The sequence below is a fragment of the Streptomyces sp. NPDC048172 genome, from assembly GCF_043202595.1.
GTDB lineage: Bacteria > Actinomycetota > Actinomycetes > Streptomycetales > Streptomycetaceae > Streptomyces.
In genome coordinates this window covers 110,054-165,302 of the sequence record NZ_JBIDAT010000006.1, presented here as the reverse complement: position 1 = coordinate 165,302, position 55,249 = coordinate 110,054, and the positions used below count along the sequence as shown (strand labels likewise).

The following is a 55,249-nucleotide window of genomic DNA, read 5'->3' as shown; positions in this document are numbered from 1 at the left end:
CGGCATCGGCGCGGCCGAGACTATCAGTCTTGACAATCATTTTCATTTAGTGTGTGCTCTCGACCCATGCACGAGCACATAGCGGAGGCGGTCAAGGCTCCCGACCTCATATCCCTGCGCCCCGGCCTGGCCTGCCTGCGGTTCGAGACGATGAAGGTCTACTCGGCCCTGGGCGCGGTCCGGCACCTGCTCGCATCCGGCGCCGTCCGGCCCGGCGACACCCTCGTCGACAGCTCCAGCGGCATCTACGCGCAGGCGCTCGCGCTCGCCTGCCACCGCTACGGGATGAAGTGCCACATCGTGGGCTCCAGCACCGTGGACCGCACGCTGCGGGTGCAGCTGGAGATCCTCGGCGTCACGCTGGAGCAGGTCGAGCCGTCGCGGAACCTCCGGCTCGACCAGGAGCTGCGCGTGCGGCGCGTCGCCGAGATCCTCGCGGCGAACCCCTCGTACCACTGGATGCGCCAGTACCACGACGAGATCCACTACTACGGATACCGCGAGGTGGCCGGGCAGTTGGCGCGCGAGCTGCCCGACGGGCCGCTGGCCCTGGTGGGCGGGGTGGGCTCGGGCGCGTCCACCGGCGCCCTCGCCACGTATCTGCGCGAGACCGGCAGGGACGTGACGCTCGTGGGCGTACAGCCCTTCGGCAGCGTGACGTTCGGCTCGCAGGACGTGCCGGACCCGGACATGATCATCGCCGGGATCGGCAGCGCCATCGCCTTCCGGAACGTCCGCCACGAGCTGTACGACCGCATCCACTGGGTCAACTTCGACTGCGCCCTCTCCGGCGCCGTCGAACTCCTGCGCACCGCCGGGATCTTCGCCGGGCTCTCCACCGGCGCCGCCTGGCTGGCCACCCGCTGGGAACGCCGCCGGGACCCCTCCCGTACGTACGTCTTCCTCGCGGCCGACACCGGCCACCGCTACGTCGAGAGCGCCTTCGCCCGCCACGCGGAGGCGCCCGCCGTCGACACCCTCAAGCCGCGCGAGATCTCCTCGCTCGACGAGTTGAGCCACCCCTGGTCGACCGCCTCCTGGCCCGAACTGCGCGCCACGCGCGAGGCGTGAGCGCCACCACTGCCCGCTGCACCCCCGCAACGCCCATACGACGAGAGAACCGACATGCCTCACCCCACCCCGCAGACGGTCGCCGAACTCACCGACGCCGTACTGGCGGGCGCCTACGGCCCCGACCCCCAGGACCTGGCCGTCACCAGCGCGTTCTGGCTGTACCACACCACCCGGCTGGCCGGGAGCGACGTCACGTACCACAACCACTACCTCGTCCTCCGCGCCGGAGACTCCTTCGGCGCCAGCTCCTTCGAGGCCGGTGAACTCGCCCCCGGGCTCTGCGAGAACGCCTCGGGCCACTCCCTGGACAAGCTCCTGGGCCACGAGTCGGTCCCCGTCCGCACCGCCGCGCTCGACGCCTACCTCGCGCGGGCACGCCCGCACCGCGCGGCGGCCGGTGCCGAGCCCGTACGGCTCCCCGCCGGGACGCCTGAGGTACGCGCGCGGGCCCGCGACGCCTCCATAGCGGGGCTCCTCGACATCGCGCCCGGCGCGAAGGTGGCGCTCATCGGCGTGGTCAACCCGCTGGTCGAGGCCGTACGCGAGCGGGGCGGCGTTTGTCTGCCCTGCGACCTGAACCTCCGGGCCACCCAGTGGGGCGAGCCCGTCGCCGACGACATGACCGAGGTGCTCGCCGAGGCCGACGCCGTGGTGGCCACCGGAATGACGCTGAGCAACGGCACGTTCGACCTCGTCCTCGAACACTGCCGGGAGCAGGGCGTGCCGCTGATCGTCTACGCGCAGACCGGCAGCGCCGTCGCCCGCGCCTTCCTGGCCTCCGGGGTCACCGCCGTGAACGCCGAGCCCTTCCCCTTCTCCCAGTTCAGCGCCGACCCGACCGTCATGTACCGCTACCGCGCCGGGACCGCCTCGTGAGCGTCGACGGCAAGGACACCATGACGGCGGGCGCCGAGGACGCGGACGAGGCCCTGCCCGGCGACCTGCGGATGGCCCGCGCCCTGTGGCCGGTCCTCCTGGCCTCGGCGGTCGGGCTGCTGCCGTTCACCATCTTCAGCACCTATCTGGTGCCCATCGCCCGCGAGGCCGGGAGCGGCGTCGCGGCGATGGGCGGACTGCGCGGACTCGGCGGCCTCGCCGCACTGCTGGTCGGCACCGCGCTCGCCCCGCTCATCGACCGGGTGCGCAAGGAGTGGGCCGCGGCGGGCGCCCTCGTCGCGCTGGGCGCCTCGGCGGCGCTCGGCGCGAGCGGCGACTTCCTGCTCGTCGCCGTCTTCTGCCTGCTCATCGGCGCCAGTACGGCCGTGCTCAACCCGGCGCTCACCGCCGCGGCCGCCGACCGCTTCGGCGAGGGCAAGGCGGCGGGCCGGGCGGCCACCCTGGTCACGGCGACCCAGTCGATGACCGCGATGCTCGCCGCGCCGGTCGTGGCGCTGCCCGCCCTCTTCTGGGGCTGGAAGGGCGACCTCGTCGCCGTCACCGCCGTCTCCCTCCTCCTCGCCCTCGTCTTCGTCGCACACGGACGGGGCGAAAGGGGCGCGAAGGAGGAGCGGCAGGCGGACGGGCGGCGCCTCAGCTATCTGGCCACGTTCAAGGCCCTCGCGGGCAGGCGCGGCGCGGTGCCGCTGCTCCTCGTCTCGCTGCTGCGCACGGCCGTGTTCATGGGCTACCTCTCCTACCTCGCGGCCTTCTACGACGACCGGTTCCGGCTCGACCCCGGGCTCTTCGCGTTCGTCTGGACCCTGAGCGGCGCCGCGTACTTCGTCAGCAACCTCCTCACCGGCCGGATCACCAACGCCGCGCGCCCCCGCTTCAGCACCGAACGCGTGCTCGCCGCCGGGCTGGTCGCGGCCCTCCTCTCCGTCGTCGGCTTCTACGTGACGCACTGGCTGCCGCTCGCCCTCGCCCTCACCGCGCTCCACGCGGCGAGCCACGCCGTGGTCGCCGCCTGCGCCGTGAGCCTCCTCGTCCGCCGGTGCGGGCCGCTGCGCGGCTCGGCGCTGAGCCTGAACGCCGCGGGGCAGAGCCTCGGCGTCTTCGTCGGCGCCGCGGTGGGCGGCGCGGGCCTCGGCCTGGCCGGATACCCGGGCATCGCCCTCGTCTTCGGCACCCTGGTCCTCCTCGCCCTGATGGCCGCCGCGCTCGTGCTCCGCGCGGGCCCGGCCGACGGGGAGAGCGTGGGAGAGAGCGCGGGAGAAGGGGCCGGCCGGTGAGCACGTCCCGTGTCCCCATGCGGGAGGAGAACTCCCTTGCCGTGCCGCCGAGTTCCGCGCCTGCGCGCGAGGCCCCCGAGCCCGACCGGGGCGTACGGGCCTGGCTCGCCACCCGGCGGGGCCTGCTGGCGGCCTGCGCCCTGCTCCTCGCCGCGCTCCTCGTCTCCGTCGTGGTCGCCATCGGCCTGGGGTCCAGCGTCGTCACGCCGGGGGAGACCGCGCGCTATCTGTGGGCGGCGCTCAGCGGCGGACGCATCGCGCCGGACGAGGTGACGACGTACCAGATCATCTGGCAGATCCGCACCCCGCGCGTGCTCCTCGCGGCGCTCGTCGGGGCCGGGCTGAGCGCGGTCGGCGTCGTCATCCAGGCGATGGTGCGCAACGCGCTCGCCGACCCGTTCGTCCTCGGCGTCTCCTCGGGCGCCTCGGTGGGCGCCGTCGGCGTCACCGTCACCGGGGGACTGGCCGCGCTGGGCGTCTACGCGGTCTCCGCCGGGGCCTTCCTCGGCGCGCTGGCCGCCTCGCTGCTGGTGTACGCCGCGTCCGCCAGCCGGGGCACGCTCGCCCCGCTGCGGCTGGTGCTGACCGGCGTGGCCCTGTCGCTGGGCTTCCAGGCCGTGATGAGCGTCATCATCTACTTCGCGCCGGACAGCGAGGCGACCAGCATGGTCCTGTACTGGACGATGGGCAGCTTCGGCGCCGCGACCTGGGGCGCCCTGCCCGTCGTCGCCGCGGTCGTGCTGCTCGGGCTGGCCGTCCTCCACCGCTACGGGCGCGCGCTGGACGTCCTCGCGCTCGGCGACGAGACCGCGGTGAGCCTCGGCGTCAGCCCCGACCGGCACCGCAAGGGCCTGCTCGTCCTCGTCTCGCTCATCACCGGCGTGATGGTCGCGGTCAGCGGCGCCATCGCCTTCGTCGGGCTGGTCCTGCCGCACGTGGTGCGCATGGTCGCCGGGGCCACCCACGCCCGGGTGCTGGCCGTCGCGCCGCTGGCGGGCGCCCTGTTCATGGTCTGGGTCGATCTCGTGTCCCGGACGCTCGTCGCGCCGCGCGAGCTGCCGCTCGGCGTGATCACGGCGCTCGTCGGCGTCCCGGTGTTCATCGCGCTGATGCGGCGCAAGGGCTATGTCTTCGGGGGGCGTTGAGCATGGAGCTGCGACTCGACGGGATCACGGTCGTCACCGACGGCCGGAGCCTCGTGCACGAACTGTCCCTGGACGTGGGCAGCGGCCAGGTCGTGGGCCTGGTCGGGCCCAACGGCAGCGGCAAGTCCACCGCGCTGCGCTGCGTGTACCGGGCGCTGCGCCCCAGCTCGGGCACCGTCCGCGCGGGCGACGACGACCTCTTCCGGCTGACCGCGCGGCGCGGCGCGCAGCTCGTCGCGGCCATGACCCAGGACGGCTCCGTCGACCTCGACTTCACCGTCGAGGAGGTCGTCGCGCTCGGGCGGGCGCCCCACCTCCAGGGCAACCAGGCCCTCAGCGCCCGCGAACGCGCGCTGTGCGAAGGGGCGATGGACCGGCTCGACATCCGCCACCTCGCCCGGCGCGGCGTCCTCACCCTCTCGGGCGGGGAGCGCCAGCGCGTGCTGCTGGCCCGCGCGCTCGTCCAGGAGCCCGAGATCCTCGTTCTCGACGAGCCGACCAACCACCTCGACGTACGCCACCAGGTCCAGCTGCTCCGGCACCTGCGCGGCGCCGGGCCGACCGTCCTCGTCGTCCTGCACGACCTCAACCTCGCCGCGGCCGCCTGCGACCGCATCGGCGTGCTCCGCGAGGGGCGCCTGGTCGCCGGGGGCACGCCCGGGGACGTCCTCACCACGGAACTGGTCCAGGACGTCTTCGGCGTCGAGGCCACCGTCGTCACCCACCCCCTCACCGGTGACCCGCAGCTGCTCTACGCGCTCACCCCCACCCCCACCCCCACCCTCGGAAAGGCCTCTCGATGAACCTCCCCCTCCGCCCGGTCCGGCGGCGCACCGCCGCGCTCGGCTCCGCGTTCGGCTCCGCGCTCGCCGCCACCGTGCTGCTCGGCGGCTGCGGCGCCGACGTCGCCTCGGACGACGGGAAGGCCGCGGCGAAGAAGACCAGCGTGAAGCGGTGCGGCGAACGCGTCCCGTACACCGTCCCGAAGCGGGCCGTCGCCTACGAGGGCGGCAGCGCCGACAAGCTCTTCAGCCTCGGCCTGGCCGACCATGTGTACGGCTACGTGATGCCGCCCGCGAACCCGCCCGTGAAGGAGTCGCCCTGGGCGTCCGACTACGCCGAGGTGAAGATGCTCAGCGACGACCTCCTCAACAAGGAGCTCGTCGTCGACGCCAAGGCCGACCTCGTCGTCGCGGGCTGGAACTCCGGCTTCAAGGACGAGCGGGGCATCACCCCGGAGATCCTCGACAAGCTCGGGATCCAGAGCTTCATGCACACCGAGAGCTGCTTCGACTACCCGAAGCACCCGGAGAAGGTCACGCCCTTCAAGGCCCTCTACACCGACCTGGAGCGGCTGGGGAAGATCTTCCGGGTGGAGAAGAAGGCGGACCAGGTCGTCGGTGACCTCAAGAAGCGCGTACGGACCGTCGAGAAGAAGGCGCCCAAGGGCGACCGGACGCCCGTCTTCCTCTACGACTCGGGCACCGACCAGCCCTTCACCGCGGGCAACCAGGTCCCGCCCGACGACATCATCGAGTCGGCGGGCGGCAAGAACGTCTTCTCCGGACTCGACCAGCGCTGGACGCAGGTGAACTGGGAGTCCGTCGCCAAGTCCGAGCCCGAGGTCATCATGATCCTCGACTACGGCGACCAGCCCGCCAAGAAGAAGATCGAGTTCCTGAAGAAGTCCCCGCACACGAAGGAACTTCCGGCCGTCAGGAAGAACAACTTCTTCATCCTCGACTACAACGAGGGCATCAGCGGGCCGCGCAACATCGACGGCCTGGAGAAGTTCGGAAAATATCTGCGCGGACTCGACCGCTGATGTCACAGACCGGGCGCCTCCCTCGTCGTAGGAGCAGGGCTCCTACGAAAGGCGTGGCATGTCCGGGACTACGGCAGGGACGGGTGGTTCAGCATCGCACGCCGGTGGACGCGGGGCGGCGTCCACCGGCGAGCGGATGGCCGACTGGGCCGACGGCCGGCTGGGAATCTACGGCCTCGGCCGGAAATACCTCCGCAAGGTCTTCCCCGACCACTGGTCGTTCCTGCTGGGCGAGGTCTGCCTGTGGAGCTTCGTCGTCCTCATCCTCACCGGCATCTACCTGACCCTCTTCTTCCAGCCGTCGATGGGCGAGGTGGTGTACGACGGGAGTTACATCCCCCTCAACGGCGTGCGGATGTCGGAGGCGTACGCCTCGACGCTCGACATCAGCTTCGACGTGCGCGGCGGGCTGCTGGTCCGGCAGATCCACCACTGGGCCGCGCTCGTCTTCATCGCCGGGCTGTTCGTCCATATGATGCGCCACTTCTTCACCGGCTCGTTCCGCAAGCCGCGCGAGGTCAACTGGCTCATCGGCTGGCTGCTGCTGATGCTGGCCATCTTCGAGGGCCTGTTCGGCTACTCGCTCCCCGACGACCTGCTCTCCGGCACCGGCCTGCGGCTCGTACAGGCCGCGACGCTCTCGGTGCCGGTGGTCGGCACGTACCTCTCGTTCTTCCTCTTCGGCGGGGAGTTCCCCACGGGCGACAGCGGCGAGATCATCCCCCGGCTCTACGCCGCGCACATCCTGCTCATCCCCGGGCTGATGCTGGCCCTGGTCGTCGTCCACCTGATCCTGGTCTTCTACCACAAGCACACGCAGTGGCCCGGGCCCGGGAAGACCGAACGCAACGTCGTCGGCGCCCCGTTCCTGCCGGTCTACATGGCCAAGGCCGGGGGCTTCTTCATGCTCGTCTTCGGCGTGCTGTCCCTCATCGCCGCGACGGTGACGGTCAACCCCGTCTGGTCCTACGGCCCCTACCGGCCCGACCAGGTCTCCACCAACGCCCAGCCCGACTGGTACCTGGGCTTCGCCGAGGGCATGGTGCGCATCATGCCCGCCTGGGAGATCGGGGTGGCCGGACACACCCTCGCCCTGGGCCTGTTCATCCCGATCGTCGTCTTCCCGCTGATGCTGGTGCTCATCGGCGTCTACCCGTTCATCGAGGCGTGGGTCACCGGCGACCGCCGCGAGCACCACCTCCTCGACCGCCCCCGCAACCGCCCGGTGCGCACGGGGCTCGGCGCCGCCTGGGTGGCGCTCTACCTGCTCTTCCTGCTGGGCGGCGGCAACGACGTGGCAGCGGCCAAGCTGCACCTGTCCATCAACACGATCACCTGGACCCTGCGCGTCGCGGTCTTCGTCGTCCCCGTCGCCGTCTTCCTCGTCACCAAACGCCTCTGCCTCGGCCTGCAGCGGCGCGACCGCGAGAAGGTCCTGCACGGCCGCGAGACCGGCGTCATCAAGCGCCTGCCGCACGGCGAGTACGTCGAGGCGCACGCCCCGCTCACGGCGGAGGAGCGGCACGTACTGACCGCCCACGAACAGCCCCAACCCCTCGAAGCGGGCGCGGCGCGCGACACGAACGGAGTGGAACGCCGCATTCCCCGTACGACCCGCTTCCGCGCCCTGCTCTCGCGGGGGCTCTACGGAAAGAGCACCCACGTCCCGAAGCCGACGGCCACCGAATACCGGGAGTTGCACGGCGCGGAGAAGGGGGGCGGGGGCGGGGACCAGGAGCCGTAGTCCGCGTGGCGGCTGCTAAAGGAGGCCCTCGCACGCGTCGAGTGCGGGTGCGCGGCGCGTGCTCGGGCCCAGGATCGGCTTCAGATGCCGGTCGTAGAGCTGCTCGTAGCCCGACGTGCCGCCGGATTCCCGCATGATCCGGGAAAGGGCGCGGCACACGCCCTTCTTGAGGCGCCGGGTCTTCTCGTCCGAGGACGCCTTGACGGCCACTCCGTACCGCTGCGAATCCCCTTCCTCACGGAAGGCCTTCCAGCCCGGGTGCTCGGACTCGTACCCCTTGACGATCACATAGTCCGTGGCCACCGCGTCCATGTTGGTGCTCGTGTCCTCCAGGTCCTTCACACACGCCTCGTAGGAGTCCGGGAGGTGCTTCTGCGGGGTGTAGCCGTTCGCGCGGAACCACTCCTTGTCGTACGTGGAATTCCTCGCGGTGCACACCTCGGACGTGGGGGAGTTCTTGATCTGGGAGGGTTTCGTGAACTTCGAGTTCTTCAGCAGGATGCCCATGCTGTCCACGTAATAGGGGCCGACGAATTCCACCCCCTCGCGTTTGCTCCTCTTGTCGTTGATGCTGTACGTCGCGATGACGACGTCCACCTCTCCCTGGCGCAGCATGCGGGCCCGGTGGCTCGTGGTGACGGGGACGAATTCGACCTTCTCGTACCCCATGTCCTCGCCGATCCGCCGCGCCAGGCCCGGCTCGAAGCCCTCGAAGTTCTTGCCCTTCTGGACGCTCAGCCCCGGTTGGTCGGACTTGACGCCGACCAGGAGCGTGCCCTTCTCGCCCTGACCGTTCTTCGCGGCCTCGCGGGCCTTGCGGGCCTCACCGGCCTTGTCCGAGGCGGGGGTGTCCGCCGCGCCCGAGCCGTCCGGCTGCCCCCAGACGAACCACGCGCCCGTCGCGAGCAGCGCCGTACAGAGCACGGCGACGGGAACCTTCCAGCGATCGGCGCCCCTGCGGTCCGCGGGCGCGTCCGGCCCGGGGGAGTCCGGCTCGGGAGAGTCCGCCTTGACGGCCTGGAGCATCCGCTCCGCCTCGGCCGCGTCCGGGCGCCGCGCGGGATCCTTGGTCAGCAGCGCCTCGATGAGCGGCGCGAGCGGCCCCGCGTACCGCATCGCCGGAACGGGCGACTCGCTCACGGAGATGAGGACTTCGAGGTCCGCCATGCCCTCGAAGGGGCGGCGGCCCTCGACCATCTCGTAGAGCGTGACGCCGAGCGCCCACAGGTCGGAGGCGGGGGTCGCGGCGTGCGGCCCGTCCGAGGAGCGGACCAGCAGCTCGGGCGCCAGGTACTGCGCCGTGCCGATGATCTCGTGGGTCCGGGTGACCTGCACGGCGCCCTCGAAGGTGGCGATCCCGAAGTCCATGAGGAGCGCGCGCCCGTCGGGCCGGAACAGGATGTTGTGGGGCTTCACATCGCGGTGGACCACCCCGGCCTGGTGCACGGCGATCAGCCCGCGCAGCACCTGGAGGCCGATGCGCGCCGCGTGCGGCACCGCGAGCTGCCGCTGCTCGGTCAGCAGGTCGGCCAGGGAGCGGGAGCTGAGCAGCTCCATCACGATCCAGACCTGCTCGCCGTCCTCGATCACGTCGTGCACGGCGACCACGTTCTGATGCTCGATCCTGGCGATGGCCTGCGCCTCGCGGCGCGCGCGGCTCACCCACTGCGCGCGCGTGTCGGGGGCCGCGTCGGGGCGCAGGCCGGGATGGAGCAGGCCCTTCACCGCCACCTTCCGGTCGAGGCTCGTGTCGAGGGCCTCCCACACCACGCCCATCCCGCCCCGGCCCAGCGGCCTCTCCAGCCGGTAGCGGTGGGCGATCATGGTGCCCGGAGCTCCCTCCGAGCCGTCCCCCGCCTGACCCTCGCTGTGCATCCGACCCCCAGTGACTGCAGTTGTGTGGGGCAACGATAGTCGGGGCGCGCCGTGTGAGCAGGGTGAAGTGACCGAGCGCCAGGGCAACTTGACCCGAGTGGCCGATCTTGCCGGAGGGGCGCGGGGCACCTTCAGATGGTCAGTGCTCCGGGAAACGGGCCGTGGCCGACGCCGGGTTCTGTCACGGCCAGCCAGCCGTGGCCGGTCATCGGTGTCTCCTCGTCGATCTCTTCCGGGTCGACCGTCACCCGTTGGGCGACGCCGTTCGCGTTCCACTCGCAGGAGGCGTTGTGCTCGTACATGCCCGGCTCCCAGAGCGGGTCCTCGGTCTGCGGCTCCTCCCACGGCAGGGGCTCGCCCGTCCACTGCGGTTCGCGGTACGTGCCGTGCGAGCGGATCAGCCTGCCGCGTTCGGCGATCGCCCAGCTGTGGGCGTCGTCGTAGCCGTCGTGCTCGTAGTAGTGGGCCTCTCGGCAGTGCTCGCTGAGCCGTTCCAGCAGGCCGTTCTGGTCGGAGCGCCACACCGGCCGGCCGAACACCAGCCGCCAGCCGGAGAACTCCGGTGTGACGAAGGCCCGGTACGCCGTCAGCCCCTCGTCGCCGGGCCCTGGCAGTTCGGCCCGGTCGTGCCTGATCCCCGACATGCCCATCGCCATCGTCGCCGGGATCCGGTCGTGCAGGCCCAGTGCGGGGAAGACCCCTTCGTAGGCCGCGGCCGGGACCGCGACCCAGGTGAAGGGCCAGTGCGTGTCCGAAGGCCGGTCGTCGAGCAGCTTGATCCGCACCAGCCGCTCCAGCGCCGACCGGTCGCGGTCGGTCAGTTCGTCGCAGGCGCCCAGCACAGCGAGCGCGTGCAGCGCATGCCGACGCAGGCGGCCGGGGCCCTCACGGCGGAGGGCCAGCAACTCCGGCACGGCGGCCCTGCCCCTCGCGGTCAGTTCCTTCTCCGCCCGCCCCGCGTCCCGCCGATCGCCCAGAGCAGGCAGCAGCGGCATCAGTCTCCCGTCGCTCATGACGGCGAGCCTAGGACACGACGGGGGGGGACCTGTGCCGTCCGCCTGCGGCGGTGACGGAGAATCGGGGGGTCACGTACACGCACCCGACGGAGTTCCTATGACCACGACCCCGGACACCGCACTCGCCCCCGAGACCTCCGCCGAGGAGGTCACTCCGGCGCTGGACGAGAACGTGTGGACGGAGCCCCTCGACGAGGAGCAGAGCAGCACGCCTCCCGCGAGCCCCGCGGACCCCGTGATCCCCGCGCCCGCCGTCCCGGAAGCCGGTGACGGCGACGGCGAAGGCGGCAGCGATGCCGTACGGCGCGACGCGCGGGAGTTCGGCGCGTTCGCGCGGACCGGCGGCTGGACCTTCGCGCTGATGGTCGCGCGGAGCGTCCGGCCCGGCGGCGTGCCCGCGGGGGAGGCGGGCGGACCGGCGGCGAAGGTGTCGGCGAAGGAGTTCGCGCGGCTCGCGGGCTGCTCGCCGGAGCGCGTGATGCGCTTCTACCGCGCCTGGGACCGGGCCGCCGACGACGGCGTGGTCCCGGTCTTCGAGGCGCTCGTCCCCGGCGTGGACATCGACCTGCCGGACGCGGACGTATGGCTCGGTTACTACACGTCACGCTCCAGCGGCGAATCGCCCCGGGGCCAGGCGATCTCCGCGGTGGCCGAGGCGGAGGGCATCCGGCCGACCAAGGCCCTGGAGGTCGCGGAGAACCCGACGGCGCTGCGCGCGGCGATCCTCGCCGACCCGGGCACCGCGCAGGCGGCCCGGCACGCGCTGCTGGACCGGCTGGAGGACGACCCGGAGCTGGGCGAGGACCTGGCCAAGGACATCGCGCGCACCGGCGAGCTGTCCAAGACGGTGGCGGCGGCGGCCCGTACGGCCACCTCGGTCGAGTTCGTCCGGGACCTCATCGACAACGGCGAGATGACCACGCCCAGCGGCGACCGGGTGCCCGCGCCCGAGCACGTCGTCGCCGAGGCGAAGCAGCACCTCTCGCTCATCGAGGGCCTGGACGAGGAGGACGAGGCGCCCTATGTCGCCGACGCGCAGAAGGCCGTACGTTCGCTCGTCACCGAGGCCGTGGAGAGCGACCCGCAACTGCGCGCCCACGAGCGCCGGGCGCGGTTCCAGGGCAAGGTGCGCAAGGCCGCCAAGGCGTTCGAGGAGCTGACTCTCGACGATGCGGCGGACCTGTACGAGGAGGAGCTGCTCGAACAGCTGGAGACCCTGCAGAAGGCGATCAACGACTGCATCTCCGAGCTCCGGTCCTCGGCGGCCCCGACTCCGGCTCCGGCTCCGGCCTCGGCTCCGGCTCCGGGCGACGACGCCTAGCGGACGGGGCGGGGGTCGTCCCACGAGGAGCGGCCCCCGCCCCCACCCGACGCGCCGGGCGCGTCAGACCAGAGCCTTGTGCAGCACGACGCACGGCCTGCCGTACTGCACGTCCGGGCGGCGGTCCACCTCTTTCCAGCCCAGCGCGGTCCAGAACGCCAGAGCCGAGGGGTTGTTCTCCAGCACCGCCAGGCCGATGCCCGACCGGCCCGCGGCGCGGTAGCGGTCCTCGACGAGGGCGGCCAGCGCCCGCCCATTGCCCTGCCGCCCGTGCGCGCCGTGCACCATCAGCAGCCCGATCCACGGGTGACCGTTGCGGGGGTGTTTGTGGAGCAGGGAGACGATCCCCACCACCCGGTCCTCCGTGTCGCGCGCGAGGAGGATCTCGCACTCCTCGGCCGCCGCGTCCTCCCGCAGCTCGGCCTCGATCCGGTCGGCGCGTACGTCCTCGGGGTCGTACTCGCCGGACGCGCGCCCGTACGCGGGATTGCTCGCGTACAGGGCGACCACCCCGGCGATCTCCTCGCCGGTGAAGCGGAGCGGTGACAGGGTGAGGGCGGGCGTGCGGGACATGCGGCCACGGTAGCGGCCCGCGAACGGACGTAGGGTGGCGGCGTGTTCGATTCGCCCGACTTCGACCTGGCGCCGTACGCGGATGTCGAGACGACCGGTCTCGTGCGGCGTACCTACTGCAGCTGGCACGACTCCGGGTGGCGGTCCCTGCTCGTGCAGTGCTTCGGCCACGCCGGGGAGGCGGACTCCGTTCCGCTGCCGGGAGTGGCCGACCTCCACCTCGTGCTGTGCACCGGCGGAGACGCGGAGATGCGGGTGCGCGACGGCGGGCGGGCGGTACGGCGGCGCTGGGCCCCGGGCCGTCTGGAGCTGATGCTCCCCGGCCAGGCCACCGAGCGCAGCTACCGCGCGACGTCCCCGATGCGGAGCGTCCAGGTGCACGTCCCACGGGCCACGGTCGAGCGGATCGCCGCCGAACTGGGCGGTTCCGGCCCCGGCCCCGGCACCGGCCGCGGTTCCGGCCCCGGCCCCGGACCCGGCCTCGACTTCGAGGCGCTGAACAGCGCCCTGGCCGCCGGGGATCCGGTCGTCGAACAGATCGTCCGCGCGCTCCCCGCCGCCGCGGCCACCGACGACCTGTACGCGGAGTCGGCCGCCGCCTTCCTCGTCACCCACCTGCTGACACGGGGCCGGGCCCCGGACCCCCGTCTCCCCGGAGCCGAGCCCGACGCCGTCCGCCGGGGCATCGCGCTCATGCGGGACCGGCTCGCCGATCCGCTGACGCTCGCGGACATCGCCGCCGAGGCGCACCTGAGCGTCTACCACTTCATCCGCGTCTTCCGCGAGGCGACCGGTGAGACGCCGCACCGCTATCTGACCGGGCTGCGCGTCGAGCGCGCACGGCGGCTCCTCGCGGACACGGACCTCACCGTCGCGCGGATCGCCGACCGCTGCGGTTTCTCCAGCCCCGGCAGCCTGTCCGCCACGTTCCTGGCCCACGTGGGCGTACGCCCGTCCACGTACCGCAAGATCTCGTAGACGGCAGGGCAATTCCGCGCATCCCCGTACCCCGGCCGCCCGTCCTAGCGTGGCGGCATGCCGTACAGCTACGCCGTCACCGCACGCTCGCAAGCCCGCCCCGAAGCCGTCTACTCCACGCTCCTCCGCGCCGCGACCTGGCCGTCCTGGTCGCCGATCGACTCCGCCGGGCTCGACGGCGACGGCGACCCGGCGGAGCCTCAACAGGTCGGCGACACGCGGATCTTCCGTACCGGCAAGGGCGAGGCCCGGGAGCGCATCGTCGAGCTGGTCGCCGACCGCCTGTTCGTCTACGAGAACGTGGGCGACATGTTCCGCTCGTACCGGGGCACCGTCGCGCTCGCCGAGACGCCCGAGGGCGGCACCGACATCACCTGGACCGGGGTCTTCGAGCCCAAACTGCCCCTCACGGGCCCCCTGTGGCGCTGGTACCTGACGCGCTTCATGGGGCGGATGGCCGTCGGCCTCGCCGCCTACGCGGCCAAGAGCTAGAGAGCCAGAGAGCTAGCCGACCTCCCCCGCCGTATCGCGGGGGCGCCGTCCGTCCCGCAGGGCCGTCGCGCACAGGGCGCTCAGCGCCGCCAGGCACACGGCCGCCCACCAGCCCCGCTCGTACGCCCTGTGCGCCTCCTCGGCCCCCGTCGGCGTCCCCGTCACGGCGACCAGCAGCGAGGTCCCCAGGACCGCGCCGATCTGGCGGGCGGCCGAGTTGATCCCGCTCGCCGTGGCGAACCGTTCGGCGGGGATGCCGGTCAGCGCGGCCCCCGAGAGGACCGGCAGGACCAGCCCGATGCCGACGCCGGTGAGCAGCGCGACCGGCAGCCAGCGGGTGGCGAAGGCGGGCTCGCCGCCGAGCACCGTGGCGTAGAGCGCGCAGCCGACGGCGAAGCACACCGCGCCGGGCAGGACGACGCTACGGGGCCCGAAGCGGTCCGCGAGCCTCCCCGCCGGTACGGACGTGACCGCCGCCGCGAGCGGCGCGGGCGTCACCGCGAAGCCCGCGCGCAGCATGCCGTAGTGCCATACGCCCGTCAGGAAGAGGACGTTGCACAGCACGTTCGCGAAGAACGCGGTGGCGAAGAGGAGGCTGACGAGGTTGGCGCGGGCGGGCACGGGCCGCCTCAGCAGCGCCGGGTCGACGACCGGCGACGGGTGCCGGGCCGTACGGCGCACCACCCCGGCGAGCAGCGCCGCGGTGGCCCCGAACAGCCCGAGGACCCGCGCGTCCGCCCACCCCCACTCGGGCCCCTGGACGATCGCCAGGGCCAGCGTCCCGACCGTGGCGGCCGCACCGGCGGCGCCCGCGAGGTCCGGGGCGCCGCCCGTACGCGGCGGCGGCGTCCTGGGCACGCGGGAGAAGGCGACGGCGAGCGCCGCGACGCCGATCGGCACGTTCACCCAGAAGGCCAGCTCCCACCCCGCCAGGTCGAGCAGCGCCCCGCCGATGGACGGCCCGATCCCGGAGGCGACCGCGGCCACCGCGCTGAAGAGGGTGACCGCGACCGTACGCCGCTCGCGCGGGAACAGCGGCAGCAGCACGGCCAGCGAGGCCGGTACGAGCAGCGCCGAACCGGCGGCCTGCGCCAGCCGCGCGCCGATCAGGAACCCGATCGACGGCGCGAGCCCGCACGCGGCGGACGCGGCCGTGAACAGCGCGAGCCCCACCAGGAACGCCCGCCGCACGCCCCACCGGTCGGCCGCGGAGCCCGCGGGGACCAGGAACGCCGCGAAGACGACGTTGTACGCGTTCAGCACCCACGAGACGGTGCTGAGGCGCGCGGCGGGGAACGAGCGCACGATGTCCGGCACCGCGATGTTCACGATCGTCGCGTCGAGGAAGGCGACGAACGTGCCGACCAGCGCGATCGCAGCCGGAACCCCGACACGGCGCGGCGCGGGCGCGGTCCACGGCGGCGGCAGCGGCGGGGGAGGCGGCGCGGCCGTCCACGGCGGCGGCAGCGGCGGAACGGGCGCCCGGTCCGCCCTCATGAAACGCCCGTACGGGCCGCGTCCGGCGTGTGCGCGGCGACAACCGGGGCCAGTTCGCGGACGAGGAGGCCGTAGCCGCGCTCGGTGGGATGGAACCGGTCCTCGGCGAGGATGCCGTCGCCATCTCCATCGCCCTCGCCGTCGTCGGGGAGTGCGGGGCCCGGCACATGGTGCGCGCCGAGTTCACGGGCGACCCGCGCCAGCTCCCGATCGAGCCGCACGCCACGCGCCCCGAGCGCGGCCCGCAACGGCTGCGGCAACGCGGGCAACCGCCCGACGGGCGGCAGCCCCACGAACACGAGCGGAAGCACCTCGCCGGGTTCCCCGGGCCCGCCGGGGCCCGCGACGGCCGTACGGATCGCGTGGGCGAGGGCGCGTACGCCGTTCCGCCAGCGGGTGGGCGTACGGAACGCCAGGAGGTCGTTGACGCCGACGGAGACGACGACGAGGTCCGGCGGCTCCTCTCCGGCGCCCGCGTCCGGCGCGAGGCGCCGGGTCGCCCATTCCGCCGTCGCGCCGGGGCGGGCCAGCACCCGCCAGGCGACGGGGCGTGCAGCGAGCCGGGCCACCTCGTCCGCCAACTGCCCGGCGAGACCCTGGGAGTTGTGCGTGGCGCCGACGCTCGCGGCGATGGAGTCGCCGAGCACCAGCAGGCGCAGGGGCTCCTCGTCCGCCGCGCCCGACGTATCCGAGGTACCCGTCGTCCCCGTCGCGCGCGGCAGGCGGGGCATGTCGCGCTGGACCTTGCGGCCCTGGTGGGCGAGGAGCGGGAGGAGCAGTGGCGTGGCGAGCCGCACGGCACGCGGGGAGAGACTCCTCACGGCGTCACCCCGTCCGTGGTGAGCCGCGCGCCCACGAGGCGGGCGAGGGTCATGGCGGCGGGCAACGGGCGTACGAGCACGGTGAGTTCGGCGACCAGGCCGGACCTGTCGAACCGCAGTACGTCCATGCCCTGGAGCGCCTTGTCGCTCGCGCGTGCCTCGAAGAGGAGCGCGCGGGAGCGGAGCCGCGCGGCGGCGGACCAGGAGTCCAGCTCGTCGGTGTAGCGCAGGTCCTCGAAGACCTCGCCGACGGCGCGCAGCCGCTCGGCCACGGCCTCGCGGCCCTCGTACGGGCCCGTCATGACGGGGCTGTTGAAGACCACGCCGGGCGCCAGCGCCGCGCGCAGTGCGCCGGTGTCGCGGGCCTCGGCGGCCCTGCGGAAGGCGTCGGGGTCGTGCATCGGATTCCTCCAGAGGTGGGGGCGTGCGGGCCTCGCGCCCACGCCGGTCACGCCGGTCACGCCGGGCTCGCCGGTCACGAGGCGCGGTCCAGCGGGCGCGGCGCCGGCGCACGGCGCTCCAGCGGGTACGCGCGGCCCAGCGCCGGGTCGCGCGTGAGGATCGCGGCGTGCAGGAGCTTGAGGTCCTCGCCGGGCTCCATCCCCAGCTCCTCGGCGAGGAGACGGTGCAGCCTGCGGTAGGTCATCAGCGCCTCGGCCGTACGCCCGCTCAGGTACAGCGCGGTCATCAGCTCGCCGTGGAGGCGCTCGTGGAGCGGGTTCTCCCCGATCAGCTCGGTGAGCTGCCCGACGATCTCGGTGTGCCTGCCGAGCGCCAGTTCCAGCCGGAACCACCGGGCGCGCGCCGCCGTCCGTGCCTCGTCGAGCTGCGCGGCGGCCCGTGCCAGGTGCGCGGTGCCGCATACGTCGGCGAGCGCCGCGCCCCGCCACAGCCCCTCGGCCTCGGCCAGGAGGCCGGAGGCGGCGCGCGGGTCGCCGTCGGCCTCCGCGTCGCGCGCGAGGCCGCACAGCTCGCGGAAGCGGCGCGCGTCGAGCCGGTGGCCCGTCAGATCGAGCCGGTAGCCGCCCGGGTGGGTGCGTACGGGATCCGAGCCGTCCTCCGCGACGGCCGCGAGGTGCCGCCGCAGCTTGGCGACGTACCCCTGCAGCGCGGCGCGCGCCGTCGGCGGCGGCTCGGCGCTCCACAGCTCCTCGACGAGCCGCGCGGAGGTCACCACGTGGCCCTCGCGCAGGAGCAGGAGTGCCAGCAGCGCGCGGATCTTCAGCGGCCGGGGCGTACGGGGTTCGCCGTCCCGTTCCGCGCGGACCTCCACCGTGCCCAGTGCTTCGAAGTACACCTTCACTTCCCCCCGTTCGGCCGTTCTTCCGTTCCGTCTACGCTCCCGGGTGGCGGAGGGCCGCTGCCAGTGCGGTGGGCACCGGTTGGCGTGCAGGATCCACGAGCCGGATGAATCGGGCGAAACGGGCGTACGGCTCGGGGTCAGCGCCCGTCCGTCAGCGACCGCATGTAGCGGGCGAGCCCGTTGACGTCTCCGCAGCGGCGGACGGCGGTCTCGTCCACGTCCTGTCCCAGCCGGTCCTGCATGTCGCTGACGACGCTGAGCGCGTAGACGGAGTCCAGGCCGTAGGAGGCGAGGTCGGTGTCGGGGTCGATGGATCCGGCATCGATGTCCAGGTAGAAGGCGATACGGGCGGTGAGCCAGCGGCGCAGCTCGTCCATGTCCCGCTGCTCGGCGCGGGCGGTCAGGGCGGCGGGGTCGACGGCGTTGCTCATGTGTGCGGGTGTCCTCTCCTGCTGTCTACCGGTGGGTGGGTGCGAAGGGTGCTGCCGCTCAGCGGGCGGCGGGCGCGGGAGACGCCTCCAGTCGTCCCGGCTCGTGCAGCGGGCGGAGCGCGCCCCGCTCGTGGAGCTGCCGCATCCACGCGCGGCGGACCTTGCCGCTGGTCGTCCTGCGGACCGCTCCGGGGCGCGTGAGCACGACCTCCGGCACGGGGATTCCGTACTCGCGCACCAGCTCGGCCTGGATACGGGCGACGAGCGCGGCGGCGGCGTCCCGCGTGAGGCTTCCGGACCGCGCGACCTCCTGGACGACGACGATCCGCTCCGGGTCGGCGGCGGCCGTGAAGACGGCGGTTCCCCGGAGCTGCGCGTCGAGATCGCCGACAGCGGCCTCCAGGTCGTTCGGGTACAGATTGCGTCCGCGCGCGATGATGACGTCCTTGAGCCGCCCGGTGACGAAGAGTTCACCCCGGCGCACCGTTCCCAGGTCGCCCGTGCGCAGATAGCCGCGCGCCGCGGCTGCCTCGCCGGTCTCCTCGCCGCCCGGCAGCCGCAGCGCGGCGCGGAACACCCGCCGGGACTCCTCCTCGCGGCCCCAGTAGCCCGCGGCGACGCTCGGGCCGCGCAGCCAGATCTCGCCGACCTGCCCCTCGGGCAGCGGCACCGAGGTCTCGGGATCGACGATCACGACCTCGTGCGCCTCGGAGGCGCCGGAGTCCTCGGAGGTGCCGGTGCGGTCGGCCGCCGGGGCCCGGCCCGGGACCGGACCGCTGCTGACGCGCGTACCGAGGCCGTCGAGCGTGGCGACGACCGGCGCGGTGCCCCGGGGCTTCCCCGTGACCAGGAGCGTGGCCTCGGCGAGCCCGTACGCGGGAGCGAGCGCCGTCGGCGCGAACCCTGCCGCGGCGAACCGGTCGGCGAAGGCGGCGAGCGTCCGGGGGCGCACGGGCTCGGAGCCGTTCAGCGCGATCTCCCAGGAGGAGAGGTCGAGCGTGGCGAGCTGTTCGTCCGTGACGGTTCTGGCGCACAGGGCATAGGCGAAGTCGGGTGCCGCCGAGACGCCCGCCCGGTGTTCGGAGAGCAACTGGAGCCACCGCCAAGGGCGTCGGAGGAATTCCCCGGGCGGCATGATCAGCGAGCTTCCTCCGACATACGCCATCGCCAGGATCTGGCCGATCAGCCCCAGGTCGTGAATGGCGGGGAGCCAGCCACAGAAACGCATTCCCGGGGGCATTCCGAGAGTGTCGCGAATGAGCCGGAGATTCGCCGTCAGATTTCCGTGGGTGACCCTCACTCCCTTCGGGTCGCCCGTCGATCCCGAGGTGTACTGGAGAAAGGCCAGGGTGTCCCGCGTGACCTCCGGCAGGGAGAGGGAGACGGGCGGCACCGCAGGGGCCTTCCCGTCGACGGCCAGCACGGGCAGCGCGCCGTGGCCGCTCTCCTTGAGCCACGCGGTGACGGAGGTGAGCCCGGCCGCGTCCGTGAGCACGGCCGAGGGCGCGGCGTCCCGCAGGATCCCGGAGACACGCTCCTGCTGCGCGCGCGTATGCCCGGGAAGCGGCGCCGGTACGGCGACCGACGCGGCGTAGAGACAGCCGACGAAGGCCCGGATGAAGTTCAGGCCGCTCGGGAAGAGCAGCAGCACGCGCCCGCCCCCGGAGGCGCCGACGGCCGCGAGGCGCGCGGCGACCTCCCGCGCGCCACGGTCGAGACCGCCGTACGTCTCCCTGTCGGTGGTCTCCCCGCCCCGCGCCTCCGCGACGAAGGCGTACGCCTCGGTCCCGGGGTGGGAAGCCGCCTGCGACCGGAGAATTTCGATGAATGTTTCCGTGTCGGGGTTGTCCATTCCAGAACCGTATCCGCGCCTTCCGAAGGGGCGCCAAGAAAGGGCCGTCGTCCCGCCAAAGCGACGCCAACAGGCCGCTGAACGCCCGCCTTTGCCGCCGTTCCCGCACCCGTTTCCGGCTCTATTCTTCCCCGTATGGCTGACACCGGAATCACCACTCGAACCGCAGCGCCGCCGCGTTCCGAATCCCCCTTCGCCGCCGACCGTCGCGCCGAGGGGCTCGACCGTTTTCTGGGCGATCCGCGTACGCCGGGTTCGCCGTTCTCGTACGCCGACATCGTCGCGGCCGAGGAGCGGGACGAACTCCCCGCCGGTGCCGTGGAGCTGCTGCGCCACTGGGGGTTCCAGCGCCACCTGGTGCCCGAGGCGTACGGGGGCGCGCTGCGCGGTCTGGAGGAGCTGTGCGGACTCACACGCGTCCTGTCGCGCCGCAACGCCACCCTCGCGGTGATGTACGGCTCCGCGCTGCTGGGCGCCAACCCGGTCTGGCTGTGGGGGAGCGGGAAGCAGCGGGACACCCTCGCCGCCGAGCTGCTGAAGGGCGGACTCGCGTGCTGTGCCGTCTCCGAGGTGGACCACGGCAGCGATCTGCGGGCGACCGGCACGACGGCGGTTCCGGACGGGGACGGAGGCGACGGAGGCGACCAAGGCGACGGTGACCGTCTGCTGCTGACCGGCTCGAAGTGGCCCGTCGGCAACGCCACCCGCGCCCGCTTCGTCACCCTCCTCGCGCAGGAGGAACAGCGGGGCGGGCACGCGCGAAAGCCCGTCCTGCTCCTCCTCGACAAGCAGCGCCTGGACACCTTCCGCTGGTCGCCCCATCCGCAGGCCCCCGCGGTCGGACTGCGCGGCCACGACCTGAGCGGGCTGGCGTTCGACGCGTGCCCGGTGCCCCCGGGCGCGCGCCTCGGGCACCCCGGCACGGGCCTGGCCCGGCTCCTCAAGGCGCTCCAGATCACCCGCACCGGCATCGGGGCGATGTCACTGGGCACGGTCGACGCGGCCGTACGCATCGCGCTGGACCACGCGCGCACCCGGCGGCTGTACGGGCGGACGGCGTACGACATCCCGGTCCTCCGCGAGCAGTTGCTCGACGCGCACCTCGACGTGCTCGTCGGCGAGTGCGCCCTCATGCCGGTCGCGCGGGCGCTGACCCTGGCGCCGGAACGGCTCGCGCTGTGGTCGCTGGTGGTCAAGTACTTCGTGCCGGTGCTCGCCGAGGGGGTCATGGCGTCCATGGGGTCGGTGCTGGGCGCGCGGGGCTATCTCCGGGAGGGCACGGCGGACGGGGTCTTCCAGAAGCTCCAGCGCGACCACGCGATCGCGAGCGTCTTTGAGGGCACGACCCATGTGAACCTGCACGGCATCGCCTGCCAGCTCCCGCAGATCGCCCGCCCCCCGGCCACGGGCGGCGCGGAAGGAGCGCGGAGCGACCAGGAGCTGCTGGGCGAGCTGTTCGCGCTGCACCGCGAGGCGCCGCCCTGGACCCCGGACGCCCGGCGGCTGCGGCTGGCGGCCGAGGGCCGCGACGAGATCGCCGCGAGCTGGCCCGCGCTCGCGGCCCGTGCCGCCGGGCTCCCCGAGGGCGCCGTACCCCCGGCCGTACGGGACGCGCTGCCGGTGCTGCTGGCCACCGCCGCGGAGCAGCAGAACGCGTGCTTCGCCGTGGTCCGGGGCCTCGACCCCGCCGACCCCGAGGCCACCGCCTCGGTGCGCGCCATGGACGCCGCGGCGCGGCACTGCGTGCTGCACGCGATGGCGTCCTGCGTGCTCGTCTGGCTGCACAACCGGGACGCGGTCGGCGGCCGGTTCGCCGACGGCGGCTGGCTGGTCCTCTGCCTGCGCCGCCTCCTCGACCGCCTCGGCGCGGGCACGGCTACGGGTGCGAGTACGGGGGAGTCCTTCGCGGAGCTGCGCGCGGAGTTCGAGGAGGCGGTGCTCCGCGCCGCCGACCGCGACGAGCCCTTCACGCTCGCCGCCCTGCGCCACGCGTGACCCCCGAGGTTTGTCACCGGCCGAGCAGGTGGCGGCCCCGGGCGGTGAGCCGGTGCCGTACGTGCGTACCCGCCCGTTCGCTGTGGACCAGCCCGGCGCCGCGCAGGACCTTCAGGTGGCCGCTGACCGTGGACGCGGGCATCCCCAGGCGCGCGGCGACGGACCCCGTGGTGAAGGTGACGGTCAGCGCGCCGAGGACGCGGGCGCGGCCGGTGCCGAGCAGGGCCGCGAGCGGGTCCCCGGAGCGGGAGGCCACCGGGCGGGGCTCCGACGCGGGCCGGGAGACCGGATAGACGACCACCGGCGGCAGACTGGGATCGGCGATCGCAATCGGCATGGTGTGGCAGAAGAACGACGGGATCAGCCGGATGCCCCGCCCCCGCAGCCGCAGATCGAGGTCCACCGGGTACGGCGCGGTCAGCACGGGGTCCCGCCACGCGAAGGGCCCCAGGCGCTCCAGCACCGCCACGAGCCCGCCCTCCATCGCCTCCGTACGCCGTTCCCGGTCGGCGGCGATGGTCGCCTCGACCTCGCTCCAGGCCGGGGCGACGAGCTGGGCGTGGAAGTGGCGGAGCGCGTCGGCGACCCGGTCGAGCAGTTCCCGGTCGCCGGAGGCCAGCCGCCGCGTCCACCCGGGCAGCGAACGGTGCCGGGCCGCCTCGCGCAGCTCGCGGGAGAGTCGGGCACGGGACGTCGCGCGCAGCGTCCGCAGCCCGGCCGAGATGCCCTCCTCCGACTCGACGGGCGTGAGGAAGTCGGGGAAGTACGGCGCGTCGGGCGGCGCGAGGTCGCCCAACAGGCGGCAGGCGGAACGGAGTTCGACGTTCTGGCCTCGCTCCGCCGCCCTCCGCCGCCACGGGCGCAGATGCGCGGGGAGGCCCGACGGGGGAGTGGCGAGCACATGGAGCCCGAGGATGGCCTCCCAGATCGGATCCGCGGACCCGGCGAGCTGCACGTACCGGAAGTCGCGGTCGCTGAAGTGGATGCGCAGAACCCCGGCCATCGGGCCAGGGTAGGTCTCGCTCCCGCACCCACGGAGCCCTTCGCGAGAGCCCTTCGCGCGAGCCCTTCCTGAGGGACCTTCCCGAGAGCCTTCGGCGAGAGCCCTTCACAGCGGCTTCGCACGGGACTTTCAACGGGCTTCTCACGAGGGCTTTTCGGCCCGGCCCGAAAAGCCCTCCACCGCCGGGCCCGGGGCGTCCCTAGCATCCCTTGCCCGCGAATCCCCCCCACCTGGAGGTTGTGGTGAGTGAGTCGTACATGTCCCGTCGGCGCGTGCTGAAGACGGCCGGCGGAGTCTCCGCGGCGGCGTTGCTCGGCGGCACCGGTGTGCTGGCCTCGGCGACGGCGGCCCACGCGGCCGACGACGGCTTCGGCCTGCGGATCGTCGAGCGCGGCGAGGACGATCCCCGTATGAAGTACTACCGCTTCGCCACCGACGCGATCGGCTGGAACCCGGCGGTCAACGTCCTGCTCCCCGACAGCTACGCCGACGGACGCCGCTACCCCGTGCTCTACCTCTTCCACGGCGGCGGCCTGGGCCAGGACTTCCGCTCCTTCGACAACGAGGGCATCAACATCCGCGGCCTCACCGCGGGCAAGCCCGTCATCGTCGTCATGCCCGACGGCGGCCCGGCGGGCTGGTACAGCAACCCCGTCCACTCCAACTCCGGCCCCCGCAACTGGGAGACGTTCCACATCGAGCAGCTCCTGCGCTGGATCGACGCGAACTTCCGTACGTACGCCGAGTTCGACGGCCGTGCGGTGGCGGGCTTCTCCATGGGCGGCTTCGGCGCGCTGAAGTACGCGGCCAAGTACCACGGCCATTTCGCCTCGGTCAGCTCCTACTCGGGCCCGGCCAGCCTCCGCCGCGACGCGGGGCTCGTCACCCACTGGGCCAACGTCTCCTCCGCCGCTGCCGAGCTCGCCGGAGGCAGCATCTACGGCGTGCCGCGCTGGGACGAGGACCGGGTCAGCGCCGACAACCCGGTCGAGCACGTGCCCAGCTACCGCGGCAAGCGGATCTTCCTCGCCGCCGGAACCAGCCCCGACCCGGTGAACTGGGCGGACTGGGTCACCGAGACCCAGGTGCTCGCCGGGCAGCGGGAGTTCCACGACCGCCTCGCCGAGGCGGGCATCCCGCACGAGCGGCACGAGGCGGCCGGCGGCCACGTCTTCCGCACGAAGCTCTTCAGCGGCGACCTCGTCGGCATCCTCGACCGCCTCCGCAAGCCCTGACGGGACACGTCCGCTCTCGCTCGCGGGTGCTAGAGCTTGCGGGCGACGCCCCCGTAGAAGCCGATCTCCTCGGACTGCGGGGGCGGCGGCGCGTCCGGGCGCCAGAACGGGACCTGGACCAGTCCGGGTTCGATCAGCTCGAAGCCGTCGAAGAAGCGCTCGACCTCGGCGCGGGAGCGCAGGTTGAGGCTGGCGGTGGCCTTGTTGTAGACGGCCTGGGCCGCGCTGCGGTCGGCGAAGTCGCTCGTGGCGTGCGAGAGGACCAGCGAGCTCCCGTCGGGCAGCGCGTCGCGCAGCGCCGCGACGATCTCCTCGGGGCGCTCCTCGTCGGTGAGGAAGTGGAGGATGGCGACGAGGAGGAGCGCCACCGGCTCGTCGAAGTCGATGATCTCGCGGACGTCCGGGTGCTCCATGATCGCGCGCGGGTCGCGCAGATCGCCCAGCACGATCCGGGTCCCGCCGGAACGGCTGAGCAGCGCGCTGGCGTGCGCGTTCACGATGGGGTCGTTGTCGACGTACGCGACGCGCACGTCCGGCGCGATCGCCTGCGCGGTCTCGTGCACGTTCGGCGAGGTGGGCAGCCCGGTGCCGATGTCGAGGATCTGGCGGACGCCGCTGTCCACGACCTCGCGGACCGCGCGCTGGAGGAACGCCCGGTTGGCCCGTACGCCGATCCGTACCTCGGGCGCCACGGCGGCCAGCTCGTCGGCGGCGTGCCGGTCCACCTCGTAGTTGTCCTTGCCGCGCAGCAGATAGTCGTAGATCCGCGCGGGGTGCGGCTTGCTGGTGTCAATCTCCTCGGCGCGGAAGCCGTCCTGCCTCACGCTGCGCTCCTCTCGACTGCCGCCACGCCACCACGTGCCTGCCCGCGAGTGGCTGGCCGCGAATGGCTGGCCAAAGCTTGCCACATCATCTTCCGTGCGCGTGCACGGAGTTGACCGGCGGCTCCGGGGCGCCGTCCGCCTTGATGATCATGATTGATAGCCTCGTGGGCATGAGTGCCACCTTCGACGAAGCCGTCCGCGACCGGCTCCGCGCCCCCCTCATCTGGTACGTCGGAACCGTATTCGCCGACGGAGCGCCGCAGGTCAGCCCGATGTGGGTGGACCTGGAGGGCGAGAACGAACTGACCTTCAACACCTCGGTCGGCCGCGTGAAGGAGGAGAACCTCCGCCGCGACCCCCGCGTCTACCTCTCCCACGCGGACGCCGCCAACCCCTTCGACCGCGTGCAGATCAGCGGCGAGATCGCCCGCTTCATCGAGGGCCAGGAGGCGCACGACCGGATGGACCGGCTGGCGCAGAAGTACCTGGGCAGCGAGCGGTTCGAATGGATCATGCCGGGCGAGGAGCGCGTCGCCGTCGTCGTACGCCCGACGAAGGTCCGGCACATCGTCGGAGTCGAACGCTTCCGCCCCGGCGGCCCGGTCCCGGCCGCCTGAACCGGCGTACCAGGCGTACGGGGCGGAGGTCGCCCGGCAGGGGGCCTCTCTCGGCGGCGCGCGGCTGCGTCCGGTGGCGGATGCCACGACGGTCCGCGTCCGTGAGGGGGAGACGCTGGTGTCCGACGGCCCGTTCGCGGAGACGAAGGACTTCATCGGCGGTGTCGACATCGTCGAGTGCGCCGATCTGGACACGGCGCTCGCGCTCGCGGCACGGCACCCCTACGCGAGCCGGGGTTGTGGTGAGGTCCGGCCTGTCTGGGAATGAGCGTGCCGGAGGCGGTCCGTGCCCCGGCCGATGCGGCGTACCGCGACGAGTGGGGCCAGGTGGTCGCCACGCTGATAGGGCTGACCGGGGACTGGGACCTGGCGGGAGGCCTGCGCGCAGGAGGCGTTCGCCGCCGCGTTGGCGACGTGGGGGCGTGACGGAACTCCGGCCCGCCCGGGCGCGTGGCTGACGACGACGGCACGTCACCGGGCGACGGACCGGCTGCGGCGGGAGCCCACGGGGGCGGCGAAGCTGCGGCAGCTCGCCGTGCTGGAGCGGGATCCGGCCGAGCCGCCGGCCGAGGAGATTCCGGACGAGCGGCTGCGGTTGATCTTCACGTGCTGCCAACCCGCGCTGCCGTTCCCCGCCCGGGTCGCGCTGACGCTGCGGACGCTGGCGGGGCTGAGCACGGGGGAGATCGCCAAGGCGTTCCTGACCGCCGAACCTGAGGCGCGCGGCCTGTTGGCGCTGATGCTGCTCCTGGAGGCCCGCCGCGCGCATCGTACGGATGACGGCGTGCTGGTCACGCTGGAGAACCAGGACCGGTCCCGGTGGGAGCGCGCGCTGATCGCCGAAGGCACCGCGACGCTCGACGAAGCGCTGACCATGCGGCGCGCCGGGCCGTATCACGTGCAGGCCGCGATTGCCGCCTGTCACACCACGGCGCCCGACGCGGCGGACACCGACTGGCCGCAGATCGCCGCCCTCTACGCGGAGCTCACGCGGTTGGCGCCGTCTCCCGTGGTGGACCTCAACCGCGCCGTGGCGATCGCCATGGCCGACGGCATCCCCGCCGGGACGGCCGCCCCGCCGAGGCCGCGACGTCCTACGAGGAGGCGCTGCGACTGGCGCCGACCGAGGCGGAACGCCGCTATCTGATAGGTCGTCTTTCCGAGCTCTGACCAGCACAAAGGCTGTCGCGGCATCGGCATCCTCGCCGGTCTCGCAGCCGTCACCGCGGCAACCGGATTCCAGCGCGGCACCCCGGCAAGGGCCGCCTCCGCATAATGGCGGGGCCGGACAGGGGGGGCGGACGCCTGGGCCCCGTCCGGCGTTCGTTCAACACGCTGTCCAGCAGAGGGAGTTGTCGACGACATGCAGCGAGGCGATCAGCCGCAGCGGGCCGTGGTCACCGGGGCGACGGGCGGGATAGGCGAGGCGGTCGCGCGCCGCCTGGCGGCCAGGGGCGCGACCGTCGTCATGGTGGGCCGGAGCGACGAACGACTCGACCGGGCCCGACGCCGCATCCTCGCCGCCGTCCCGCACGCGGAGCTGCTCACGGAACGCGCGGACCTCTCCCTCCTGACCGAGGTCCGCGGCCTGGCCGAACGGCTGGGCGAGCAGCCCCCGCCCACCACCGTGATCAGCAACGCGGCCGTCATCGCGCCGCCCGACGACCTCACCTCCGAGGGCCTGCAGCGCACGCTCGCCACGAACTACCTCGCGCCGTACGTCCTGCTGCGGTCCCTCGTCGAGCCGATAGGCGAACGGCCCGCACGCTTCGTCGTCGTCGGGGCGTCCCCGAAGATCCTGGTGCGCTTCCCCGTCGACGTGGAGAACCCCTCAGCCGCCCCAGGCCGTCGCGGCCCCGCCCCCGGCCTGGGCGCCTTCTCCTGCTACGCCCGTTCCAAGAACATGAACACGATGCTCGTCTACGCCCTCGCGAGCCGCCTCCGGCACACCCGTATCACCGTCAACGGAGCCCACCCCGGCATCATCAAGAACACCGGCATCGGCACGGACTCCCTGGGCGCCCTCAAGTCCCTGAGCCCTCTTCTGAACCCGTTCTTCCCCGGCCCCCACACCGGAGCCGACACCCCCGCCTGGCTGGCGGCCTCGCCCCTGCCCGCCCGCACCACGGGCCACTTCTACGTCAAACGCACCCCGGTCACCACCGCCCCCCACACCACCGACCCCACCCGCTGCGACACCCTCTGGACCCGGACCGCCGACCTCACGAACCTGCCGGTGGCGCTGTGAGGCGGCTGGAGACGCGGTCGGACCGGCGGGTCGGGGCGTATCTGGCCAGCATGGTCTGGACGGCCTGTTCGACGGCGTCGTGGATGTCGGAGGCCGCGGGGTCCCAGTCGGTCAGCAGCATGCGGGGCCACAGGACGTAGTTGGCGATCATGCCGAGGAACTGGTTCGCGGCGCTCGTGGCGTCCGGGACCTCGGCGTTGCCCGCCTCGTGCTCGGCTTCCAAGTACTGCTGAACGGAGGTGAAGTAGGGCAGTTTGCCGAGCTGGAACTGCATCCGTCCCAGTTCGGGGAAACGGGGCAGTTCGGCGATGACGATCCGGAACAGGGCCGTCATGCCGGGCTGGCCGACCAGGTCGGCATAGCGGTGGCCGATGGTCGTCAGCCCGGCGCGCAGATCTCCGGTCCGTGGCCGCGCGGCGGCGTCGTCCGCGTCGCCCGCGTCACGCTGCCAGGACTCGGTGACGATGGCCTCGAAGAGGGCCGCCTTGGTGGGGAACTGCTTGAACAGGGTCGACTTCGAGACCCCGGCCGCTTCGGCGATCCGGGCCAGCGAGGTGCCGTCGTAGCCGCGCTCCAGGAACAGTTCTGTGGCCGCGGTGGTGATCGCCTCGCGCTTCTGCTGAGCGAGCCTGCGGTGGTGTGCGGAGAGCTCTGCTGCCATGCGGACAGTATGCCGCAGTTCCGAGGCGAGTCACTTGACTCGCCTCAGAGGCCCTGCTTACGGTGCGGGAGCAAGGCGAGTCGAGTGACTCGCATCCCAACTGTGGTGCCCGGACGGATTCCGGCAGCCGCGCGGTGGAGGAACAGTTCATGACGATCGACAGGATCGCTCTGGTGACCGGTGCGAATCGCGGGCTCGGACGCGGCGCGGCCATCGCCCTGGCCACCCGCGGGGTGCGGGTCGTGGTCACCCACCGCGGTGATGCGGCCGGGGCGGAGAAGACGGTGGAACAGGTGCGGGCGGTGGGTGGGACGGCCGCCGTTCTCCGGCTCGACATCAGCGACGTCTCCTCATTCGCGTCCTTCGCCTCCGAGTTGAGCGAGCAGCTGGAGCGCTGGGGTTCCTCGCGGCTCGACATCCTGGTCAACAACGCGGGAGTCGGGATCTTCGGACCGCTGGAGGACGTCACGACCGACGACTTCGACACGGTGATGGGCACCAACGTCCGGGGCACGTTCTTCCTCACCCAGTCACTGGTGCCGCTGCTGGCCCAGGGCGGCCGCGTCATCAACGTCTCGACGTCACTGACCCGCCACACCAGCCCCGCCACCTCGGTCTACTCCGCCTCGAAGGCCGCCGTCGAAGCCCTGAGCCGCACCCTCGCCGCGGAACTCGGCCCGCGCGGCATCCGGGTCAACTCCATCGCGCCGGGGCCGACCGCCACCGACTTCAACGGTGGAGCGATGCGGGACGACGCCGAGATGCGCCAGGTCCTGGCCGGACAGACCGCGCTCGGCCGCGTCGGCGAACCGGAGGAGATCGGCGACGCCATCGCCACGCTGGCCTCCGAGGGCCTGCGCTGGGTCACCGCCCAGCGCGTCGAGGTCTCCGGCGGCGCCCTCCTCTGAGTGTCCGGGCGACGCCCCGTCAGTCCGGCGTCGCTGCCCGGGTGAGGAAGTGACGCGCAGCCGCGTGGCCTTCGGCGTCGGCCGACCAGAGGGACCAGGTCGCGTCCTCCTGGCGTTCGGAGATTTCGGCGAAGGTGTGGGAGACGTGGAGGCGGAGGCCGTCCTGTTCGTACCAGCGTTCCGTGAAGCCGGAAGCGGACTCCAGGAGGGGAAGGCGCAGGCGGTCGGCCGTGGCCTGGACCGTGGTGGCCGTGAGCGGGGCGGAGGCGGACGTGGGGGCGGGGACGCGGGTCCAGGTGGTGGAGTTGTGGTGGAGGGCGTCCGATTCGATGAGCGCGTCGGGGCTGGGGAAGGCCGGGACGACCTTGCCGCCGGGGGCGGGTGGGCCCGGCTGGCAGTAGGCGATGGTGCCGTCGGCGAGCATCCAGACGGCGAGGGGGAGGGCGACGGCGAGGTCGAGGAACCAGGCGATGGGTTCGCCGTCCTCGGCCTCGTACTCCGGCCACGGGGCGAAGACGACGTCCGCACGGAGCGGGACGCTGCGGTAGCGCAGGCCGCCGTAACGGGCCTGCGTCTCCCGCAGGCGACGGAGCGTCGCGTCGTCCGTGATGCCGAAGAACGCGCGCAGCTGGTCGCGCAGTTCCTCGTCCGACGGGCCCGCCGCGGCGTCGAAGGCGTCCAGCCAGGCGTGTTCACGCAGGAAGCGCCGAGCCCGTCCGGTGAGGCCGTCAGGGGCGGTGAGTACGTGGGGGACCATGGCGGGGCCGCGAGGGCGCGGGGCCGCGGGTCAGCGGGCCGCTCGGCGCCGCTGGCGCTTGCCCAAGGGGGCCTGGGAGAGGTCCTCGGCCTGGGAACGGAGGTTCTTGTAGCCGTAGCCGCGTTCGGTCAGCCACGCCCGCGCCGCCTCCTCCGCACGCTCGGTCGCCGCCAGGATGTCCTCCTCGGCCTCGCCCGAATCCTGGAAGCGGAACGTGAAGGCGGACCGCGCGGCGAGGTCGTAGGAGAGGTGCCCCTCGGGGGTGAACGCGGCGTGGAGCACGTCGTGCTCCGGTGCCCGGGCCAGCAGTTCGGCGCGCTGGTCGGCGCTCAGGCCGTCGAAGACGCCACGGACGACGATGCGGAAGGTACGGGAGCTCATCCCCCGACCGTAACGAGCGAGGTCCTTCCGGCTCCACCCGTTTCCGCGGGCGGGCCCCGGGACGCGGTCGCGGCATCGGGCAGTTTTGGAGAAGCACCGGCAGACCCCCCGGAACTAGCGTTCTCCGCATGACCTCACTCGCATCCGTCACCCTTGAGGTGGCCGACACCACGGCCGCCGAGCGCTTCCACGACACGGCCTTCGGACTGGGCCTCCAGGAGGTCCGCCTCCGGTCCTCCGAGGCTCCTACGACCGGATTCCGCGGGTTCACGCTGTCGATCACCGTGCCCCGCCCGGCCGACGTCCGCAGCTTCACCGAGTCCGCCGTCGCCGCCGGTGCCACCTCGCTGAAGGCCCCCGAGAAGTCCCTCTGGGGCTACGGCAGTGTCGTACAGGCGCCGGACGGCACCATCTGGAAGCTCGCGACCTCCTCGAAGAAGGAGGCGGGCCCCGCCACCCGTACGATCGAGCAGCTCGTGCTGCTGCTCGGCGTCGAGGACGTCAAGGCGAGCAAGCAGTTCTACGTGGGCCAGGGGCTGGCCGTGGAGAAGAGCTTCGGCGGCAAGTACGTCGAGTTCGCCGCCGACAAGAGCGGGAGCGGCACCGGCACCGACGCCTTCACGCTGGCGCTCTACAAGCGGCCGGGCCTGGCCAAGATCGCCGGTGTCCCCGTCGACGGCACGGGATCGCACCGCATCGTGCTCGGCAGCTCCGCCGGGTCGTTCACCGACCCGGACGGGTTCGCCTGGGAGGCCACGTCCCTGGCCGCGCCCGCTTCGTCCTGAGGGAGAGGTGACGGGGACGCGGCGTGCCTCACCGGGCGTACGTACGAATGCGGTACCGCAGCCCGGACTTCGAGTCCTGCCAGCCGTGGTCCTCGGCGACCTTCCAGGTCGCGTCCGGCGTCGGGGCGTACGTGTCGCCGCTGACCGTCGTGTCGATCTCGGTCACGGAGAGGGTGGTGGCGTGGTCGAGGGCGGTGCGGTAGATCTCGCCGCCGCCGATCACCCACACCTCGCACGGTCCGGCGGAGTCGGTCCGCTCGGCCGCGAGTTCCAGCGCGGCCTCGACGGACCCGGCGCGCTCGGCGCCCTCGGCCGCCCACCGCGGATCGCGGGTCACCACGATGTTGCGACGGCCGGGCAGCGGGCGGAACCGGGGTGGGAGCGAGTCCCAGGTCCTGCGCCCCATCACCACCGGATGCCCCCGGGTGGTCGACTTGAAGTGGGCCATGTCCTCGGGGACGTGCCACGGGATCCCGTTGTCCGCGCCGATCACCCCGTCCTGGGACTGCGCCCAGATGAGCCCGACGGTCGGCGGTCCGGCGTTCATACGGCCACCGGCGCCTTGATGGCCGGGTGGTGCTCGTAGCCGAGCACCTCCACGTCGGCGTAGGCGTAGTCGAAGAGCGAGTCGGCCTTGCGCAGCCGCAGCTGGGGGAACGCGAACGGGGTGCGCGTGAGCTGCTCGGTCACCTGCTCGACGTGGTTGTCGTAGATGTGGCAGTCGCCGCCGGTCCAGATGAAGTCGCCCGGCTCCAGCCCGGTCTGCTGCGCGACCATGTGCGTGAGCAGGGCGTAGCTCGCGATGTTGAACGGGACGCCGAGGAACAGGTCCGCGCTGCGCTGGTAGAGCTGGCAGGAGAGCCTGCCGTCGGCGACGTAGAACTGGAAGAAGGCGTGGCACGGCGCGAGGGCCATCTTCGACAGCTCCCCGACGTTCCAGGCGGAGACGATGATCCGCCGGGAGTCCGGGTCGCTCCGCAGCGTCTCCAGGACCTGGCTGATCTGGTCGATGTGCCTGCCGTCCGGGGTGGGCCAGGAGCGCCACTGCGCGCCGTAGACGGGACCGAGGTCGCCGTTCGCGTCGGCCCACTCGTCCCAGATGGTGACGCCGTGCTCACGCAGCCAGCCGACGTTCGAGTCGCCGCGCAGGAACCACAGCAGCTCGTGGACGATCGACTTGAGGTGCACCTTCTTGGTCGTGACCAGCGGAAACCCCTGCGAGAGGTCGTACCGTAGCTGGTGCCCGAAAATGCTCCGGGTTCCGGTTCCGGTCCGGTCGCCCTTCGGCGTTCCGGAGGTGAGCACATGCCGCAAAAGATCTTCGTACTGGGTGTCCGCCACAGCCGAGGAGTCTAGTCGCCACCTCCGCACGTTCCCCACGGGGCTCGGCGGGGGGCAGTGGGGGTCAGTGGGGCTCACCGCTGGTCGCCGAGGACGGGGGCGTTGGTGCGGAAGACACCTTCGGGATCGCGTGCGCGCTTGAGAGCGCGCAGCCGCGCGAGGGTGGCGGCGGGGAAGGCGGCCGAGGCCGGTTCGCCCGGGCCGAGGTAGGTGTACGGCTTGCCGCCGGTGAGATGGGGGCGCAGGTCGTGCGCGAGCGCCGCATGCCGCTCCCGTACGCCCGCTGCCGCCTGCGGATCGGGCAGCCTGCCGTACGTGGACAGCAGGAACGGCGCGGTGAGGGCGCCGCACGCGCCCGCGTCCCCCGGCGGGCGGGCGAACGCGCCGCCCAGGTGCCGGAGCTGAACGTTCAGGAGAGGCGCGATCGGCCGGGCCAGCAGCGCCTCCGCCACCTCGTCGGTCAGCTCCGTGAGCAGCTCGGCGCCGGACATGCCGGGGGAGGGGGCGGTGGGCTCGGCGGTGACCGAGCCCAGCTCGGCGGGGGAGAGCGCGCCGCGCGTGTCGGCGAGCCGCCCGTCGGTCTTCTCGAAGGGCCGCAGCAGCGCCACGCCCTCGTCGGCCGGGCCCAGATACGTGGCGTGCACGGCGACCATCGGCTCGGCGCCCGGGAAGCGCACGAGGCTGAACCAGACGCTCAGCTCGTCCGGCGCGGCCGCCGTGACCTCCCGGTACGTGGCGAGCACGGCCTGAGCGGCGGCCCCGGGCCACAGCAGCGCCCCGCCGTACAGCTCCGGGGCCGGGACGAGGTCGAACTCCAGCGCGGTGACCAGCGCGTGCTCGCCGCTGCCGCCGCGCAGGGCCCAGAACAGCTCCGGGTCCGAGTCGGCCGTCACCTGCCGCGTGGCGCCGGTCGCGTCGACGACGTCCAGCGCGCGGACGGCGTGCGCGGCGAAGCCGTGCGCCCTCCCGAACCAGCTCAGCCCGCCGCCGAGCGTGTAGCCCGTGACGCCGACCGCCGGGGAACTCCCCGCGAGCCCCGTCAGCCCGTACGGGCTCGCGGCGGCCAGGACCTTGCCCCAGCCCGCCCCGGCGCCCACCCGGGCACGACGGCGGGCCGGGTCGATCACCACGTCGTCCATGCGGTGGGTGCGCAGGAGCAGCGCGTCCGCCACGTCGCCGGTCGCGCCGTGCCCGCTGGGCTGGGCGAGCAGCGGGATGCCGGTGCGCCCGGCGTGACGTACGGCGGCCACGGCGTCGTCGGCGTCCAGGGGCTCCACGACGGCGGCGACCGGCTGCTCGACGGCGAGGTTCCAGGGGCGGCGTGCGGCGTCGAAGCCGTCCTCGCCCCTGGCCACCACCGGGCCCTTGATCGCCGCGCGCAGCTCGTCTCCGATGGTCATGGGCCCTGCCTCCGCTGATGACGACGCTTGATGACGTTCCTTCGTCTGCGGTCCCCACCGTAGGAAGCGGAGGTGCTGTGGGGCTTCCTGAGAATTGCGCTCCTCGGCCGGGCTCCCTCCGTGGCGCGCCCGACAGTCACCGGCCCGTGGAACCGTCGATCTGCTCGCGCAGGATGTCGGCGTGGCCCGCGTGGCGGCCGGTCTCCTCGATCATGTGCACCAGGACCCACCGCATCGAAGGTCCCGGCCCGCCCCGGCGCGGTGGGCGAGGGGCGGGGAGGTCCAGGTCCTGGCAGGCGTCGATGACCTCGTTCGCCCGCTCGACGGCCGTACGGTAGGCGTCGAGCAGGCCGTCCACGGTGTCCTCAGCGGACGGCCGCAGGGTCGCGGGCCAGCGCTCGGCCTCCTCGCCGAGGAAGTAGAACCGCTCGACCGACGTCAGATGCTTGAGCAGCCCGAGCAGGCTGGTGCCCGAGGGCACGCCGCCCGTGCGGACCTGCGGCTCCGGCGCGCCCGCGACCTTGCCCGCGAGCGAGTCGCGCAGATAGTCGAGGAAGGCGCACAGGGTGGCCTTCTCGCCGGGCTCACTCGACGGCGGCCCCGCGTCCCGGGCACGGGGCCGGAACCGAGTGTGAGGGCTGGGGGTGGGGCTGGGGCCGGTGCCAGTGCCGGTGCCGGTGCTCATGCCTCACCTCGCTGGACGAGCAGGACGTTGTCGACGACCGTCGCCGTCTCCCCGCTGGGCCCCGTGGCCCGGCGCAGCGGCATGTCGGCACGCTGCACGGAGAAGTGCGCGGGGTCGAGATCGAGCGTGGCGGCCGTCTCGGCGGGGGTCGGGTGGTGGACGTCGGGGTCCTGGTTCCACGACCAGGGCGCGGTGGACCCGTGGTCGACGATCAGCAGCAGACCGCCGGGGCGCAGCGCGTACGCCGCGGTACGCAGCACACGGGAGCGGAGCAGTGGGAACGGGGTGTGGAAGTACTGCGCCGAGACGAGGTCGAACCGCCCCTTGGGGAAGCTCTCCCCCAAGTCGTGCCGCTCGGTGGCGACCCGTTCGCCGAGCCCGAGCTCGCGGGCGCGGTCCCGTACGCGCTCGACGGCCGTCGCCGAGATGTCCACGGCGGTGACGTCCCAGCCCCGCTCCGCGAGCCAGACGGTGTCGCCGCCGGTGCCGCACCCCAGGTCGAGCGCGGCGCCGGGGCGCAGCGGCGCCACGGTCTCGGCGAGCAACGGATTGACGCGCACGCCCCAGGTGCGCCGCGCGCGGTAGTGCCGCTCCCAGAACAGCTCGGCGCTCTCGTCTGCCGGAGTCCCGCCGGTCGGCGGCGCCGTCTCGTCCGTGGTCGCCCGGTGTCGGGTGTGCGGGGTGCGTCGGGTGGAGTGCATGGGCGGTGCCCCTTCGTCGGCCGGCGTGCCGGGCGCCCTCCGATGGAGGGTCCGGCGGCGCCGGTGAGGTACCCACAGCTTCGATACGGCCGTCTCCCAGCGGCAAGAAAAATTGCGGATCCGCACTTCGGGGCATCCGTGAGAACCAAGGCATCAGGGGGCAGCACTCACCCGCGCGGCCCCGCCCGGATACCCTTCCTCGCCCGCAACGCGCAGGCTGGTGCCTCGGAGCGGGCCGCGAAGGCGAACACCCCCGAACACAGGCCGCACACCACGGGAGAGAGCGCCATGAGCAGGAAGCGGACGCCGGACGGCTCTCCCGGTGCTGCTCCCGGTGGTGCGGTCGCGCGGCTGCTCGCCTGGTGCGCGGTGCTCGCGGCGGCCGGTGCCGTGGTCGTCCTGCTGCTCGCGTGGGGCGCGGGCGGCCTGGTGATCGTCGCGGCCGGGCTGCTCGGGCTGATCGTGTGCGTCGCCGGGGTGTGGTGGTTCCTGGCGCACCGCGGGGTGGTGCGACTGTTCGGGCTCATCGTCGCGATCCTGGCGCCCGTCGCCGTCATGGTGCTCTTCACCTGGGACGGCCTGTGGCTGACGGCGCTCCTCGCGTGCCTGTGCTGGGGCGTCGCGCTGGCGTGCGCCCGTACGGCGCTGCGCAGGGCGCGCCCCGACCGGCCGGGCCGGGCGACCGTCGCGCGTCGGCCCAAGCGGCCGGTCGTTCTCATGAACCCGAGGTCCGGCGGCGGAAAGGTCGGCCGCTTCGGGCTCGTCGAACGGGCGGAGGCGCTCGGCGCACGCGTCATCCTGCTCGACCCCGCGGCCCCGGCCGACGTCGCCACCCTCGCCCGCGAGGCCGTGGCCGAGGGCGCCGACCTGCTCGGTGTCGCGGGCGGCGACGGCACCCAGGCGCTGGTCGCGGCCGTCGCCGCCGAGCACGACCTGCCGTTCCTCGTGGTCTCCGCGGGGACCCGCAACCACTTCGCCATGGACCTCGGCCTCGACCGGTCCGACCCGGCCCGCTGTCTCGACGCGCTCCGCGACGGCGAGGAGCTGCGGGTCGATCTCGGTGACGTGGCGGGCCGGGCCTTCGTCAACACCGTGTCGTTCGGGGTGTACGCGGACGTCGTCCAGCACCCCGAGTACCGTGACGACAAGGCAGGCACGGCGCTGAGCCTCATGCCCGACCTGCTGGTCGGCGAGGGGGTGCGGCGGCTCGACGCGCGGATCGACGGCACCGCGCTCACCTCCCAACAGGCCCTGCTCGTCAGCAACAATCCGTACGCGGCCTCCGAAGCCCTCACCGAAGGTGCCCACCGTCCGCGGCTCGACGGCGGCGAACTCGGCGTGCTGGGCATCCGGGTGGAGAGCGCCGCCCAAGCCGCCGACCTGGCCGTCCGGGGCCCGCAGTCCTCGGGGCTGACGGTCATGACCGCGCGGCGTGCCGAGGTGACCTCCGACGCGGACGAGATCCCCGTGGCGGTGGACGGCGAGGCGCTGCGGATGCCCACACCGGTCGTGTGCGGGCTGCGCCCCCGCGCGCTCCGGGTCCTCGTGCCCCGCGACCGTCCGGGCGTCGTGGCCCCCGCCCCGGCCGTCAACTGGCGTCGGCTCCTCGCCCTCGCCCTGGGCCGCACCGAGCGGACGTCGGAGGACTGACCCGTGCCTGACCGGAACCCGAACCCGAGTGGTGCCTGCTCCCTCGCCTCTCTCCGTGAGTCCGTGGCCGCCGTGCTCGGTGACCTCCGTGCGGTCGACGGAGCCCTGTACGCGGCCGTGGCCGCCACCCCCACGCCCACCCTGGACCGCGCGCTTCGGCGGCTGTCGCACGCGGCCGACCACTCGAAGATCTCGCTCACCGTCGCGGCGGGCCTCGCTCTCGGGCCCGGGCGCCCCCGCCGCGCGGCGCTGGCCGGGTCCGGCGCGGTGGCGCTGGCCTCGACGGCGGCGAACCTGTTCGGCAAACGGATGGTCCGCCGGCGACGGCCCGACCGGGAGAAGGCTCAGGTGAGCGTCGACCGGCACGTCCCCATGCCGGAGTCGGCCTCCTTCCCTTCCGGGCACACGGCGTCGGCCACCGCGTTCGCCACAGCCGTGGGCGTCGTCCTCCCTCCCGCGGCGGTGCCGCTCGCGGCGCTGGCGGTGGCCGTCGGCTACTCCCGGGTGCACACGGGCGTGCACTACCCCGGGGACGTGGCGGGCGGCGCGGTCCTCGGCTTCGCGGCCGCGGCGACGTCCCTGGCGGCGACCCGCGTCCTGCTGCGCCGTCTCGACGGCACGGCGGTGCGGCGGGGGCACGGATGACGACCGTGACAGAGGAGCGAGCCCTGCGATCGGGCTAGGCTCGCGCGGATGGGGACCCGACGGGAGAACGACGAGGCGATTCCGGCCAACGACACGGCCATCCAGCGGTGGAACGGCATCCCGCGCGAGGCGTTGGAGGCGATGGAGCCCGACGGTGACTTCGCCAAGCGCCATCTCATGAACCCGGTGCTGCTCCGGATGCTCGGTGACGTGCGCGGACGCCGCGTCCTCGACGCCGGGTGCGGGCACGGGTACTTCAGCCGCATGCTCGCCGCGCGGGGCGCGGACGTCACGGGCGTCGAGCCCACCGACACGATGCTCGGCTACGCGCGGGAGAAGGAGGCCGCGCAGGCGCGCGGCATCACGTACGTCCAGGCCGATCTGTGCCGACTGCCCGACCTGGGCGGCCCGTTCGACGCGGTGGTGTGCAGCATGGTGCTGGCGGCCGTCCCCGACTGGAAGCCCGCGATGCGCGCCTGCGTCGAGGCTCTCCGCCCGGGCGGGCTGTTCGTCTTCTCCGTGAACCACCCGGCCTTCGAGCAGCTGCTCACGACGTGGCGCGAACACGGCGACTACCGCCTTCGCCGCTACCTGGACGAGTACGAGATCCCGCAGACCCACGCCTCTGACTTCCACCGCCCCCTCTCCGCCTACCTCAACGCGCTCGCGTCCCTCGGCTGCCGCCTGCGCGAACTCGCCGAGCCGGGACTCGATCCGGACGTCGCACGGGAGGCCGAGCCGACAACGCCCGGCATCGAGTCCTACGCTCGCCTGCCCAACTTCCTCATCGCCTCCGCCGAGCGGCTGTAGCTTCCCCGCCGTACGGCGGAGGAGGGCCCGCCCGTAGGGGGATGGCTGCCGCTCCCGAGGCGCCTACGGTTTTCGCATGAACGGCGAATCACGACGTCAAGTGCGGTGGCCCGGCTGGGCGATGGCGGTGCTGTTCCTCGGGTACGGCCTGGGGAAGGCCGTCTTCGCGGCGCAGGGCAAGCTGGGATTCCCGGGCGGCCCCGTCGTCCCGGCGGAGGAGTACGAGAGCTATGCCCGCGACATGATGGACGTGAGCACGGCGCAGTGGCTCGCGGCGTCGAACGGGCTGCTGGGCGCGGCGCTCTTCCTGGCGACGGTGACCGGCGCGGGCCGCCGGATACCCCGCGTCCTGATGCTGGGCGCGCTCTCCCTCACCGCCGTGGGCGTGGGCGCGGGCATGGTCGTGCTGATCGCGGACGGCTTCGTCGGCTTCGGCGTGGGCTGGCGCTGGTACCACGGACTCCTCGGCACAGCCGTGCTGGGACTCCTGGCCGCGGCGCTCGGGTCCTACATACGGGCGCCCCGGCAGGATGCCCGGAGGCCGGGGTGACGGCGAGTACCTCGCGCATGGACCGGTCGGAGATGTAGGGCTGGCCGCCGGACCGGTGTGGGGAGTCCAGGACACCGCGTGTTCGTCACGGCGCCCGTGTCAGTGGATCGCCCTACGGTGGCCCCACCACGCTCGGCGGATGCACCGCCCGGCCAACTCTCCCTACTTCGCCCTTGGATGGCTCGATGTCTGTCAACAACTTCTTCGGTGTGCGTGTCCTGGACCTGGACCGTGAGCGGTGCCGAGTGTGCTTTCGCATCCTCGTCACCAACTACGAGGATGTCGACACGGGCGACGAGGACGATGAGGGGCTGCTGCCCGACGACCCGAGCTTCTTCTTCCGGGTGCTGTGCGAGGCCGCAGACACCGTCATCGGCTACCGCTATGGCCCGTTGACGGACGTCGTCACCTTCGGCGAGTACTTCGACGACGACTGGGTGGACCGCAACACGTACCGCTTCGTGGCGCGTGTGGAGCGGGTGGCCGTGCGCAACCTGCCGGTTGACAAGGACACCCTGGAGTGGCTGCCGACGTACGACGGCGAGTGTGACGGCCGCGGCTGGCCGGACGAGAAGCGGCTGGCCCAGGGCGACTACGAGGTCCGTGTGACGGATGCCCGCTGGCTGGAGCCGCTGCGTGTCGGGGACTGCTGGGACACTGGCAATTACGCGACCACTGCTGTCGCGCCGCTGGTCGACGAGGTCGAGGAGCGGTACGCCCAGCAAGCCGGGCACGGCAGTATGGACGCCTGTTTCATGCTGGGGTGGCTGCGTCAGGAGCGGGGTGACGCCGCGGGAGCCGCGGAGTGGTACCTGCGGGCCGCGCACGGGACCGCACCGCAGGTGCGGGGCAAGGCCTTGGTGTACCTGGGCGACCTCCAGGCGGGCCAGGGGGAGCATGAGGCGGCGTGTGCCACGTACCAGGAGGCGGAGGAGAGTGAGCAGCACAAGCACTACGCGTCCCGCTACCGCTCCAGGGCTGCGCTGAGACGGGGCGTTCTGCTGCGGCGCCTTGGCCGTGAGGAGGAGGCGCAGGCGACGTTCGCCCGTGCCCTTGCGAGGGTGGGCGTGGGTGGTGACCAGAGCTTGGTGGCGGAGGTGCGCCGCCTCACCAGTGCGGAGTCCTCGGCGGCGATGGCCCATCGGCTGCTGGGCGAGGCTGGCCGGGCCGGAGCCGTGGCCCTGGTCGGTGAGCACTGCGGTGAGCCAGTCGCTGCCCTCGCCGGGCATCTGTTCACCGAGGATTTCTGTGCCGCCGAGGCTCTTCTCGCCACGCTCGTCGACGCCGATGACCGCGACGCTGCTACGACCTTCCTCGTCGATCTGGCCTTCGTGTGGGCGGATGAGAGGCCATGGAGGGAGATGGTGGCGATGATGCTGGGCCTGGCGGTGTCCACCGGCCGTGCGGCCGAGGGGTACCGGCGTGCCGTCCGTCGGACAGGCGCTCTCACCACCCCCGGCGTGCGGAAGGCGGCGCGTCAGCTGCTGGAGCTGCTGGAGGAGAACGGCGACGAGGCGGCCGTCATCGCGCTGGCCACGGCGGCCGAGCCCGTGCACCCGGGGATGGCGTGCAGAGGTTTCTGGATCATGGGCAACAGGGCGAAGGCGCGCGGCGACTTCACGGAGGCCGCACGGTGGTTCGAGCGTGGTGCGGCGGACGAGGGCGCCGATGCCGACACCCGTGCGTCCGCCACCTACCGCCTCGGTCTCTGCTTGCGTGAACTGGGCGAGACGGCACGGGCCCAGGAAGCGTTCGCGCAGGCCGAAGCCGCCTATGGACGCCTCGATCACACGGCCGACAACGCCGCTCTCGCCGCACGGCAGCTGGCCGGGCTGGCGTATGTGCGCGGTGACCGGACGACGGCCTTCGCTGCCTGGGGGCGTTCCGCTGTACTCATGGCCCAATGGGAATGCCGATCCAAGATCGCCGTCCGTGCCCTCCACACGCTGGGCGAACTCCTCACCGAACTGAACGCTCCGGAGGCGGCGCGGGCCGTGGACCAGGCTGTGGAACGGGAGGGTGCGGCGTACCTGCGACGGGTCCGCGCGGCATCCAAGAGTCACTTGATCGTTGCGTGCCACTACGGCCACTGGATGGGGCACGCAGGCGACAGGGAGCTGGGCCGAGCGCTGCTGAGGAAGGTGGCCGAAGGGCAAGGGAAGTGGGCAGCTGCCGCAGCCGTCACGCTGGGCGCCACCGCACAAGGCGAAGGAGACAACGCCACGGCACGTGAGTGGTTGCATCGTGCGGTGAAACAGGGTGACGGGGAGATGTCCCACAAGGCGAGGACGAATCTCGGCATCATCGCCAAGGAGGAGCGCAACCTGCCGGAGTTGCTCAAGCACTGGGGGCCGACAGCCGAGTCCCACCACGAGGACGGGCCGCTGTTCGCCGCGCACCTCGGTGATCTGAACTACTTGCTGGAGGACTGGGACGAGGCGGTGCACTGGTACCGGCTGACCCTGGACCGTTCGGACGATCCGGTACTGGTGGGCGAGGCCGGTTACCGGGTGGGCGAGATCCTCACCGGCCAGGACAAGCCGGAAGCTGCTTTTTCCTGCTTTCGGCGTGCCGTGGACAGCGGTTACGAACCGTTCGCGCAGCAGGCCCGGGAACTGTTGAACCGAGCGGACTGAGCCACGACGGCTGGCTGAGAAGGCCGATCCGCCGGGGTGAGGGTGAGAAGTAGCGGGACGTCCGAAGGCTCATCGGGTGCAGGCCCGGGGCGTCATGACTCCGCGAGGCCGGCCCAGGGCGGGGTGGTGGGCTGATCCGCACCGGCGTTGCGGGCGAGCCGGTGGAGGAGGGTGGCGAGCGTGCCGCGTTCGTCGTCGCTCAGACCGTCGTTGAGCTGCTGGTCGAAGGCGACGGCCGCCTCGCGCAGCCGCTGGAAGGCCGCCTCGCCTTCCTCCGTCAGCTCGACCACATGGATCCGGCGGTTCTCGGCGTGCCGGGCGCGGGTGATCAGGCCGCGCTTGTCCATGGAGTTGAGGTGGTGGGTCAGCGTCGCCTGGCGGACGCCCACGGCTTCGGCTAGCTCCCGCTGGTTGCCGGGGCGCCGGGTCTTGAGGTTGAGCAGGATCAGCCAGACCGGCAGCGAGCCTCCGGCCCGCTCCAGGGCCTCGTCGAACGCCCGGCTGACGGTGCGGGCGGTCTGGCCGAGCAGAAGTCCGGTGGGTGGGGAGTGCGGGTGCATGACGCGAGCCTACCATTTCCATAGACCTCTAACTGTTTGACGTCTAAGGGTTTCGCTTCTAGGCTCGTAGTGAGGCGCAGCAAGGCGACGGGGCCGTGTCCGACGGCTTCGGTTCCGTCCGTACGCAACGGAGGAGAGCCATGACCCAGAGCATCGATCAGAAGGTGGCGGCCTGGACGCGCGCCGAGCGCGAGGGGGACGCGCAGGCGCTGGACGGCCTGCTGCACCCCGACTTCCTCGCCGTCGGCCCGTACGGATTCCTGCTGCACCGCAAGCAGTGGCTGGAGCGGTTCGGGCACGGACTGGCGTACTCGGCCTTCGAGTTCACCCCCGATGCGCCGACGCGGTACGTCGGGGGCAATGCCTTCGTCGTCGGCACCCAGGCGCAGGAGGGCATGCACAGGGCGCAGCCGATCGAAGGGTCCTTCCGCGTGACCCTCGTCTTCGCCGAGGACGACGACTGGCAGCTGGTCGCCATGCACCTGAGCCTGCGCAACCCGCCGGGCGCACCGTCCTGAAGCCCGGACCCTGACTGATCCGTCAGCCCTTCCGAGGAGCCACCATGACCAGGAAATACGTCCGCCCGCCCTGGGCCGCACGCGTCATCGGCGCACGTATGGCGCGCCTGTTCAAGCCGCAGGTCGTCAGCCTGCTCTCGGTGCCCGGGCGTACGAGTGCGGTGTGGCGCTCCAATCCGGTGGCCGTTCTGCGGTACGAGGGGCAGGAGTATCTGCTCGCCGCGTACGGGGACACGGAGTGGTCGCGGAATCTGCGCGCTTCGGGCGCGGGCAGGCTGACCCGGCGGGGCCGGGTCGAGAGGTTCACGGCGGTGGAGGTCCCCGCCGAGGAGTTGCCGCCGCTGGTCGAGGAGTATCTGCGCCAGTACGGGAAGCTCCCCTCGGTGTCCCGCACCTTCGAGTCCCTGCCCGACCCCGCCGACCACCCGGCCTTCCGTATCACCGTGACGGGCCGGGAGGGGGAGCTGGGATGAGGGGAGACTCGTCCCTATTGTTCCCGTTATGGAGACATGCGGAATGGATGAGAGCACGCGGCGGTCCTCGGCAGTGCGCCGTCGTCGGACGGTGGGCGCGGTGTGCGCGCTCGCCGTGATGGGCGGCGGTCTGCTCGTGGGCTGCGGGGACGACGACAAGGGCGGGGGCGACGAGGCGTCGCCGCCCGCGTCCTCCGGCAGCGACAGCCCGGGCGGGCGCCTCACCGAGGACCAGCGGGAGCGCAAGGCGCTGATCCCCAAGGCGAAGGTGACCTACGACAAGGCGCTGGACGCCGCCACCAAGACGGTCAAGGACACCGAGCCGGTCAAGGCCGAGCTCGACTCCGGGCCCGGCGGCAGTCCGAGGTGGGAGACCGAAGTTGCCACCTCGGACGGGACGGCCCACGCCGTGTTCGTCGACGGCGTGTCCGGCAAGGCCGGGAAGCCACGGGCCGAGCAGGACGACGCCGACGACCGGAAGGAGCTGGCCTCCTGGCTCGGCAAGGCCAAGGTCACGGCCGAGCAGGCGGCTCAGGTGGCCATCGGCGAGAAGAAGGGCACCGTCGCCGCGATCGAGCTGGACGACGACGACAGCGGCAAGGTCGTCTGGTCCGTGGACGTCGTCACGCCCAAGGACTGGAACAAGACCACGTACGACATCGACGTCACCAACCGCAAGGTGCTGCGCGAGCACGTCGACCGGGACTGACCGCGGCTCATGGGTGGTTGCTCGCGCAGTTCCCCGCGCCCCTGAGGCCTAAGGGGCGCGGGGAACTGCGCGACAAGCCACGACGCGGCCGCGGTCTGCGACGCACCGCACGGGGCAGCCCCTGCCCAGTCCTGAGACGAGGGCAACCACGATCCGCCGGACACGGACTGAGCCGGTCAGGGGCGAGTGGGTGGCCTTGGGCTCGGGTGTCGTGACCGGCTGGTCTCAGGCCGCGGTCCGGTCGCGGCCGTCCACGTACGTCGCCACCACCTCGATCTCCCCGATGCGGGACGCCCCGACCCGGCGGGGGTCGTCGCCGAGGACGACGAGGTCGGCGTGCTTGCCCGGGGTGAGGGTGCCGAGGCTGTCCTCCCAGTGGCAGGCGCGCGCCCCCGCGACCGTGTACGCGTGCAGGGCCTGGTCGACGGTGATCCCCTCGTCCGGGCCGATGACCTGGCCGGACGCCGAGGCGCGCTCGACCATGAACTGCATCGCCCGCAGCGGGGAGCCGTCCGTCACGGGGCGGTCGGAGCTGCCGACGAGGGGGATGCCGTGGTCCAGGAACGCCCTTCCCCGGTACAGCCACGGGGCCCGCTCCCGTCCCATGATCGCGGCGTAGTCGTCGCCGAAGGAGCGCAGGAAGTGGGGCTGGACGACCGCGGTGACGCCCAGCCGCGCGAAGCGCGCGAGCTGGTCGGCGCGTATCAGCCCCGCGTGTTCGATGCGGTGCCGTGCTCCGGGGCGGGGCCGGAGGCGCTGGGCCCGTTCCAGCGCGTCCAGCGCGATGTCGGCCGCGCGGTCGCCGATCGCGTGCACGGCGAGCTGCCACCCGGCGAGATGGCCGTCCACGACGGTGTCCGTGAGCACGTCCGGGTCGTCCTGCAACTGCCCGGCGTGGTCCAGCCCTTCGTACGGGCGGGTGAGTGCGGCGGTACGGGCCATCATGCCGCCGTCGGTGTAGATCTTCAGGGCGCCCACGGAGAGCCAGTCGTCGCCGAACCCGGTGCGCAGGCCGAGGTCGAGGGCCCGCGGAATGCCGTCGTCCGGGTGCGCGGCGGCGGGGCGCAGCCGGTCGGCGGAGACCATGAGCTGCACGCGCAGCGGCAGCAGACCCTCCTCGCGGGCGAGTTGGTACGCGCCCAGCTCGACGGGGCTGTGGCCGAAGAGGGTGCCGCCGATGCCCGCCTCGGCGCAGGCGGTGATCCCCTCGCTCAGGCAGGTACGGGCCGCGCGGCCGATCGCCCCGGCCAGCTCCCGCTGGGAGTAGGGCAGTCGCAGCGCGCGGGCCGCGCCCATGGCGCCCTCGGCGAGGAAGCCGTTCTCGTGCGGGACGTCGGCGGGGAGCCGGTCGAGGACGGCGGTGTTCACGACGCAGCCGTGCCCCGAGTCGTGGAGCAGGAAGACCTTGTGCCCGTGGCTGACCTTGTCCAGCTCGGCGGCGGTCAGGTGGCGGCCCAGCGCGCGCTGGTCGTACCCCGCGACGCTCACCCAGGCGCCGGGCGTGCCGTCCCCGGGGACGGCGCTCTCCACGGCGGCGAGCACGTCGTCGACGCGCGTGAGGCCCGCGATGCTCGGGGTGTTCTCCTTGAACCCGGTCCAGGCCAGGTGCACATGGGCGTCGATGAAGCCGGGCAGGACGGTGGCGCCCTGGAGGTCGATCACCTCGCGGGCCGGTACGGAGGTCGCCGCCTCGTCCAGGCCCGCGATCCGGCCCCGCCAGATGCCCAGGTCATGGGCGACGGGGTGGTCCGGGTCCATGGTGAGGAAGCGCGCGTTCGTCAGCCTGGTGCAGAGCATCGGCGGTGTCAGGTCTCCGCCCTCACGCGTCCGTCGACTCCCTCGACTCCCTCGACTCCCTCGACTCCCGCAGCGAGCGGGGGCGCAGATCCGTCCAGCGGGACTCGACGAAGTCGAGGCAGGCCTCCCGGGTGTTCTCGCCGAAGGCGACCTCCCACCCGCCCGGCACCTCGGCGAAGGACGGCCAAAGGGAGTGCTGGCCCTCGTCGTTGACCAGGACCAGGAAGCGGCCTTCGGTGTCGTCGAACGGGTTGGTGCTCATCTTCCGTGCCTCCTCGGGACTGCCGGGGCCGTGCCATGATGAAGTTAGGCTCACCTAACCACACCGTCGCGGCGAGCCTAGCTGGCCCCTTTCCCTCTCACAAGGAGACGTTCATGCGTCCGGAGAGCGCCCTCGACGCCGATGCCTTTGCCGATGCCGACGCCGATGCCCATGCCGACGCTCCCGCCTTCGCCGGGTTCGGGCTGTCCGGTACGCCCGGCACCGACGAGTTCTGGACCACGGTGCCCGGGGCGATGCCCGTCTCGGCACCCGCCGACGGCGGCGGATGGACGGCGCTCTTCCTGTGGCGCGGGTCGGCGTCCTCGGCTGAGGTCGTCTTCGAGAGCTGGTCCGACCCGGTGCCGCTGCGCCGCTTCGGCGACACGGACTGCTGGTACGCCGAGGTGCGCATGCCCGCGCGGCTGCGGGTGACGTACCAGTTCGTCGTGGACGGCACCGCGTACGCCGATCCGTTCAACCCCGTGGGCGCGGGCGCCGACCGTTCCCTCGCCGCCACCCCCGACGCGCCGCCCCAGCCGGACTGGCCCGTCGTCGGCGCGGGCTCGGACGTCGTACTGCCGCTCCCCGACACCCGTATCCGCTGGGCCAGCGAGCGGCTCGGCGGGCGGCGCACCGTGCGCGTCCATCCGGCGGGCGGCGGGGGACCGTTGGTGCTGCTGCTCGACGGGGACGACTGGCTGTATCTGCACCCGGCGATGACCGCGTTCGACGCCGCCGTGCCCGGAGGCCGGATGCCGCCCGTCACGCTCGTCTTCCTGCCCGCCAAGGACAGGGAGGCCGAGTTCGGATGCGACCCCGCGCTGTGGGAGGCGGTGCGGGACGAACTGCTGCCGCTCGTCGCGGAGTCCGGCGTGCCGTGCGACCCCGGCCGGCTGGTGGTCGCCGGGCAGAGCCTCGGCGGGCTGAGCGCGCTGTACGCGGCGCTGGAGTTCCCCGGCCTGGTCTCCCGTCTCGCGTGCCAGTCGGCGTCGTTCTGGTGGACGCCCGAGGCGGTGGGGGCGGTGGGCGCGGCGGACCTGATGGGCGGACCGCTCGGCGGCACCCTCGCCGCACGCCTGCGCGAGCGGCCCGACCTCTCGGGACTGCGGGTCGCGTTCGACGTGGGCGAGCACGAGCGGCGGATGCTGCCCCACTGCGAGACGGTCGAGAGCCTGACCGAGCAGGCCGGTGCGGCCGTACGGGTGTCGCGCTCGGCCTCGGGGCACGACCGCGCGGGCTGGCGGCACGCGCTGCTCCGCGACGTCGCGTGGGCACTCGGCTAGACGCACCGGCCCGTGGGCACTCGGCTGGACGCACCAGCCCCGGCAGACCTCAGCGCGCCACCGCCAGGCAGTACGCCTCGTCGTCGGCCAGCAGGTTCCGGTGGGTGTCCTCTGCCGTGACCGTGCCGTCGTCGAGGACGAGGACGCGGTCGGCGGCGTCGAGCAGGGCCGGGCTGCTGGTGAGGACGAGGGTGGTGCGGCCCCGGCGCAGCGCGGCGACGTTGCGCGCGATGAGCTGCTCGGTGACCGCGTCCACGGCCGTCGTCGGGTCGTGGAGGACGAGGACGTCGGGGTCGGCGGCCAGCGCGCGGGCCAGGGAGAGGCGCTGGCGCTGGCCTCCGGAGAGGTTCGCGCCGCGGTCGTGGACGCCGTAGTCGAGCCCCTCGCGGTGCAGGGCGACCACGTCGGTCAGCATGGACGCCTCGACGGCCTCGGGGATCTTACGGCTGGTCCCCGACGGGTCGATGTTCGAGCGGAGGGTGCCCTCGAAGATCTCCCCGTCGTACGGGTTCACCAGCACGTGCGCGCGTACGGACTCGACGGCCAGGTCCGCCAGGTCCTCCCCGCCGATCCGCACCGTCCCCTCGTACGCCGTGGGCGGGACCCGTACGGCCAAGAGCGCGGCGAGGTCGGCGGCGGCGCGCGGCTGGTAGGAGGTGAGGGCCACGAACTCGCCCGCGGGGACGTGGAACTTCAGCTCGCGCAGGGCCCCGTGACCGACGTGGTCCACTTCAAGGTCCTTCCGGGCCTCGACCCCGGCCGTACGTTCCCGGCCCGGGGCCGACACCGGCGGCGCCGCGAGCACCAGCGCCATGCGCTCGGCGGAGGCGCGCGCGACCATCACGTACTTCGGCATCTCCGAGAACAGCTTCAGCGGCTCGATGATGAACTGCGCCAGGCCCACGGCCATCACCAGCTCACCGATGGTGATGCTGCCCTCGAACGCCAGCCAGCCCGCCGTCAGCGTCACGGCGGCGGCCAGGACGGCGTTGAGGGCCAGCGCGGCGCCCGCGTACGCGCCGTTGACGCGGGCGACGGTGATCGCCTGGTGCTTCGCCTCGGTGCTGACGCCCCGGTAGGAGCGGAACGCCGCCGCGTTGCCGCCGAAGCCGTGCAGCGGGCGGAGCCCGGTGATCAGGTCGGCGACCTTCGCGCCGGCGCGCGCGACCCGGGCCTGCTGCTCGCGGGTGCTGGAGCCGATCCGCTTGGAGAGCACGCTCAGGATCGACAGGATCGCGACGGTGCCCACGATCACCAGCAGCCCGAGCCGGAGGTCCGCGAGGCCCAGCGCGACCGCCGCGACCAGCACCGCGACGAGCGAGCTGATGAGCATCGGCACGACCTCGACGATGTCGGCGGTCTGGTCGGCGTCCTCGGTGGCGATGGTCAGCACCTCGCCGGACTTGAGGTCCATGTCCCTGGCCACCGGCTGGAGGCCGCACGCCGCGACCCGTACGCGCCAGCGGTGCGCCTCGGTCGTGTTCGCCTTCTGCAGGATGCGCATCCCGAACCGCCACGAGAGCGACACGGTGGTGATGATCACGGCCAGCGCCACGATCGACAGGCCGAGCGAGCCGAGACTGCGGTCGTCCTGCATCGTGTGCTCGACGATCATGCCGAGCGCGATGGGGAAGGCCGTCTCGCCCGCCTGGTACAGGCCCATCAGGAGGGTGCCGGAGAGCATGGCACCGCGGTTGCGCCGCAGCGCCGTTCGCAGGATGCCGCTCCCCGTACGGGGCGGCTGTGTGTCAGCAGTGGTCATCGAGGCAGTGGTCATCGAGATGGCGGGCAATCGCTTCCGGGGTTCGCAGGGTGAACAGATCGCGGATCGTGACCACGGGACCGTACTCCCGACGGAGCAGCCCGACCAGCCGCACCGCCAGCATCGAGTGTCCCCCGAGGGACACGAAGTCGCCCACCGCGCTCACCTCGTCATCATCCAGGTCCAGGGCCTCGGCGAAGAACTCGCACACCATGACCTCGGTCTCCGTCTCCGGCCCGCGCTGTCCCGCCGTGCTCAGCGTGCCCAGCGGCTTCGCCTCCGGGAGCGCCTTGGTGTCGGCCTTGCCGTTCACCGTCAGCGGGATGGAGTCGACCCGCGCGTAGTGCGTGGGGCGCAGGAAGTCCGGCAGCCCGGCGCCCACCTCGGCGGCGACCTCGGCCAGGTCGGCGCCCGAGCCGTCGTCCAGCACGAGATACGCGGCCAGCCGGTACGCGCCGTCCACCTGGGGATCGGACTGGGCGACGGCGGCGGCGAACCGGACCGCCGGGTGCGCGGCGAACGCGGCCTCGACCTCGCCCGGCTCGACCCGGTGCCCCCGGATCTTGACCTGCTGGTCGGTGCGGCCCAGATACGACAGGTTGCCGTCGGGCCGCCGCAGCACCAGGTCGCCGGTGCGGTACATCCGCTCGCCGGGCGCGCCGAACGGGCAGGCGACGAAGCGGTGCGCGGTCTGCGCGGGCTGCCCCAGATAGCCGCGGGCGATGCCGACGCCCGCCACGTACAGCTCGCCGGGCACCCCGTCGGGCACCGGCCGCAGCCAGGGGTCCAGCACGTACACGTCGGTGTTGTCGATGGGGACGCCCACCACCGGGTCCGCGCACTCGAAGGTGCCGACGCCGAGGGTGTTGATGGTGTACTCGGTGGGCCCGTACAGGTTGTAGCCGACCGTCCCCTCCGTCTCCGCGAGCCGCCGCCACAGCGTCGGTGTGACGGCCTCGCCGCCCAGCAGCACCAGCGCGGGCCGCCGCGCCGGGGCGTCGAGCAGGCCCTCGGCGACGAGCTGCTGCGCGTAGGTCGGGGTGACGTTGACGACGTCGATGGAGTGCTCCAGGCAGTACGCGACCAGGCGGGGCGCGTCGCGGCGCAGCTCCTCGTCGCAGATGTGCACCTCATGCCCGTCGGCGAGCCACAGCAGCTCCTCCCACGACATGTCGAACGCGAACGAGACGGTGTGCGCGATCCGGAAGACCCGGTGGCCGTGCTCCGCCAGCACCGGTTCGAAGATCCGCCGCTGGTGGTTGATCAGCATGTTCGTGAGCCCGGCGTACTCGGTCGCCACGCCCTTCGGCTTCCCCGTCGATCCCGAGGTGTAGATCGTGTACGCGGGGTGCCGCAGCCGGTCGGGGTCGCCGGGCAGATACGTCACATACGGCTCGGCCTCCGGCAGCGGCCGGTCCAGCTCGACCAGTTCACAGCTCCCCGCCACGTCGCCGGTCAGCCGGGGCGCGACCTCGCTCACGGTGAGGATCACGTCCGGGCGGGCGTCCTCGACGATCGCGGCGATCCGCTCGTCGGGATGGTCCAGCTCCAGCGGCACGTACGCGGCGCCGACGCGCAGCACGGCGAAGAGCGCCACGATCGAGTCGAGGGAACGCGGGATCGCCAGGCCCACGTTCGCCTCGGGGCCGATGCCCCGCGCGGCCAGCACCCCGGCCACCGCGCGGCTGCGGTCCCGCAGCTCGGCGAAGGTCATGGCCGCGCCGTGCGCGACGAGCGCGGTCCGCTCCGGGGCACGGTCCGCCGCCCGGTCGAAGCGGTCCACGACGGTGTCCGTGCCGATCTCCGTACGGGCGCCGGGCCCGGACCGTGACTCCAGGCCCGGAACCGGAGCCGGAAGCGGAAGCGGAACCGGGAGCGCGCCGAGCGGCCCCGTCGCGCGGGCCAGCTCCTCCAGCACGCGCAGATAGGCCTCAAGAAGGTGGCGGGCGCCCCGCGTGTCCTCGTCGCGGTGCTCCAGCTTGACCGTGAGCCGCTCGCCGGGGGTGACGACCCAGGTGAACGGGTAGTGCGTGGAGTCGTCGGCCCGCACCCCGGTGATGCCGTGCCGGGCGTTCATCTCGGCGAAGGCGTCCATGTCGAGGAAGTTCTGCAGCACGAACAGGTTGTCGAACAGTGCGTCGTGCCCGCTCGCCCGCTGGATCTCGCCGAGCCCCAGCTGCTCGTGCTCCATCGCCGCGACCCGGTCCGCCTGTACGGCCGCCAGGTACTCCGGCACGGAGTCGTACGCCCCCGCCCGCGTCCACTGCGGCACCGTGTTGAGCAGGACGCCGACGATGCCGGACAGGCCCTCGCCGTCCCGCCCGGAGACGGTCACGCCGAACACGGCGTCGCTCCGCCCCGTACGGGCGCCGAGGAAGAGGCCGAACGCGCCCGTCAGCAGCGAGTTCAGCGTGACACCGTGCGCCTTGGCCGCCTCCCGCAGCAGCTCCGACCGCTCGGCGGAGAGCGTGTGCACCAGGGTGCCCGGCAGCGCGTCGGAGAGGGCCGGTGCCGGTCCGGCGAGCAGCGTCGGGCCCGGCAGACCGCTCAGGTGGTCCGCCCAGAAACGCTCCGCCCGCGCGGGGTCCTCGGCGGCCAGCTCGCGGGCGCGCTCCTCGAAGCCGGGCGTGGCCGGGGCCGGGTCCCAGGGGCCGCCCGTGACGACGGACTCGTAGGCGTCGAACAGGTCCCGCAGCACGATCTCGCGCGACCAGCCGTCCCACAGCAGCAGGTGGTAGCTCAGCAGCAGGCCGTCGCGACCGCCGGGCAGCCGCACCACGGTCAGCCGGACCAGCGGCGGTTCGGCCGGGTCGAAGCCGGTCGCGCGGTCCCGCGCCCGCAGCGCGTCGACCTCGGCGTCGACCTCCGCGTCCACCTCGGCGTCGACCTCGGCGTCCACTTCGGTCTCCGTACGCAGCTCGACCGTACGGACGTCGAAGTGCCGCTCCCCGCCCAGGACCTGGACCGGGTTGCCGTCGTCGTCCGTGGTGAAGCCCGCGCCCACCACGGGGTGCCGCGCGCTCACGTGTGCCATCGCCTCGGCCAGCGCGGCGGTGTCCAGGCGCCGGTCGAAGGTGAACCAGCTCTGCGCGACGTACGGCCCGGCCTGGCCCGCCAGCTGGGCCTGGAAGTACAGGCCCCGCTGCAGCGGGGTGACCGGCGCGGTGCGCTCGGCCGTCGCGGAGGCGCGCGCGATCCCCTCCAGGGCCTCGCGCCAGTGTCCGGCGAGCGTGTCGGGGACGCCGTCGGCGAGGGTGAACTCCGCGTGCAGGCAGCCGGTGGCCTCGTCCGTCCACGCGTTGACCTCGACCGCGTACGGGCTGGCCTGGCCGTCGCCGCCCGCGACGCGCGGCACCTCGGACTCGCCGCCCCGGCCCAGGTAGTTGAAGAGCACCTGGGGGCGGGGGTGCGCCGTCAGCAGCGGGGCCGTCTGCGGGTCGAGGTACCGGAGCCGCCCGTAGGCGAGGTGCTCGTGCTCGTCCGGCTGCCGCGCGGCGACCTCGCGCGCCGCCGCCACGGGGTCGGTGTGCGCGGTGAGCCGTACGGGCGCGATGGCGGTGAACCAGCCGACCGTACGGGTGTAGTCGTGGTGCTCCTCGACAGGGACCCGGCCGTGCCGCTCCAGTTCGACGGCGAGGTCGGCGGGGGAGGGCTGGACGTGGGTGAGCGCGGCGCGCAGCGCCCCGCACAGCAGCTCGGTGAGGCCGATGCCGAGCGCGGCGGGCGCGGTGCGGGTGACCGCGTCGCTCGCGTCGGCCGGGAGCACGACGACGGTCTCGCGCCGCCCGGAGACCGAGGGCAGCAGTGGGGGCGCCTGGAGCGTGGCGATCCAGTTCCCGAGCCCGTCGAGCGCGTCCCCTGACCCCGACCGGACCGCCAGTGCCTCCGCGTACTCCGCGTAGGACGTGGTCGCCGGGGCCGGCGGCTCGCCGCGCAGCGCAGCGGCCAGGTCGTCCAGCAGGATCAGCCAGGACACCGCGTCGACGGCGAGGTGGTGCGCGGTGACGACCAGGGTCCCGCTCGCCTCCAGCCACGAGAACGCGACGACGTCGCCGGACACCGGATCGAGCCGCCCGGCCGCCTCGTTCGCGGCCGCCGTCGCGTCGGCGGCGTCCGACCGTACGACCGTGACCTCGCGCGACGGCTCGGTGCGCGGCGCCCAGACGCCGTGCTCGACGCGCAGCCGCAGCCGCAGGACCGGGTGTGCGGCCACGACGGCGTGCGCCGCGCGCCGGATCTCCGCGAACCCCGTGCCGTCCGGGACCGCGAGCGTCCGGGCCTGCGCGAACCGGTCGAGCGAGCCGCCCAGTTCGCGCTGGCGCAGGATGACCGGCGTCGGCGGCAGCGGGCCGTCCTCGCGGCGGAGCACGGGGGCCGATTGCGGGGCACCCGCGCCCAGCCGCTCGGCGAGCGCGCGCGGCGTCCGGTGCAGGAACACGTCGCGGGGCGCGATCCGCAGCCCGCACGCCCGCGCCCGGTTGACCACGGTGATGGCGACGATGCTGTCGCCCCCGGCGCGGAAGAAGTCGGTGTCGGCGCCGACGTCGGCACCGTCGGGCAGCGCCTCCGTGAAGATGCCGACCAGTTCGGCGAGCGTCGCCGAGGGAGCTGGAGCTGCGGACGATGCGTCCGCCACAGACACGTCATCGGCACTCGCGGCGCGCTCTGCCAGGGCCGCGCGGTCCAGCTTCCCGTTGACCGTCAGCGGCAGCGCGGGAACGCTGAGCACCCGGCCCGGCACCATGTGCGCGGGCAGCTTCGCGGCGAGCGGGCCGGTGACGCCGTCGGGCGTACGGCCCACGACGTGCGCCACCAGATGGTCGCCGCTCTCCGCGACGGTGACGGCCGCGTCGGTCACCCCGTCGAGTTCCCTGAGCGCCGACTCGACCTCGCCCAGCTCGATGCGGAAGCCCTTGAGCTGCACCTGGTCGTCGGCGCGTCCGGCGAACTCCAGCTCGCCGTCGAGCGTACGGCGGGCGAGGTCGCCGGTGTGGTACATCCGCGAGCCGTCGGCCGCGAACGGGTCCGCCACGAACCGGCTCGCGGTCAGCCCCGGCTTGCCGAGGTAACCGAGCGCCACCTGGTCGCCGGCGACGTAGACGGCGCCCACCCGGCCTGGCGGGACGGGGCGGAGGCGGTCGTCGAGCAGGTGGGTGACGAGGCCGGGTATCGCACCGCCGATGGGGCTGGCGGTCGGACCGTCGCGGTCGCCGAAGTCCTCGTCGGTGAGCACCCGGTGGGTTACATGGACGGTGGTCTCGGTGATGCCGTACATGTTGACGAGTTCGGGCGTACGGGTGCCGTGCCGCTCGACCCAGCCGCGCAGCCGACCCAGGTCGAGGGCCTCGCCGCCGAAGACGACGCGGCGCAGCGCCGGGAGGGGCGCGCCGGAGTGCCGGTCGGCCTCGGCGAACTGGTAGAAGGCCGACGGCGTCTGGTTGAGGACGGTCACGCCGCGCTCGCGGACCAGCCGGTGGAAGTCCACGGGCGAGCGGGTCAGCGCGTGCTCGGGCACCAGCAGCTCACCGCCGTGCGTCAGCGCGCCCCACAGCTCCCACACCGCGAAGTCGAAGGACGCGGAGTGGAACTGCACCCACACGTCGTCCGGGCCGAAGTCCATCTCGTCCCGGGTGTGGGCCAGCAGCGCGACGACGGCGGAGTGCGGCACGGCGACGCCCTTGGGGCTGCCTGTCGACCCGGAGGTGTAGATCACGTACGCGGGATCGTGCGGGCCCACCTCGGGGGCGGGCCCTCCCGCGCCCTCGGGGAGTTCCTCCCCCTGCACCAGCAGCCGCGCCCGTACGCCCGTCCGGGCCAGCAGCTCCGCGAACCGGTCCCGGTGCTCGCGGTCCACCAGGACGGCCTGCGGGGCGGCGTCGGCGAGGACGTACTCCAGCCGTTCGTCCGGGTAGGCGAGGTCCAGCGGTACGTACGC

At 73.0% G+C, this 55,249-nt stretch carries 50 protein-coding genes and 1 pseudogene (1 of these 51 only partly in view); 27 read left to right on the top strand and 24 right to left on the bottom strand.

Going from position 1 to position 55,249, the window contains the following annotated elements:
* Positions 1-66 precede the first annotated feature (66 nt).
* The 7 genes from ACGF3A_RS26440 to ACGF3A_RS26410 all read left to right on the top strand — a co-directional run bounded on the left by ACGF3A_RS26440 (position 67) and on the right by ACGF3A_RS26410 (position 7,959).
* A complete protein-coding gene (locus ACGF3A_RS26440; protein ID WP_393732813.1) occupies positions 67-1,071 on the top strand; it encodes a pyridoxal-phosphate dependent enzyme in 1,005 nt (334 codons plus the stop codon).
* Positions 1,072-1,125: 54 nt separating this feature from the next.
* Positions 1,126-1,950 (top strand): Rossmann-like domain-containing protein, encoded by an 825-nt coding sequence (locus ACGF3A_RS26435; protein WP_393732812.1) that lies wholly within the window; start codon positions 1,126-1,128, stop codon positions 1,948-1,950.
* Positions 1,947-3,245, top strand: a complete 1,299-nt coding sequence (locus ACGF3A_RS26430) for an MFS transporter (protein WP_393732811.1) — start codon at positions 1,947-1,949, stop codon at positions 3,243-3,245. Before ACGF3A_RS26435 ends, ACGF3A_RS26430 begins: the two co-directional genes overlap by 4 nt.
* 125 nt (positions 3,246-3,370) lie before the next feature.
* Positions 3,371-4,390 (top strand): FecCD family ABC transporter permease, encoded by a 1,020-nt coding sequence (locus ACGF3A_RS26425; protein WP_393733385.1) that lies wholly within the window; start codon positions 3,371-3,373, stop codon positions 4,388-4,390.
* Positions 4,391-4,392: 2 nt separating this feature from the next.
* On the top strand, positions 4,393-5,193 hold the full coding sequence (locus ACGF3A_RS26420; RefSeq protein ID WP_393732810.1) for an ABC transporter ATP-binding protein: 801 nt from the start codon (positions 4,393-4,395) through the stop codon (positions 5,191-5,193).
* Entirely contained in the window at positions 5,190-6,215 is a 1,026-nt protein-coding gene (locus tag ACGF3A_RS26415; protein ID WP_393732809.1) for an ABC transporter substrate-binding protein, read from the top strand. The genes ACGF3A_RS26420 and ACGF3A_RS26415 overlap by 4 nt, the downstream gene beginning before the upstream one ends.
* Positions 6,216-6,273: 58 nt before the next feature.
* On the top strand, positions 6,274-7,959 hold the full coding sequence (locus ACGF3A_RS26410) for a cytochrome bc complex cytochrome b subunit (protein WP_393732808.1): 1,686 nt from the start codon (positions 6,274-6,276) through the stop codon (positions 7,957-7,959).
* 15 nt (positions 7,960-7,974) lie between these two features.
* On the opposite strand, the gene ACGF3A_RS26405 is transcribed toward ACGF3A_RS26410, so the two are convergent.
* Positions 7,975-9,783, bottom strand: a complete 1,809-nt coding sequence (locus ACGF3A_RS26405; RefSeq protein ID WP_393732807.1) for a serine/threonine-protein kinase — start codon at positions 9,781-9,783, stop codon at positions 7,975-7,977.
* A gap of 182 nt (positions 9,784-9,965) precedes the next feature.
* Positions 9,966-10,847 (bottom strand): hypothetical protein, encoded by an 882-nt coding sequence (locus ACGF3A_RS26400; protein ID WP_393732806.1) that lies wholly within the window; start codon positions 10,845-10,847, stop codon positions 9,966-9,968.
* 100 nt (positions 10,848-10,947) lie between these two features.
* Here ACGF3A_RS26400 and ACGF3A_RS26395 point away from each other — a divergent pair, with 100 nt between their 5' ends.
* Entirely contained in the window at positions 10,948-12,171 is a 1,224-nt protein-coding gene (locus tag ACGF3A_RS26395; protein WP_393732805.1) for a hypothetical protein, read from the top strand.
* 63 nt (positions 12,172-12,234) lie between these two features.
* Here ACGF3A_RS26395 and ACGF3A_RS26390 read toward each other — a convergent pair whose 3' ends face one another.
* Positions 12,235-12,744 (bottom strand): GNAT family N-acetyltransferase, encoded by a 510-nt coding sequence (locus tag ACGF3A_RS26390; RefSeq protein WP_393732804.1) that lies wholly within the window; start codon positions 12,742-12,744, stop codon positions 12,235-12,237.
* Between the two features lie 42 nt (positions 12,745-12,786).
* On the opposite strand from ACGF3A_RS26390, the gene ACGF3A_RS26385 reads away from it, so the two are divergent.
* Complete coding sequence (locus ACGF3A_RS26385) at positions 12,787-13,722, top strand: helix-turn-helix domain-containing protein (RefSeq protein WP_393732803.1); 936 nt, start codon at positions 12,787-12,789, stop codon at positions 13,720-13,722.
* 57 nt (positions 13,723-13,779) lie between these two features.
* Positions 13,780-14,214 (top strand): SRPBCC family protein, encoded by a 435-nt coding sequence (locus tag ACGF3A_RS26380; protein ID WP_393732802.1) that lies wholly within the window; start codon positions 13,780-13,782, stop codon positions 14,212-14,214.
* A 12-nt stretch (positions 14,215-14,226) separates the two neighbouring features.
* Here the strand turns inward: ACGF3A_RS26380 and ACGF3A_RS26375 are convergent, their stop codons facing one another.
* The 6 genes from ACGF3A_RS26375 to ACGF3A_RS26350 form a co-directional block, all read right to left on the bottom strand.
* Positions 14,227-15,711 carry an MFS transporter gene (locus ACGF3A_RS26375; RefSeq protein ID WP_393732801.1) on the bottom strand — a complete coding sequence of 495 codons (1,485 nt, stop codon included), beginning with the start codon at positions 15,709-15,711 and terminating at the stop codon, positions 14,227-14,229.
* Positions 15,708-16,532, bottom strand: coding sequence for an SGNH/GDSL hydrolase family protein (locus tag ACGF3A_RS26370; RefSeq protein ID WP_393732800.1), 825 nt, complete (start codon positions 16,530-16,532; stop codon positions 15,708-15,710). Before ACGF3A_RS26370 ends, ACGF3A_RS26375 begins: the two co-directional genes overlap by 4 nt.
* The gene (locus ACGF3A_RS26365) at positions 16,529-16,933 is read right to left on the bottom strand and encodes a nuclear transport factor 2 family protein (protein ID WP_393732799.1); all 405 of its coding nucleotides are present in this window, start codon (positions 16,931-16,933) and stop codon (positions 16,529-16,531) included. The genes ACGF3A_RS26370 and ACGF3A_RS26365 overlap by 4 nt, the downstream gene beginning before the upstream one ends.
* A 74-nt stretch (positions 16,934-17,007) precedes the next feature.
* A complete protein-coding gene (locus ACGF3A_RS26360; RefSeq protein ID WP_393732798.1) occupies positions 17,008-17,829 on the bottom strand; it encodes a BTAD domain-containing putative transcriptional regulator in 822 nt (273 codons plus the stop codon).
* Positions 17,830-17,972: 143 nt separating this feature from the next.
* Positions 17,973-18,266, bottom strand: coding sequence for an acyl carrier protein (locus ACGF3A_RS26355; protein WP_393732797.1), 294 nt, complete (start codon positions 18,264-18,266; stop codon positions 17,973-17,975).
* A gap of 58 nt (positions 18,267-18,324) precedes the next feature.
* Entirely contained in the window at positions 18,325-20,118 is a 1,794-nt protein-coding gene (locus ACGF3A_RS26350; RefSeq protein WP_393732796.1) for a fatty acyl-AMP ligase, read from the bottom strand.
* 135 nt (positions 20,119-20,253) lie between these two features.
* Here ACGF3A_RS26350 and ACGF3A_RS26345 point away from each other — a divergent pair, with 135 nt between their 5' ends.
* The gene (locus ACGF3A_RS26345; RefSeq protein WP_393732795.1) at positions 20,254-22,113 is read left to right on the top strand and encodes an acyl-CoA dehydrogenase family protein; all 1,860 of its coding nucleotides are present in this window, start codon (positions 20,254-20,256) and stop codon (positions 22,111-22,113) included.
* Positions 22,114-22,126: 13 nt separating this feature from the next.
* Here the strand turns inward: ACGF3A_RS26345 and ACGF3A_RS26340 are convergent, their stop codons facing one another.
* Positions 22,127-23,116, bottom strand: a complete 990-nt coding sequence (locus ACGF3A_RS26340) for a helix-turn-helix domain-containing protein (protein WP_393732794.1) — start codon at positions 23,114-23,116, stop codon at positions 22,127-22,129.
* 257 nt (positions 23,117-23,373) lie between these two features.
* On the opposite strand from ACGF3A_RS26340, the gene ACGF3A_RS26335 reads away from it, so the two are divergent.
* The gene (locus ACGF3A_RS26335; protein WP_393732793.1) at positions 23,374-24,351 is read left to right on the top strand and encodes an alpha/beta hydrolase-fold protein; all 978 of its coding nucleotides are present in this window, start codon (positions 23,374-23,376) and stop codon (positions 24,349-24,351) included.
* A gap of 29 nt (positions 24,352-24,380) precedes the next feature.
* Here ACGF3A_RS26335 and ACGF3A_RS26330 read toward each other — a convergent pair whose 3' ends face one another.
* Complete coding sequence (locus ACGF3A_RS26330) at positions 24,381-25,175, bottom strand: SAM-dependent methyltransferase (protein WP_393732792.1); 795 nt, start codon at positions 25,173-25,175, stop codon at positions 24,381-24,383.
* 170 nt (positions 25,176-25,345) lie between these two features.
* Between ACGF3A_RS26330 and ACGF3A_RS26325 the strand changes: the two genes are divergently transcribed.
* From ACGF3A_RS26325 to ACGF3A_RS26310, 4 genes and pseudogenes are all read left to right on the top strand, one after another.
* Positions 25,346-25,792, top strand: coding sequence for a PPOX class F420-dependent oxidoreductase (locus tag ACGF3A_RS26325; RefSeq protein ID WP_393732791.1), 447 nt, complete (start codon positions 25,346-25,348; stop codon positions 25,790-25,792).
* 61 nt (positions 25,793-25,853) lie between these two features.
* Positions 25,854-26,060 (top strand): annotated as a pseudogene (locus tag ACGF3A_RS26320) (YciI family protein); the annotation flags it as partial.
* 138 nt (positions 26,061-26,198) lie between these two features.
* Positions 26,199-26,939 carry an RNA polymerase sigma factor gene (locus ACGF3A_RS26315; protein WP_393732790.1) on the top strand — a complete coding sequence of 247 codons (741 nt, stop codon included), beginning with the start codon at positions 26,199-26,201 and terminating at the stop codon, positions 26,937-26,939.
* Positions 26,940-27,155: 216 nt separating this feature from the next.
* The gene (locus ACGF3A_RS26310) at positions 27,156-28,040 is read left to right on the top strand and encodes an SDR family NAD(P)-dependent oxidoreductase (RefSeq protein WP_393732789.1); all 885 of its coding nucleotides are present in this window, start codon (positions 27,156-27,158) and stop codon (positions 28,038-28,040) included.
* On the opposite strand, the gene ACGF3A_RS26305 is transcribed toward ACGF3A_RS26310, so the two are convergent.
* The gene (locus ACGF3A_RS26305; RefSeq protein WP_393732787.1) at positions 28,015-28,701 is read right to left on the bottom strand and encodes a TetR/AcrR family transcriptional regulator; all 687 of its coding nucleotides are present in this window, start codon (positions 28,699-28,701) and stop codon (positions 28,015-28,017) included. The genes ACGF3A_RS26310 and ACGF3A_RS26305 overlap by 26 nt on opposite strands.
* 149 nt (positions 28,702-28,850) lie before the next feature.
* Between ACGF3A_RS26305 and ACGF3A_RS26300 the strand changes: the two genes are divergently transcribed.
* Positions 28,851-29,609: an SDR family NAD(P)-dependent oxidoreductase gene (locus ACGF3A_RS26300; RefSeq protein ID WP_393732786.1), complete on the top strand. Its 759-nt coding sequence runs from the start codon at positions 28,851-28,853 to the stop codon at positions 29,607-29,609.
* Between the two features lie 19 nt (positions 29,610-29,628).
* On the opposite strand, the gene ACGF3A_RS26295 is transcribed toward ACGF3A_RS26300, so the two are convergent.
* Both ACGF3A_RS26295 and ACGF3A_RS26290 read right to left on the bottom strand, forming a co-directional pair.
* Positions 29,629-30,366, bottom strand: a complete 738-nt coding sequence (locus ACGF3A_RS26295) for a hypothetical protein (protein WP_393732785.1) — start codon at positions 30,364-30,366, stop codon at positions 29,629-29,631.
* A gap of 30 nt (positions 30,367-30,396) precedes the next feature.
* Positions 30,397-30,747 (bottom strand): DUF6204 family protein, encoded by a 351-nt coding sequence (locus tag ACGF3A_RS26290; protein WP_393732784.1) that lies wholly within the window; start codon positions 30,745-30,747, stop codon positions 30,397-30,399.
* Positions 30,748-30,875: 128 nt separating this feature from the next.
* Here ACGF3A_RS26290 and ACGF3A_RS26285 point away from each other — a divergent pair, with 128 nt between their 5' ends.
* Entirely contained in the window at positions 30,876-31,532 is a 657-nt protein-coding gene (locus ACGF3A_RS26285) for a glyoxalase (RefSeq protein ID WP_393732783.1), read from the top strand.
* A gap of 28 nt (positions 31,533-31,560) precedes the next feature.
* Here the strand turns inward: ACGF3A_RS26285 and ACGF3A_RS26280 are convergent, their stop codons facing one another.
* The 5 genes from ACGF3A_RS26280 to ACGF3A_RS26260 form a co-directional block, all read right to left on the bottom strand.
* Positions 31,561-32,079: a dihydrofolate reductase gene (locus ACGF3A_RS26280; protein ID WP_393732782.1), complete on the bottom strand. Its 519-nt coding sequence runs from the start codon at positions 32,077-32,079 to the stop codon at positions 31,561-31,563.
* The gene (locus ACGF3A_RS26275; RefSeq protein WP_393732781.1) at positions 32,076-32,873 is read right to left on the bottom strand and encodes a thymidylate synthase; all 798 of its coding nucleotides are present in this window, start codon (positions 32,871-32,873) and stop codon (positions 32,076-32,078) included. The genes ACGF3A_RS26280 and ACGF3A_RS26275 overlap by 4 nt, the downstream gene beginning before the upstream one ends.
* A gap of 74 nt (positions 32,874-32,947) precedes the next feature.
* A complete protein-coding gene (locus ACGF3A_RS26270; protein ID WP_393732780.1) occupies positions 32,948-34,273 on the bottom strand; it encodes an FAD-binding oxidoreductase in 1,326 nt (441 codons plus the stop codon).
* A gap of 136 nt (positions 34,274-34,409) precedes the next feature.
* Positions 34,410-34,958 carry a DinB family protein gene (locus ACGF3A_RS26265; protein WP_393732779.1) on the bottom strand — a complete coding sequence of 183 codons (549 nt, stop codon included), beginning with the start codon at positions 34,956-34,958 and terminating at the stop codon, positions 34,410-34,412.
* The gene (locus tag ACGF3A_RS26260) at positions 34,955-35,659 is read right to left on the bottom strand and encodes a class I SAM-dependent methyltransferase (protein ID WP_393732778.1); all 705 of its coding nucleotides are present in this window, start codon (positions 35,657-35,659) and stop codon (positions 34,955-34,957) included. Before ACGF3A_RS26260 ends, ACGF3A_RS26265 begins: the two co-directional genes overlap by 4 nt.
* 288 nt (positions 35,660-35,947) lie before the next feature.
* Here ACGF3A_RS26260 and ACGF3A_RS26255 point away from each other — a divergent pair, with 288 nt between their 5' ends.
* From ACGF3A_RS26255 to ACGF3A_RS26235, 5 genes are all read left to right on the top strand, one after another.
* Positions 35,948-37,309 carry a diacylglycerol/lipid kinase family protein gene (locus tag ACGF3A_RS26255; RefSeq protein ID WP_393732777.1) on the top strand — a complete coding sequence of 454 codons (1,362 nt, stop codon included), beginning with the start codon at positions 35,948-35,950 and terminating at the stop codon, positions 37,307-37,309.
* A gap of 63 nt (positions 37,310-37,372) precedes the next feature.
* Positions 37,373-37,954: a phosphatase PAP2 family protein gene (locus tag ACGF3A_RS26250; protein WP_393733384.1), complete on the top strand. Its 582-nt coding sequence runs from the start codon at positions 37,373-37,375 to the stop codon at positions 37,952-37,954.
* 48 nt (positions 37,955-38,002) lie between these two features.
* On the top strand, positions 38,003-38,764 hold the full coding sequence (locus tag ACGF3A_RS26245) for a class I SAM-dependent methyltransferase (protein WP_393732776.1): 762 nt from the start codon (positions 38,003-38,005) through the stop codon (positions 38,762-38,764).
* 76 nt (positions 38,765-38,840) lie between these two features.
* Positions 38,841-39,314 (top strand): hypothetical protein, encoded by a 474-nt coding sequence (locus ACGF3A_RS26240; RefSeq protein WP_393732775.1) that lies wholly within the window; start codon positions 38,841-38,843, stop codon positions 39,312-39,314.
* Between the two features lie 185 nt (positions 39,315-39,499).
* Positions 39,500-41,950 carry a tetratricopeptide repeat protein gene (locus ACGF3A_RS26235; protein WP_393732774.1) on the top strand — a complete coding sequence of 817 codons (2,451 nt, stop codon included), beginning with the start codon at positions 39,500-39,502 and terminating at the stop codon, positions 41,948-41,950.
* Between the two features lie 92 nt (positions 41,951-42,042).
* Here ACGF3A_RS26235 and ACGF3A_RS26230 read toward each other — a convergent pair whose 3' ends face one another.
* Positions 42,043-42,510, bottom strand: a complete 468-nt coding sequence (locus ACGF3A_RS26230; protein WP_393732773.1) for a MarR family winged helix-turn-helix transcriptional regulator — start codon at positions 42,508-42,510, stop codon at positions 42,043-42,045.
* Positions 42,511-42,650: 140 nt separating this feature from the next.
* On the opposite strand from ACGF3A_RS26230, the gene ACGF3A_RS26225 reads away from it, so the two are divergent.
* From ACGF3A_RS26225 to ACGF3A_RS26215, 3 genes are read left to right on the top strand one after another with little or no spacing between them, the layout of a single operon-like run.
* Entirely contained in the window at positions 42,651-43,028 is a 378-nt protein-coding gene (locus tag ACGF3A_RS26225) for a nuclear transport factor 2 family protein (RefSeq protein ID WP_393732772.1), read from the top strand.
* Positions 43,029-43,072: 44 nt separating this feature from the next.
* Positions 43,073-43,501 (top strand): nitroreductase/quinone reductase family protein, encoded by a 429-nt coding sequence (locus tag ACGF3A_RS26220; protein ID WP_393732771.1) that lies wholly within the window; start codon positions 43,073-43,075, stop codon positions 43,499-43,501.
* A gap of 43 nt (positions 43,502-43,544) precedes the next feature.
* The gene (locus ACGF3A_RS26215) at positions 43,545-44,210 is read left to right on the top strand and encodes a PepSY domain-containing protein (RefSeq protein WP_393732770.1); all 666 of its coding nucleotides are present in this window, start codon (positions 43,545-43,547) and stop codon (positions 44,208-44,210) included.
* 225 nt (positions 44,211-44,435) lie between these two features.
* Here the strand turns inward: ACGF3A_RS26215 and ACGF3A_RS26210 are convergent, their stop codons facing one another.
* Together ACGF3A_RS26210 and ACGF3A_RS26205 are read right to left on the bottom strand one after the other, a co-directional pair.
* Positions 44,436-46,007 carry an amidohydrolase gene (locus ACGF3A_RS26210; protein WP_393732769.1) on the bottom strand — a complete coding sequence of 524 codons (1,572 nt, stop codon included), beginning with the start codon at positions 46,005-46,007 and terminating at the stop codon, positions 44,436-44,438.
* A gap of 22 nt (positions 46,008-46,029) precedes the next feature.
* Positions 46,030-46,269 carry an MbtH family protein gene (locus ACGF3A_RS26205; protein WP_393732768.1) on the bottom strand — a complete coding sequence of 80 codons (240 nt, stop codon included), beginning with the start codon at positions 46,267-46,269 and terminating at the stop codon, positions 46,030-46,032.
* 113 nt (positions 46,270-46,382) lie between these two features.
* On the opposite strand from ACGF3A_RS26205, the gene ACGF3A_RS26200 reads away from it, so the two are divergent.
* Positions 46,383-47,552, top strand: a complete 1,170-nt coding sequence (locus ACGF3A_RS26200) for an alpha/beta hydrolase-fold protein (RefSeq protein WP_393732767.1) — start codon at positions 46,383-46,385, stop codon at positions 47,550-47,552.
* Positions 47,553-47,601: 49 nt separating this feature from the next.
* Here the strand turns inward: ACGF3A_RS26200 and ACGF3A_RS26195 are convergent, their stop codons facing one another.
* A complete protein-coding gene (locus tag ACGF3A_RS26195; RefSeq protein WP_393732766.1) occupies positions 47,602-49,314 on the bottom strand; it encodes an ABC transporter ATP-binding protein in 1,713 nt (570 codons plus the stop codon).
* Positions 49,301-55,249, bottom strand: the 3' portion of a protein-coding gene (locus ACGF3A_RS26190; RefSeq protein ID WP_393733383.1) for an amino acid adenylation domain-containing protein. The gene runs 5,223 nt beyond the window's last position; the window shows 5,949 of its 11,172 coding nt (coding positions 5,224-11,172); its start codon lies off the right edge, out of view; the stop codon is at positions 49,301-49,303. Before ACGF3A_RS26190 ends, ACGF3A_RS26195 begins: the two co-directional genes overlap by 14 nt.

Coding starts and splice junctions, on each gene's coding strand:
- ACGF3A_RS26440 (WP_393732813.1), top strand. CDS start 67: ATGCACGAGCACATAGCGGAGGCGGTCAAGGCTCCCGACCTCATATCC.
- ACGF3A_RS26435 (WP_393732812.1), top strand. CDS start 1,126: ATGCCTCACCCCACCCCGCAGACGGTCGCCGAACTCACCGACGCCGTA.
- ACGF3A_RS26420 (WP_393732810.1), top strand. CDS start 4,393: ATGGAGCTGCGACTCGACGGGATCACGGTCGTCACCGACGGCCGGAGC.
- ACGF3A_RS26415 (WP_393732809.1), top strand. CDS start 5,190: ATGAACCTCCCCCTCCGCCCGGTCCGGCGGCGCACCGCCGCGCTCGGC.
- ACGF3A_RS26410 (WP_393732808.1), top strand. CDS start 6,274: ATGTCCGGGACTACGGCAGGGACGGGTGGTTCAGCATCGCACGCCGGT.
- ACGF3A_RS26405 (WP_393732807.1), bottom strand. CDS start 9,783: ATGATCGCCCACCGCTACCGGCTGGAGAGGCCGCTGGGCCGGGGCGGG.
- ACGF3A_RS26400 (WP_393732806.1), bottom strand. CDS start 10,847: ATGAGCGACGGGAGACTGATGCCGCTGCTGCCTGCTCTGGGCGATCGG.
- ACGF3A_RS26395 (WP_393732805.1), top strand. CDS start 10,948: ATGACCACGACCCCGGACACCGCACTCGCCCCCGAGACCTCCGCCGAG.
- ACGF3A_RS26390 (WP_393732804.1), bottom strand. CDS start 12,744: ATGTCCCGCACGCCCGCCCTCACCCTGTCACCGCTCCGCTTCACCGGC.
- ACGF3A_RS26380 (WP_393732802.1), top strand. CDS start 13,780: ATGCCGTACAGCTACGCCGTCACCGCACGCTCGCAAGCCCGCCCCGAA.
- ACGF3A_RS26375 (WP_393732801.1), bottom strand. CDS start 15,711: ATGAGGGCGGACCGGGCGCCCGTTCCGCCGCTGCCGCCGCCGTGGACG.
- ACGF3A_RS26365 (WP_393732799.1), bottom strand. CDS start 16,933: ATGCACGACCCCGACGCCTTCCGCAGGGCCGCCGAGGCCCGCGACACC.
- ACGF3A_RS26355 (WP_393732797.1), bottom strand. CDS start 18,266: ATGAGCAACGCCGTCGACCCCGCCGCCCTGACCGCCCGCGCCGAGCAG.
- ACGF3A_RS26350 (WP_393732796.1), bottom strand. CDS start 20,118: ATGGACAACCCCGACACGGAAACATTCATCGAAATTCTCCGGTCGCAG.
- ACGF3A_RS26345 (WP_393732795.1), top strand. CDS start 20,254: ATGGCTGACACCGGAATCACCACTCGAACCGCAGCGCCGCCGCGTTCC.
- ACGF3A_RS26340 (WP_393732794.1), bottom strand. CDS start 23,116: ATGGCCGGGGTTCTGCGCATCCACTTCAGCGACCGCGACTTCCGGTAC.
- ACGF3A_RS26335 (WP_393732793.1), top strand. CDS start 23,374: ATGTCCCGTCGGCGCGTGCTGAAGACGGCCGGCGGAGTCTCCGCGGCG.
- ACGF3A_RS26325 (WP_393732791.1), top strand. CDS start 25,346: ATGAGTGCCACCTTCGACGAAGCCGTCCGCGACCGGCTCCGCGCCCCC.
- ACGF3A_RS26310 (WP_393732789.1), top strand. CDS start 27,156: ATGCAGCGAGGCGATCAGCCGCAGCGGGCCGTGGTCACCGGGGCGACG.
- ACGF3A_RS26305 (WP_393732787.1), bottom strand. CDS start 28,701: ATGGCAGCAGAGCTCTCCGCACACCACCGCAGGCTCGCTCAGCAGAAG.
- ACGF3A_RS26300 (WP_393732786.1), top strand. CDS start 28,851: ATGACGATCGACAGGATCGCTCTGGTGACCGGTGCGAATCGCGGGCTC.
- ACGF3A_RS26295 (WP_393732785.1), bottom strand. CDS start 30,366: ATGGTCCCCCACGTACTCACCGCCCCTGACGGCCTCACCGGACGGGCT.
- ACGF3A_RS26290 (WP_393732784.1), bottom strand. CDS start 30,747: ATGAGCTCCCGTACCTTCCGCATCGTCGTCCGTGGCGTCTTCGACGGC.
- ACGF3A_RS26285 (WP_393732783.1), top strand. CDS start 30,876: ATGACCTCACTCGCATCCGTCACCCTTGAGGTGGCCGACACCACGGCC.
- ACGF3A_RS26280 (WP_393732782.1), bottom strand. CDS start 32,079: ATGAACGCCGGACCGCCGACCGTCGGGCTCATCTGGGCGCAGTCCCAG.
- ACGF3A_RS26270 (WP_393732780.1), bottom strand. CDS start 34,273: ATGACCATCGGAGACGAGCTGCGCGCGGCGATCAAGGGCCCGGTGGTG.
- ACGF3A_RS26265 (WP_393732779.1), bottom strand. CDS start 34,958: ATGAGCACCGGCACCGGCACTGGCACCGGCCCCAGCCCCACCCCCAGC.
- ACGF3A_RS26260 (WP_393732778.1), bottom strand. CDS start 35,659: ATGCACTCCACCCGACGCACCCCGCACACCCGACACCGGGCGACCACG.
- ACGF3A_RS26255 (WP_393732777.1), top strand. CDS start 35,948: ATGAGCAGGAAGCGGACGCCGGACGGCTCTCCCGGTGCTGCTCCCGGT.
- ACGF3A_RS26245 (WP_393732776.1), top strand. CDS start 38,003: ATGGGGACCCGACGGGAGAACGACGAGGCGATTCCGGCCAACGACACG.
- ACGF3A_RS26240 (WP_393732775.1), top strand. CDS start 38,841: ATGAACGGCGAATCACGACGTCAAGTGCGGTGGCCCGGCTGGGCGATG.
- ACGF3A_RS26235 (WP_393732774.1), top strand. CDS start 39,500: ATGTCTGTCAACAACTTCTTCGGTGTGCGTGTCCTGGACCTGGACCGT.
- ACGF3A_RS26230 (WP_393732773.1), bottom strand. CDS start 42,510: ATGCACCCGCACTCCCCACCCACCGGACTTCTGCTCGGCCAGACCGCC.
- ACGF3A_RS26225 (WP_393732772.1), top strand. CDS start 42,651: ATGACCCAGAGCATCGATCAGAAGGTGGCGGCCTGGACGCGCGCCGAG.
- ACGF3A_RS26220 (WP_393732771.1), top strand. CDS start 43,073: ATGACCAGGAAATACGTCCGCCCGCCCTGGGCCGCACGCGTCATCGGC.
- ACGF3A_RS26215 (WP_393732770.1), top strand. CDS start 43,545: ATGGATGAGAGCACGCGGCGGTCCTCGGCAGTGCGCCGTCGTCGGACG.
- ACGF3A_RS26210 (WP_393732769.1), bottom strand. CDS start 46,007: ATGCTCTGCACCAGGCTGACGAACGCGCGCTTCCTCACCATGGACCCG.
- ACGF3A_RS26205 (WP_393732768.1), bottom strand. CDS start 46,269: ATGAGCACCAACCCGTTCGACGACACCGAAGGCCGCTTCCTGGTCCTG.
- ACGF3A_RS26200 (WP_393732767.1), top strand. CDS start 46,383: ATGCGTCCGGAGAGCGCCCTCGACGCCGATGCCTTTGCCGATGCCGAC.
- ACGF3A_RS26195 (WP_393732766.1), bottom strand. CDS start 49,314: ATGACCACTGCTGACACACAGCCGCCCCGTACGGGGAGCGGCATCCTG.